Raw genomic sequence first — 56,462 nt, 5'->3', positions numbered from 1 at the left:
CATTTACCCGTAAAGTTTCCGTTATTGCTCGCACAAGGCGCAGAAGGAATTGCGGTGGGTTTGTCGACCAAGATTTTACCGCATAATTTCAACGAACTCATCGACGCCTCCATCAAGGTGTTGAAAGGAAAGTCGTTTACCATTTACCCTGATTTTCCCACGGCGGGTATTGCCGATATGTCCAATTATAATGACGGGATGCGCGGCGGTCGTGTTCGCGTTCGTGCCAAAATCTCGCAATTGGATAAGCAAACGTTGGTGATTACTCAAATTCCGTTTTCAACGAATACATCGACCTTGATTGATAGTATTTTGAAAGCGAATGAGAAAGGGAAAATCAAAGTCAAAAAAATTGAAGACAATACGGCTGCAGAAGTAGAGATTCTGATTCATCTTCCGCCTGGCGTGTCTCCCGATAAAACCATTGATGCTTTGTATGCGTTCACGGCTTGTGAAACGTCCATTGCGCCACTGGGCTGTGTGATTGTCGATAACAATCCGATATTTATGGGCGTTTCGGAAATGTTGCGCATTTCGACCGAACGCACCAAAAACTTGCTCAAACGCGAGTTGGAAATCCAGTTGGACGAACTCGAAAACAAGTGGCATTTGTCCACTTTGGAGAAGATTTTCATTCGGGAAGAAATGTACATCGATTTCAAATTGTACTCCGATCGCGAGAACTTATACCAGTACTTGTACCAACGATTTGAGCCGTTTAAAAAGGATTTCGTTCGCGATATCCACGACGACGATTTGCAAAAGCTGACACAGATTCCGATGATTCGTATTACCCGATTTGACTCGGATAAGGCGGATGACGCGATTGCCAAATTGGAAGCCGAAATGGAGCAAGTGAAACACGACTTGGATCATTTAACCGACTATGCCATTGCGTTTTTCCAAAATATCAAAGACAAATACGGTAAAGGTCGGGAACGACAAACGGAAATTCGCAATTTCGATACTATTGAAGCGACCAAAGTGGTGTTGCGCAATACCAAATTGTACGTTAACCGCGAAGAAGGTTTTATCGGAACGAGTTTAAAACGCGATGAATACGTGGCCGATTGCTCGGATATTGATGATGTGATTGTGTTTTTGCGCGATGGGAAAATGATGATTTCCAAAGTGGACGATAAAAAGTTCATCGGGAAAGACATTATCCATGTGGCGGTTTTTGACAAAAACGACAAACGCACCATTTACAATATGATTTACCGCGACGGGAAGAACGGCGCTTCATTTATCAAACGATTTAACGTAAGTGGCGTTACTCGCGATAAGTTTTACGACTTAACCCAAGAAAAAGCGGGCAGTATGGTTTTGTATTTCTCTGCGAATCCGAATGGAGAAGCTGAAACCGTAACCATTTTGTTGCGCCAAGTGGGTAGTGTGAAAAAACTGAAATGGGATGTCGACTTTGCCGAAATCATGATTAAGGGTCGGGCCTCCCGCGGTAATACCGTGAGTAAATACCCGATCAAGAAAATTGAATTGAAGGAAAAAGGGATTTCGACACTCCGTCCGCGTAAAGTATGGTTTGACGATACAGTACAGCGCTTGAATGTGGATGGTCGGGGCGAACTCTTGGGCGAATTCAAACCCAATGATCGTTTGTTGATTATCAACCAAAGTGGAAAACTGAAAACGATTATTCCGGAATTGACGACCCACTTTGACGAAGACATGATCGTATTGGAAAAATGGAATCCGAAGAAACCGATTTCTTGTATTTATTACGATGGCGAAAAAGAACGCTATTTTGTCAAACGTTTCTTGGTGGAAAATGAAAATAAGGAGGAAATCTTTATTTCGGAACACGAGAAATCCCAATTGGAAATTGTCTCTACCGATTGGCGTCCTGTAGCTGAGGTGATTTATGCCAAAGTGAAAGGCGTACAAAAAGAAAATCAGGTGGTTGATTTGGAACAATTTATAGCCATAAAAGGGATTAAAGCGCTCGGTAACCAATTGACGGCCGATAAACTGAAACAAGTGAATCTATTGGATCCGTTGCCGTATGAAGAACCCGAAGAAGAACCGGAAGTAATAGCCCCAACGGAAGGGGAAGAAGGCGAAAGCCCTGATATTCCTACCGAATTGGATGACGACGGTCAAATTACCTTGGCTTTAGAATAAAAAAGGAAAACCTGTTCGAAAGAGCAGGTTTTTTTATGGTAAGTTTCGTGAATATTGCACTTCCTCCGCGTTAGGGATGGGAGCAAGGTACCCTGCCGCAGCCGTCAGGCAAGGCCGGTACCGCGGACAGCCCGGCGGGAACCGCAACGCCCAAAAAAAAGCACCCCGAAAGGTGCTTCTGTATTAATTGTTGATGTCGGTATCTTTGAGTTTTTCGTCTTGAATTTTGTTGTTGTGCAACTGGACGGGTTTGCTGGATTTCTTCATTTTTAAGTTCAGGAATTCCACAAACAAGGAGAAGAAAATCGAGAAGTACAAATAGCCTTTGGGGATGCTGTGGACTTCGTTTTCTCCTAAGAATTTGAATCCGGCGAGGTGCGACCCTTCGGCTAACAACATAACGCCGATCAAGATGAGGAAGGATAAACCGAGGATTTGAATCGTAGGATGCTCGTTAACGAACTTGGATACGGGTCCGGCGAAAATCATCATGATAATAATCGAAATCACAACGGAGAGAATCATAATGATCAAAGCCGCTTCGCCAAAACCTTTGGGTGCGGGTTCGCTACTCACCAATCCCACAGCCGTCAAGATACTGTCAAACGAGAATACGATATTCAACAAGGCAATTTGGATGATTGCAGCCGACAAACTGTTGGAGGCTTTCCCCGTTTCGCCCTCTTCAGCGCCTTCGAGTTTGTGGTGAATTTCGGTCACCGATTTGTACAAAAGGAACAAACCACCCCCGAAAATAATCAAACTCTGTCCAGTCACATGTCCCGACAAAAAGCCCCAGTCAAAGTCGTAAATACTTTTTTTTAAGCCCATTACCCAAGTGATTCCGAACAACAGTATGATGCGGAACAACATGGCCAACAGCAATCCGATGCGACGGGCTTTGGGTTGGTCTTCGGCTTTTAATTTGCCCGAAACGATGGAAAGAAAGACAATGTTGTCAATTCCCAAGATGATTTCTAAGAAAGTTAAGGTTAGTAAAGCGACGAGCGCATTGGTTGAAAATAAAACTTCCATGGTAATTTGTCGTATAGTTTAAAGTCGGTTTAACGGTTATTGGTCCAATTTTGTTACAGTTCCCGTCTGTTTTTTGATGTCGCCCACAAACGAATATTCCATAATGTACTGATTGTCTTTGGTTTCGACAATACGCATACTGATGGCTTTTTTTTCGTCCCGGTTACGCGGATGTTTTTTCTGAATGATGAGTTCGCAGTCGTTTACCCAACGCACATTAGCGGTGTCGGTGCGACCGTGGTACGTTTCGATTTGATGCTCGGCGGTGCGCACAAAACGTGTCGTGTCGGTTTTACCGTTGATGGTTTGCACAAATTCAAACGAACCCGTTGTAAAATCGGTACAGTTGCATTCCGGCATTTTTTGACAGGCCGAAACGGTGAGAAGAAGTAAAAAGAGACTAGTTAATTTTTTCATAGTATTTTTTAGAGCTATTCCTGCTGTCCGCTGTATCTCACTTCGTAAACTCCGTGAGGATGCCGCTTCCATCAGGGCTAGGGGTTATCGATTCATTTCGCCATCCGTGAAATGACGGCGTTGTTTTTCTTGGGCGAATTTATCGGCATTGTATTGCCCGGATTGATTTTTAGGGATAGACAGGCTGTCCCAAACCGAGGATTTCAATATTTTGGCTGCAAAAACGATTTGTCCCACATGGTACGGATAATGCGCCAATTGCCGGTTGATGGCTTCCATAACGGTATGGCCTTCGTTTCGGATGTAAATGAGGGTGTCCAACTGTTCGGGCTCGAGCTGCTGCAAGGCGTTTTCAAAACAGGCCCAACCTGCATTCCAGGCATCGCGGACTTCCGCTGCGGTGGTTAAGTCGTTTTCAAATTCGCTATCGCGGTTCCGCCACGATTTTTCACCGTCAGTGGTTAAGAAATCGGTCCAACGCGACAGCATATTGCCCGACAAGTGTTTCACGATGATTGCAATCGAATTGCTGTCTTCATTCACTTGCTGAAAAAGTTGCTCGGGTTCGAGTTGCGCCATGGCTTTTTCGCCCAACTGGCGGTAATACGCAAATTGCTTGCGTACACTTTCCAAATAATTGTTAGAGATTGCCATCGAAAAGTGCTTTCATCATCGTTTGTAATCCTTTAAACGCCAAAAACACGGATGTGATGCATATTCCACAACCGATGACTAACACCAAATAATGCCAGTTGGTGTGTTTGTTCATGAAGGCATTGTATATCACACTCGGACCGATGAACATGAGTGGCAATGCTCCGAATAGGTATTTGAGGCCTTTGGCTAAGAGGTTTTTGTTGGTACTCATTTTTAAAAGTTATGAGTTAGGAATTATGAGTTATGCGTTAGTGAACTCAAGATTTATAATGTATCATTTAAAATTTTCAACAGCCTTTCGCACGCTGCCGTGGGTTAACAGCAATTGGTTGGCGGTTTCATAGTCCACTCCAATTTCGTCCATAATCATGCGCGTACCGCGGTCAACGAGTTTGGCGTTGCTCAATTGCATATCGACCATTTTATTGCCTTTAACACGTCCGAGCTGAATCATGGTGGCGGTGGAGAGCATGTTGAGCACCAACTTTTGTGCGGTACCCGCTTTCATGCGACTGCTTCCGGTGACAAACTCGGGTCCGACCACCACTTCCACAGGGAATTGCGCCACCTTGGAGAGCGGACTCCCGGCATTGCACGTGATGCTTCCCGTTACGATTCCTTTTGCATTACAGGCTTCCAATCCAGAAATGACATAGGGTGTAGTTCCCGAGGCAGCGATGCCTACCACTACATCATCTGAGCCAATTCCAGCGGCTTCGAGATCCAGCCAGGCTTGGGTCGTACTGTCTTCGGCATTTTCTACTGCCCGACGAATGGCTTGGTCGCCGCCTGCAATAATGCCGTTCACCAATTCATGCGGCACGCCAAAGGTGGGCGGACATTCAGAGGCATCGACGATTCCCAAACGACCCGAAGTTCCCGCACCGATGTAGAACAACCGACCGCCTTTTTTGAGTTGGACAACCGTTTGCGTTACCAAAGCCTCAATTTGCGGCAAGGCTTTTTCAACGGCTAGTGGCACGGTTTTGTCTTCGTTATTGATATTTGTTAGCAATTCGTGTACGGACATGTTTTCCAACTGTTCGTAGCGCGAGGATTGCTCAGTAGTTTTGGTAAAACTCATGTTATTTGCACGTATGGTAAGTGATGATTTTTTGTACATCATACACGTTTACCGATTTGTTGAATTGTTTCACAATACTGGGATTGGCCTCACTGGAAACCCAAATTTTCAATTCGGCATCCAAGTCAAATGTTCCGGCGCTTTCAATACTAAAACGAGCAATACTTTTATAGGGAATGGACTTGTATTCCACTTTACTGCCAGTAATTCCTTGTTTTTCCACAAGAATGATTCTTTTGTTGGTGAATAAGAAGGTATCGCGGATGAGCTTGAACCCGATTTCGATGCTTTCGCCATCTACCATTAATTTGCCGTATTCTTGTTGTAAGCTTTCTAAACTCGCTTCTCCAGCGTTGCCTAATAAGGCTGAAAATAGACCCATTGTATCTGTTTTTATAGAAAGTATAAAAATACAGAATCTACCCTGAAACCCAAGCCGATTTCAAGGAAACTTATTCACGAATGCAGTTGAATTTTTTATAAAAACAAGGCCAAAACGATCCCTAGAATGATGACCGTAATTTTGGCAATATTAAATTTATGTCCTTCGCTACTTTCAAAGATAATGGTCGAAGAAATGTGGAAAAGAATACCGATGACAACGGCGGTAATTTCACTGTAATATGCGCCTAAACGGGGTAAAGTGTCTGCCAACCAAGTACCTAGTGGCGTCATGAGCGCAAAGCCCACCATAAAAACGGCTAGGGTATTTTTGGAGAGTCCGGCCTTAACAAAAAATAGAGTAAGAATCATAGCAATAGGGAAGTGGTGCACCGCAATGCCCAACGCCAAATCGTGATGATGTCCAACGGGAAATCCTTCCAATAACGCATGCAAACACAAACTGATAAACAAGGACCAGGGCATTTTGTGAATATGTCCGTGACCGTGCACATGACCGTGTTCGGCACCTTGGGAGAAAAACTCCAAAACAATTTGGAAAATAATTCCCAACATAATGTAAACCCCGATGTGTTTCACCTCGTTTTGTTCATAGACTTCGGGTAATAAATTGATTACCGTCAACGATAGTAAAAACGAACCACTGAACGCCAACAATAACTTCAATTGTTTCTTTTCCTTGGGTTGCAGCCATAGCGCTGTTCCAAAGCCAAGTAACACAGAAAGTAAGGGGAGGATGTAGTCCATTTTTTAGTTTAAAGTTTCAGGTTTAAAGTTTAAAGTTAGTGTAAAGGTTTAAGAAGTTTAAAAGTGTTTAAGAAGTTTAAAAGTGTAAGTGTTTAAGAAGTGTAAAGTGTAATGGATGTAGAGCAGTTTATTGGTTCTAACCCATTCTTTTCTCTTGCTTCTTGCTTCTTTTTTCTCAAAACTATTTAAAAATCATAATTAAACGCTCACTGGTTTTTTTATAGAACTTTTTTAATTTATAATCACCAAAGATATCCAATAAATAAATGCCGGCGCGTTCCATCATGGCTTGGAAATCTTCTAATCGAAGGGCTCTAACCTTTTCGTAATAACAAAAATCTTGGCCTTTGTCGTGAAAACGGATTTCCTTGATAATGTATTTTTCGTCGGTGTAGCGCTTGATATGAAAGGTGATGCCGTCAACGGTTTTTTCCTCTTCGGGTACCAATTCGTCGATAACTTGTTCGACATTCATAAAGTCGATGACCCCAAAGCCGTATTCGTTCAAACTATCATGAATCGCCACTAACGTTTTGTAATTGTCTTCGTTTTCGTCAAAATAGCCAAAACTGGTGAACAAGTTGAATACCGCATCAAACTTCGCTTCAAAGGGTTCGCGCATGTCGTGCACTTCAAACCGCAAGTGATGGTTTTCGTTTTTGGAAGCCTCCGCAATGCTATTAGCGGATAAATCGGCGCCGGTTACATCATACCCCAACTGACTCAAATAAATCGAATGGCGTCCGCGTCCGCAGGCCAAGTCCAAGACTTTTGCTTTTTCGGGCAAATTCAAATACTGCGTCAAATTGTCCATAAACAATTGCGCCTCACGGTAATTCCGTTCTTTGTATAAGATATGGTAATAGGGAGTATCAAACCAGGAAGCATACCATTGGTCGTCTTCAATCGGGTGGGTTTGTGTAGTCAAATCGGACATTTATTCGCTTCAAATCAATTTCAACGTGCAAATTTAGTGTATTTTTGCCCATCAAAATCAAATTAACCCTTTTTTGGAAGGAACCGTTCGTTTCGTCTAACGTTTATTCCAAATGAAAATCGGTTGCCAATCCGTATGGAAAATTTTAAAATGATTGCCAAAACCCTGTTTGGGTTTGAAGAACTACTCGCCAAAGAATTGCGCGATTTGGGTGCCCAAGACGTTCAAATTGGAACGCGTGCTGTCAGTTTTGCTGGGGATAAAGGATTTATGTACAAAGCCAACTTGGCCTTACGAACAGCGCTTAAAATTCTAAAACCCATTCATCAATTCCGTGCCTTTAACGAGCAGGCGTTGTATCAAGGAATTCGACAAGTCAATTGGAGTCAGTACTTAAATACCAACCAAACCTTTGTCGTGGATGTAACCTTGCATTCTGAGAACTTCAAACATTCGCAATTTGTGGCGTTAAAAACCAAAGATGCGATTGTGGATCAGTTTCGCGAACAAGGTGGTGCACGCCCGAGTATTGACAAAGACCATCCGGATTTGCGCATCAATGTGCATATTGATCGCGAACAAGTGTCGGTTGCCTTGGATACTTCCGGGGCGTCCTTACACCATCGAGGTTACCGAAGAGTGACGAATATTGCTCCCATCAATGAGGTCTTGGCAGCGGGTATGTTGTTATTGTCCGGTTGGAAAGGCGAATCCGATTTTATGGACCCCATGTGTGGTTCGGGAACACTTTTAGTTGAAGCCGCGATGATTGCTTGTAATATTCCAGCCAACATCAACCGAAAAGAATTTGCTTTTGAAAAATGGTCCGATTGGGACAATGATTTGTTCGATACCATTATCGACAGTTTGATGAAAAAAACGCGCGAGTTTCATTATACCATCAAAGGATTTGATAAAGCGCCCAGTGCGGTAGCCAAAGCGCGTGAGAATGTGCAGAATGCTAATCTGGACGATTATGTGCGTATTGAGCAAGCCAACTTTTTTGAAACCGAAAAAGAAACGCAAGGACCACTGCACATGGTTTTCAATCCACCGTATGGGGAGCGCCTCGAAATTCAGTTGGAGCGTTTTTACCGCGAGTTGGGTGACACCTTAAAACAAAGTTATCCCGGAACCGATGCGTGGTTTATTACAGCTAATTTGGAAGGATTGAAGCACGTTGGATTAAAGCCTTCGCGAAAAATAAAATTGTTTAACGGTAGTTTGGAATCCCGTTTAGTGAAATACGAATTGTATGCGGGAAGTCGACGAACCAAATTCCAAAATACAAACGATCATGAATAAAAAAACAAAAGCATTATTGCTGAACCTCCTTTGTTTTGCCGTGCTTTTTATCGGTGCGCGCTATTTGGTAAGTAAATATTTCTGGTACCAAGGTATTTGGATTTCCTTGGCCGCCTTTGTGATTACCTTATTGTTGTCGCCTAAATTTCAAGCGGTGAAAACAGCCCAAGGGGAGAAGTTGTTTATGAGTTGGTTGTTTTTAAAAGGCGTAAAAGAAATCAAGTAATTACTTTTTCTTTTTGGCGTTTTTCTTCGCTTCTTTTTCGGCTTCTTTCATGAATTTAGCCTCTTCTTTGGCTTTCTTCTCAGCTTCCAGAGTTTTGGCGTCTTTCACTTTTATTGAAAAAAGTGGAAGGGAATAGGAAATGGTGTAATTGAAGCCAACGCCAAACTTACCGCCGTACGTGCGGTTAAATCCGGGTACGTACAAGTTTTCAAAGTCCTCCGGTTGTTTTTGCGAAAGCATATAATTCATTCGGAAACTCATGCCCATATAGACATTTTTAAACACTTCAGCTTTCATTCCAACAACGACTTCCGACCAATGTGCGGTGAGTCCGTTGAACTTGGTGTTGGGAAAGTACGTAGGTGTTGGGAAATAACTATTGGGGTAATAAATGTTATACGAATTGAGGGTCTGACTAAATGTACTGAACCCATAGCGCAATCCGATGTAGATTTGATTGTTCATACCCGTCCAGTTTTCATACCCGTTAAAATCAAATCCGGCGCGAATATAAGAGCCGTTGGTTGTAAAATTCAAGTTGTCTTCTTGTACCGTTTTCTTTTCATTTCCCAATTCAACCGCTACATAATGTTTGCGCGTGACACGGAAATCACCTACTAATTCCAATCCACGGTAATTCGAATCGTAAAATCCCCGACTCAATTTGAACAAATCCACACCTACACGCAAGCCGTACTTCTCGGTTTTAGGTGCTACACTGTCTTTTTTTTGAACGGTAGTCGTTTCCTTTGCCGGCGTTTCAGTGGATGTTTTTTGTGCCCAGGTCGCACTCACCATGAAGAGGCACAGGAGAATTCTAGTAAAAGAGTTTGACATGGACTTCATTTTCGTTGGTGATATTGGATTGGGTTATTCCCATAGTTTGTATCCACAAGCCGTCGTTGGGTGTCGCATCGGTGAAATCAAATCCGTTAGTCGGATTTAAAATAAAATTCAGTTTATAACCACATGCACGAGAGACAAATTGCGAAGTTCTTGTGTAATTGATGGTAATGATATCGGTGTTGTCATTCGTAGCGTCGTCATCGCCACCATTCTGAATCAGTTGAAATTGCGTGGTATCCAATGTCGTGTCTAAGGGGATATAGATTTTACTCACCCCATTAAAATTGATGGTTTCCGAGATTCCGTTGGCTTTAAGGACAAGATTGGATACATTTTTAGTTTGTGTCAAATTTGCCACATCATAAAATTCAATCACCAAACGGGGAGTGGTGGTTGTATCTCCACTGCAAATATCATCCTTTTCACAACTGGAAAAAGTGAAAGTTAGGGCGATTAGTAAAACGGTTATAAAACGCATGATCTTCAATTATCGTAATTCCAAAAGTACAACATTTTCCACATGATGCGTTTGGGGAAACATATCCACAGGACGCACACGGCTTACTTTGTATTTCTCATCCATCAAGGCCAAATCACGGGCTTGGGTAGCGGAGTTGCAGCTTACATACACCACACGTTTTGGAGCAATGCGTAAAATTTGTTCCACCACATCTTTGTGCATACCGTCACGTGGTGGGTCGGTGATGATCACATCGGGTGTGCCGTGTTGGGCAATAAACGCTTCGTTAAACACATTTTTCATATCGCCAACAAAGAACTCACAATTGGTAATGTTGTTGCGTTTGGCGTTTTCTTTCGCATCAGCAATGGCTTCGGGAACGGCTTCTACACCAATTACTTTTTTCGCTTTTTTCGAAACAAATTGGGCAATGGTTCCAGTGCCGGTATATAAATCGTATACGACTTCATTTCCAGTTAATTCCGCAAATTCACGGGTAATGGTATACAATTCATAGGCTTGTTCTGAATTGGTTTGGTAGAAGGATTTGGCATTAATGCTAAAATGCAAGCCTTCCATTTCTTCTAAAATGTAATCACGGCCTTTGAATAAGACGATGTCTTGATCGTATAAAGTGTCGTTGGCTTTTTGGTTGATAACGTATTGCAACGAGGTGATTTGAGGAAAAGTCTCCGCTAAATAGTTCATCACCAATTCGCGTTCTTCTTTGTTGTCATCAAAAAACTGAATCAACACCATGATTTCACCTGTAGATGCAGTTCGGATCATCAAGGTGCGCAACAAGCCCCCGTGGTTGCGGGCGTCAAAGAACGACAAGTTGTTGGCGTTCGCAAATTCTTTAATTCCGTTGCGAATCGCATTGGACGGATCGGCTTGTAACCAACATTTTTCGATATCGAGAATTTTGTCCCACATTTTTGGAATATGGAAACCTAGTGCGTTTTGATTCTCAAACGTCGCCTCTGATTGGATTTCTGCTTCAGTCAACCAACGGGCATTGGAGAATCCAAATTCCATTTTATTGCGGTAGAAGAACTGCTCTTTGGATCCTAAAATAGGTTCAAATTCTGGGAGTTCAATTTTACCAATGCGTTTTAAGTTGTTGTACACTTCATTGTGTTTGTACACCAATTGCTGGCTGTAACTCATGTTTTGCCATTTGCAGCCACCGCATACGCCAAAATGTTGGCACACGGGTTCGACACGATTTTCCGAATACTGGTGAAAACGAATGGCTTTACCTTCGTAATAGGCTTTGCGCTTGCGAAAGGTTTGCACATCCACGACATCACCGGGTACCACATTGGGTAAAAAGATTACTTTTCCATCTGGCGCTTTGGCCACCGAAACTCCTTTGGCTCCGGCATCTAAGACTTCCACGTTTTCAAAAACAACGCGGTCATTTCTACGTTTTCCCATGGCGCAAAAATACAGTATTGCATGGGATTGGACGAAAAAATGTTTATTTTTAAAACAGATTTAGCAAAATCAAATTAATTCAACGTATACATGATTCATTTGGCTTTATTACGCGGAATAAATGTTTCGGGACAGAAACTCATCAAAATGGACGATTTGAAACGCTGTTTGGAAGGCGTCGGGTTTGGGAATGTGCGCACCTACATTCAATCGGGGAATGTGTTTGTGCAAACGCCTGAAACCGATCCTGGTGTCGTAGCCGGACAGATTCGCACGGCTATTATGAACTCGTTTGGCTTTGATGTGCCCGTATTTGTTATTGGGAAAGACGATTTGGAAGCCTGTGTGGAGCGGAATTTGTTTTTGCAAGAAGAAGGAGTGGACTTGAAAAAGTTATACGTGTCGTTCATCTCTACAGAAGTTCCCGATCAAATGATTACCCAACTGAACCTGAATTTCATCGAACCCGATAAGATTCAATTGGATGGACGCCGAATTTATCTCAAGTACCACAGTTCGCCCGCTCAAACCAAATTGGACAACAAATGGATTGAAAAGAGCATGAATGTGGTTTCGACGACGCGCAACTGGAACACCGTCACGAAGCTTTTAGGTTTATTTTAAGGTCGAAACTTCCGCTTTCCATTTTGGAATGCATAACTTTGAATAGAAAATCATTGTTATGAAAAAGCACCACGAAATCGAGAGTATTCAAGAATTAGAAGAAACCAATGATACCCGTACCTTTGGGCAACGGGTAGCTGACAAGGTCGCGGATTTTGGCGGGAGTTGGACCTTCATCATTTCCTTCATGGTGTTTTTGTTGTTGTGGATTGCCTTTAATGTTTTTTGGCTCAACAACAAAGGATTTGATCCGTATCCCTTTATTTTATTGAACTTAATCTTGTCGTGTATTGCTGCGTTGCAAGCGCCGATAATTATGATGAGTCAGAATCGGCAAGAAGCCAAAGATCGTGAACGTGCTGAAAAGGATTTCATCATCAATTTAAAAGCCGAGAAGGAGATTCGGGTGTTGCAACAAAAATTGGATCATATTCTCAAACACCAACACGAAGAATTGATGGCGATTCAACAGCAACAGTTGCAATTGATGGAGCAATTGCTTCGGGATAAAAAGGAATGATTATCGTTCAAATACTAGTTTAAGCTACATTTAATAAATTATTGGTTTTTATTTTTTTAAAATCAAAATATAAGTTGTTTTTATAGTTGGAATAGTAGGCTTCGCAATCGATTGAGAATTTTACAAACCTTCTTTTTTAATTCGCCGAATTGTGTAGTTTTGTGAAAGTTTACGGATGATTTCTCTCCATAAGAAGGAATTAAGGAGTTTCTTTTTTATTAAAATTTCAATCATGATTAGCGAAAAATTACGCTCTCAGGAGGCTATCGAACTGGAGGATAAATACGGTGCGCACAATTACCATCCACTGCCTGTGGTGCTCAGCCGTGGTGAAGGAGTATATGTGTGGGATGCGGAAGGAAAGCAATATTACGATTTCCTTTCTGCGTATTCTGCAGTGAATCAAGGACATTGCCATCCTAAAATTGTGGGCGCAATGGTCAATCAAGCACAAACTTTAACGCTTACTTCGCGTGCATTTTACAACGACAAACTGGGCGTTTATGAGCAATACATCACCAATTACTTTGGTTTTGACAAAGTGTTACCGATGAATACCGGAGCTGAAGCTGTGGAAACTGCACTAAAGATTTGCCGTAAATGGGCGTATGAGAAGAAAGGTATTGCTGAGAATGAAGCACAAATTATTGTGTGTGATGGCAATTTCCACGGAAGAACAACGACAATCATCTCGTTTTCGAATGATGAAAATGCGCGAAAGAATTTCGGGCCGTATACCGCAGGATTTATAAAAATACCTTACGATGACACCGAAGCCTTGGAAAAAGCGCTTACATCGTCTCAAAACGTTGCCGGTTTCCTTGTGGAACCGATTCAAGGCGAGGCGGGTGTTTATGTTCCTTCTGAGGATTTCTTAGCCAAAGCACAAGCGTTGTGTGCGGCACACAATGTACTTTTTATCGCTGATGAGGTGCAAACAGGTATTGCACGTACAGGTTCGTTACTAGCCGTTTGCGGGAATTGTACCTGCGAGAAGTCGTGTGAAAAGCAAGCAACCTATGTGCAACCCGATATATTAATTTTAGGAAAAGCCTTGTCGGGCGGGGCATATCCCGTATCGGCGGTTTTGGCGAATGATGCGATTATGAATGTGATTAAGCCCGGACAACACGGTTCGACCTTCGGTGGAAACCCTGTAGCAGCAGCTACTGCCATTGCAGCTTTAGAAGTTGTAGAAGAAGAAGGATTGGCAGCCAACGCGCGTCGTTTGGGTCAGTTGTTCCGTGATTTGTTGCAGGAGTATGTGGCTGAAAGTAACATTGTTACCTTAGTCCGCGGAAAAGGATTGTTGAATGCGATTGTGATCAATGATACGGAAGAAAGCGAAACCGCTTGGAATATCTGCGTGAAGTTGGCCGAAAACGGTTTGTTAGCCAAACCCACGCACGGAAATATCATCCGATTTGCACCGCCTTTGGTAATGACCGAGGAGCAATTACGCGATTGTGTAGCCATTATTATTAAGACTTTAAAAGAGTTTGAGTAAAAATCTGAATATCAATAAAAAAAGCCGTCTTTGATAGACGGCTTTTTTTGTTTATCGAATTCCGAAGATCTCGTTCATGCGGCGATGTATTTGTTCTTCGTTTTGCATGTTTTCGGGACCAATTTTGATAATCATCCAGACATAGAAGATTAAGGCTAATACACCGAGTGCAATACCGATAATGGATAGTACTTTGCCAATTTTGTGCAGGGTGACATTGTCATAGTCGGATGGATTTTCTTTGAGTCGTTTGGCATCTTTTAAGCTTAATATTAATCCAATTACGCCAAAGAGGATTCCGAAGATGCCGTAGCAGCAAAAGGTGAGGAATGCTAGGAGTCCGAGCACTAGTGATGCGGTGGCATTGGGCAGTTTTTGTTTTTCCATATTTTTTTGATTTTAAAAAAAGAAGTTGCGCATTTTGATGAGGTACGCCATTAAAATTACAATGGCGTTAAGTACGGCCAATAGGATAACTATTCTTCCGTTTTTGGGTGTGGGTTGAAAGGCGAATTTCACCACAAAGCCCAATAAGGCGATTAAGGTGTAAATGGCGGGGTACATTTGAAAAGCATCCCACAAACGGCCTTGGCTAAGTAAATAAATCGAGCGTTGCAAGCCACAACCCATACAGTCAAAGCCGAAGGTTTGTTTAAAAAGGCAAGGCAACATGTGTTCTTCCATGATAATTTGTTTATGCAATTTTACGAAATATCGGTTATCAACAAGAGGGGTGGGTGTGTTTTTTTATTTTTGAAAACTTAAAAAATGAGAAATGAATAAAGCTTTAATTCCGTTGCTTTTGGTTTCGGCAGCGATTGCCTTATACGAACAAAGTTTGGCGCATCCCAACTATTATTTGATGGGTGGAGCAGGTGTTGTTTTTATCTATTGTATGGCCAAATTGTCGGCTAAAATTCCACCTAAAAAAGAAGACGATGGGCACGAATAAATTTGAAGTAGGGGATCGAGTAGCGGTGCTGGACGATGCGATTTCTGGCGTGGTCGTTCAAGTGAAAAATGACCAAATTTCGATCCAAACGGACGATGATTTTATGATGACATTTTTTGTCAACGAATTGGTTAAAGAGAACACTACCAACGAGTTGGATTATTTTAGTAAAAGTGATGCGTCACATAAGATAAAAATTGACACAACACCTACCCGTCAGCAAAAAAACTTCGTATTTAAGTCGGATAAACGCGATAAAGGCGCACCCGAATTTGATTTGCATATTGAAAAATTGGTGAAGAATTTTCGCGGAATGTCCAATTTTGATATCCTTACCATCCAACTTGAAACGGCCCAACGGCATGTCGAGTTTGCCCTTAAAAATCGCATCCCAAAAATCGTTTTGATTCATGGTGTGGGCGAAGGAATTTTGAAAACGGAATTGGAATTTTTGTTACGCAAATATCCTCAGGTAACTTTTCAAGAAGCGAGTTATCAGAAATACGGCATGGGTGCCACGGAAATCTATTTTCAACAAAACTCAAAATAATCGTACTTTTGTGCCGCTGATTTATCATCATGAATAGAGTTTATTTAGACAATGCTGCTACCACACCGATGCGACCCGAAGTGATCGACCATATGGTGCAGGTGATGCAAACCGAATATGGAAACGCGTCCTCCACCCACAGTTTTGGACGCAGTGCAAAAACCATTTTAGAAACCGCTCGCAAATCGATTGCTAAAATCATGGGTTGTGAAGCCCGCGAATTGATTTTTACGTCGAATGCAACAGAGGCGACGAATCTCATCTTTACCAGTGCGGTACGCGATTTGGGCATTCAACGCATAATCACCTCGAGAATGGAACATCATGCGACTTTGTATACTGTAGCGAAGTTGGTACAAGAACAAGGCGTAGAAGCCGTGTATTTGCCTGCTAATGCCGATGGAACGGTTGATGTTTCGGGATTAGATGCATTGTTGGCGGATGGTAAACCCACTTTGGTGACCTTAATGCATGTAAATAATGAAACGGGTGCTTTGTTGGATATCGAGAAAGTAGGGACAATTTGTCGCGCACACCAAGCCTTGTTCCATTGTGATACCGTGCAATCGGTGGGGAAATGGGCGTTGCCGTTGCACGACTTACCCGTTGACTTTGCTGTAGCGAGTGCGCATAAGTTCCATGGCCCTAAGGGTGTTGGGTTTGCGTATATCGCCAAGCATGTGGTGATTAAGCCGTTGATTGTAGGTGGTGAGCAAGAGAAAGGCTTGCGTGCCGGTACGGAAGCAGTACATCAAATTGCAGGTATGGCCAAGGCGTTGGAGTTGGATGCTATCGATCTCGAGCACGACCAAAACTACATTGCTAGCTTAAAAGACTATTGCTGGGAGCAATTGCAATTGGCTTTCCCGGGGATAAAAACCAATGGCGAACATACGTTTTACAATATTTTGAATGTGACCTTACCGATGAGTGAGGAAAAAGCGGCCATGATCTTGTTTACTTTAGACATGAAAGGCATAGCCGTTTCGCGCGGTAGTGCGTGTCAAAGTGGGAGTTCGAAGCCCTCACATGTCTTAGCTCAATTTGTTGCTGAAGAAGATTTAAAACGTCCGGCGTTGCGAATATCGTTTAGTCGGTTCAATACCAAAGCCGATATCGATGCCTTGCTCGATGCGTTGAAAGGAATATAAAAAATAACCGGAGTTCGTTACACTCCGGTTTTTTTATAGGCGATTTTGAAGTAAATCAGCGTGGCTATAAGAAAAGGAATTTGCATCACCACCATTTTTCCTTGGTGGGTGATGGCTCCTACAAAGCCCAGAAATAAGACTAAAACTGCAAGCAAACTCACCGTAAGCGTATTCATTTTTCGGTTCCAGCGTCGGTTAAAGGCGTGCATGAGCAGCAAGACTTGTCCGATTAAACCCGTGAGGATGAGTGGATGGGACAGACTATCTATCCATGATTTTCCCGTACTGAAAATGGTGTATTCCAGTTGTGGGATGCTTAGAATTTCATTTTTCCATACAATACCGCAGCATTGAAAGCAAAGGAACAAGGCGATATTAACGTAGTGTATGGGGCGGGTGATGGGTTGTGTTGCGAAAAGGGACATGGTGCCGGATTTGTTTTAAGGAAAAGGATTGGGTTAAAGGTACGAATTACGTTGAAGAAATCACTAGGTGATGTTTGCACGAATCGGCCCTGATGGTAGTGGAAAGCCCGGAGAGGAAGGGCCGTTGTTTTTTTGAGGTGCGGTAGGGCGACCTTGGGAGCCTGTGCCGTGCCCAAAAAACAGGGCCTATCCCGAGGACTTGCAACGGAAAGCAGGAGTAGCCGCATAAAAAAAACCGTTCAAAAGAACGGTTTTTCAGTATTCAGTGATTAGTGATTAGTTTTTTGTTATTTAATTGATAATTTCTTTACTTCTTTACGATTGTCGGTTTCTACTATCAAGGTGTAAATTCCGGGTGATAGCGCAGTTACATCCGCGGATTGCCCGTTTTGTAACATTCCTTGTTGCATAATTTTTCCGGTTAGGTCACTAATCGTGTAATTAACCGTTGGACTTTCGGTTTGGATAGTGAAGAAATGGTCAGCAGGGTTGGGGGCTATGCTTATTTCTTTTGTAGTTAATTCGTTGGTGTTGAGTGCGCTGTACCGTTGAATGGCATAGTCGTAATTATCGGCTTCAATTTCGATAAGCATGGTATTGGGAAGGGGTAGGTTTTCCAATGTCCCTGTGAGCGTATTGTAAGCAAATAATCGTTGTTGATTTTGTAAATCGTTTCCAATAAACAGGAGCTTTTCTGTAGTTTGGTCATAGGTGCGGTTAAACAATTGCAAACCGGATATTTCCACCAATTCTATCTCATCGGTAAATGCACCTGTATCGGGATTTATTTGTCCGATGCGCATGAAAACAGTTCCTGTTGATGCATTGTATTCGGGGTAAATGGCAAAAAGTTTATTTTGCATCATGCTGTATTCGAGTCCGATGTTCCCCATACTATTCAATCCCGTAATCGGGATACTGGTGTAGGTGAAAGTGTTGTTTGCAATTACGTTTTTGACTAGATTTTTACCATTTTCATCTTGATTAATGAAGTAATAAATTCCATTATCGGAATCGTAAGCGCTTCCATCGGGAAAATAAAACACATCGGTTGGGAAGCTGTAATAGCCTAAATTCGTGGAGGTTTGGGTTACAGGGTTGTACTGGTTTAAATACAGATTATTATCCAAATCACCATCGTAAGAATATAAAAGTCCGGTTTGCATATCGACTTCAGCCGATCCATTGTATACGGAAGTAACATCGGTTAGGTTTGTAGTTGTTGTGGTCGTATTGAATCGAAACATTTTACTTACATAATTGTCGTTTTCTTCTACCAACACCCGGGAGTAGTATTCTCCCACATTTGAATTGTAAACTGAGGAACCAACTAATACACCTACAAAGTTGGCGGGTGTCGTTTGTGTGAAGGTTGTTTGACCTGCATTCCATTGGACTAAGTTGTTAATCCCTGTACCGTTTGAACTAAATCCGATTAATTTAATGTCTTGTGCTTGCACCATCAGCAGTTTACTGAGCAATAGACTAAAAGTGATTAATTTTTTCATTTTCAACAGCAATTTATGTTTTGGTTTAATTTTTTGCTTAAAATTCTGTAAAAATGATTGTACTTCAAAAGAAATGTTAAAATCGTAACGTTTGTTTAAGGCATAAAAAAACCGTTCGGGTGAACGGTTTTTTTTAAGACATTAGTCTTTAGACATTAGACATTAGTCTTTAGACTTTTATGATTGGGTAAGACTTAGGAGCTCAGGGGCTCCGTGTCTTAGCCGCTTTTTACATGTGAATCACTTCGCCATAGGCATCGGCAACGGCTTCCATTACTGCTTCACTCATCGTTGGGTGTGGGTGAACGGCTTTTAGGATTTCGTGTCCAGTGGTTTCTAGTTTGCGCGCTACAACGGCCTCAGCAATCATATCGGTTACGCCAGCACCAATCATGTGGCATCCTAACCATTCGCCGTATTTGGCATCGAAGATTACTTTTACAAATCCGTCGGGTGTTCCAGCCGCTTTGGCTTTACCAGAAGCGGTGAACGGGAATTTCCCAACTTTGATTTCGTAGCCTTTTTCTTTGGCTGCTTTTTCGGTAAGTCCCACAGACGCAATCTCTGGCGTAGCATAGGTACAACCGGGGATATTTCCATAATCCAACGGTTCTACGTGCATACCTGCGATTTTCTCTACACACAAGATACCTTCTGCAGACGCCACGTGTGCAAGGGCTTGACCTGGTGTTACGTCACCGATAGCATAGTAACCGGGTACGTTGGTTTGGTAGTAGCTATTCACTAAAATTTTATCGCGATCGGTAGCGATACCGGTCTCTTCTAATCCGATGTTTTCGATATTGGTTTTGATTCCGACTGCTGACAATACGATATCGGCTTCCAACACTTCTTCGCCTTTGGCGGTTTTTACGAAGGCTTTTACGCCGTTTCCTGAAGTATCGACACGTTCAACCGACGCATTGGTCATGATGTTGATCCCTGATTTTTTCAAGGAACGCTCGAATTGTTTAGAGATATCCTCGTCTTCCACAGGAACGATATTGGGCATAAACTCTACGATGGTCACTTCTGTTCCCATAGCGTTGTAGAAATGCGCAAATTCTACTCCGATAGCTCCTGAACCTACAACGATCATTTTCTTGGGTTGTTCTGGAAGCGTCATGGCTTGGCGGTACCCAATGATTTTTTTACCGTCTTGTGGCAAGTTGGGTAATTCACGGGAACGCGCTCCTGTAGCGATGATAATGTGATCTGCGCTATATTCAGTCACTTTACCGTCGGCTGCAGTTACATCTACCTTTTTACCAGGTTTGATTTTACCAAATCCGTCGATGATATCGATTTTATTTTTCTTCATCAGGAATTGTACCCCTTTGCTCATGCCTTCGGCTACGGAGCGCGATCGGGCGATTACGGCATTGAAGTCTTTATCAAATTCCTTTACGGTGAGACCGTAATCTGAAGCATGTTTTAAATAGTCGAATACTTGGGCTGATTTTAATAAGGCTTTGGTTGGGATACATCCCCAGTTTAAGCAGATTCCGCCTAAGTTTTCTTTTTCTACTACGGCCACTTTGAAGCCTAATTGTGAAGCACGAATGGCTGTTACATAACCGCCGGGTCCACTTCCTAAAACAATAATATCGTATTTCATTGTAAAAAAGGTATTTCTATTTGTGTGGGACGTTTTATTATCCGGATGCGAATTTACGGATTTTTTTTTTGTTTCGGGGTTAAGGTTTCAGGTTTCAAGTTTCAGGTTTCAAGTTTCAGGTTTCAGGTTTCAAGTTGAATTCTAGTACAATCATGTTTGGAATTTCTCAGAAGCTTAGCGGCTTAGAATCTTAGTAGCTTAAAAAGGTTTCAGGTTTCAAGTTTCAAGTTTCAAGTTGGATTCTAGTACAATCATGTTTGGAATTTCTCAGAAGCTTAGCGGCTCAGAATCTTAGAAGCTTAAAAAGGTTTCAGGTTTCAGGTTTCAAGTTTCAGGTTTCAAGTTGAATTCTAGTACAATCATGTTTGGAATTTCTCAGAACTTAGCGGCTCAGAATCTTAGAAGCTTAAAAAGGTTTCAGGTTTCAAGTTTCAAGTTGAATTCTAGTACAATCATTTTTGGAATTTCTCAGAAGCTTAGCGGCTCAGAATCTTAGTAGCTTATAAAGGTTTCAGGTTTCAAGTTTCAGGTTTCAAGTTGAATTCTAGTACAATCATGTTTGGAATTTCTCAGAACTTAGCGGCTCAGAATCTTAGTAGCTTATAAAGGTTTCAAGTTTCAGGTTTCAGGTTTCAAGTTGAATTCTAGTACAATCATGTTTGGAATTTCTCAGAAGCTTAGCGGCTTAGAATCTTAGTAGCTTAAAAAGGTTTCAAGTTTCAGGTTTCAAGTTGGGAAAGTGCACAACATTGACACATTGCCACATTGACTCATTATCCAAAAAGTTACTGTTTTGTTCGTGTTTTGTTCGGAAGTTGTTGCGTAATTGCCCCAGTTTACCGAAGCGCTACCGAAGAAAGTCCGAACAAAACCAAAGCAAAACCCCTACTTCTTCGGGAAAATTACGTCAGGAGACGTCAATTTACGTCAAATCCGGTCAATAGACGTCAAAAGCCGTCATAATCCCATGATTACTTGCGGGTTAGCGCAATGTTTTGTAGTTTTGGGTTTTTATACGCCAAGTTTATGAAATGGAACGCCAAGAAAATTGTCCACAAGGGAACAGCCCGTTTGGGTATTTATTTTGAGAAAAATCCTGAATTGATTGCGGAAATGAAGTCGATCCCAGACGCGCGTTGGAGTGCGGGTTTTGGGTGTTGGCATGTGCCGGATACTTTTGAAAATCGGATGTATTTTAATGTGGCTCCGGATCCTGTTCGCCTTCCGAATGTGGAGGCGCAGCATTATTTGGAGCGGTACAAGCGGTATTTGCAATCGAAGCGGTACAGTGCGAGTACGGTCTCGACTTATTTTGATGCCATGCGGGTATTCTTTACTTATTTTCGGGAGAAGTCGGTTCTCGCGATCTCCAACGACGATGTGATTCAGTTCAACAACGATTATATTTTGGCACAAAAGTTATCGGCGTCGTACCAGAATCAGATGGTGAATGCGATCAAGTTGTTTTATGAGATAGAGCGGGGGATGGCATTGGATATTGAGAAGATCCATCGGCCGAAGCGGGAGAAGAAGTTGCCGAATGTATTGAGTAAGGAAGAGGTAAAGCAGTTGTTGGAGGCTTCGACGAACATGAAGCATCGGGTGATTTTGAGTTTGATTTATTCGTGTGGGTTGCGGTGTGGGGAGGTGTTAAAGTTGCGGCCGGTGCATATTGATTCGCAGCGGAATGTAATTTTTATTGAGCAAGCGAAGGGGAAAAAGGACCGGATTGTGCCGTTGAGTCCGCGAATATTAGAATTGCTGCGCGAGTACTACCGGTATTACAAACCGAAGGTCTATTTGTTTGAGGGTCAGAAGCCTGGTGAGCCGTATTCCGACAAGAGTTTACAGAGTGTTTTGAAGCAATCGTTGGCGAAGACAAACATTCAGAAACCGGTGACGTTGCATTGGTTGCGGCACAGTTATGCTACGCATTTGTTGGAGAACGGCACGGATTTGCGGTACATACAGGAGCTGTTGGGGCACAATAGTAGTAAGACGACAGAGATTTACACGCATGTGAGTACGAAAAGTATCCAAAATATCAAGAGTCCGTTTGATGATTTATAAAAAAGTACTACATTTATACTTTCTGATTGATTTGGACCTATCCGCCGCAATTTTGGAGTCATAGCAACATTTCCTCAGAGGTATAAACGAGTTATACGACATTTTGGGATAACTGTAAAAATTCAAATATTAAATAATTAAAACAAAAATTGACTTGGAAGAATTAAACTTTTATACAAATAAATTAACATCATTTTTACTGTTATTTATATCTTCAATTTTTGTTTTTGGTGGAATATTTCTCGGTGACAAAATGCTTGATTTTGAAGCAAAGACATTTGAAAGCATAATTCTTATTTTAGCTTTTTTCTTATTTACATTTGGAATTGTATTATCAATTTTATTGTTGACAAGAAAAAAACCGCTTTTGACAATTACTGATAAACAAATAATAATTTATAGTGTTTTAACTTCATCTAAAACAATTGAAATTAACAATATCAAATCATTTTTTATTGTTAATAATTATACACGAGGAATAAAGACAAACAAACAAATATTTATCGAACTGAAAAAGCCAACAGAAAATTATACAAAAATGTGGTTCTATAAATTTCTCAGCAAAATAAGTAAACCATTAGCGAACTCTCAATATTCTATCCAAACAGATTTTCTAAATATAAAGCAACAGAAATTACTCGAAATATTAAATGGAAAAATAAAAACGTCGTATAACAGCCGCTAGCCGCTATGGCTGGTAAGTGCTAGTTTGGCGTTGGTTTACACGAAAAACGTTTATCTTAGTAAGGAAAAATCGTTTCGCTTTGACCGCCACAGTCGGCTAGCGGCGGAACGTTACCAGCAACCTGACCTTGAGAAACTTAAAAAATTTAAATATTGAAGAAAGCATAAAGTGTAAAAAGTTAATTTACACAGAAAGTTGGTTTGACAAGATTGACCGATTTGTAATTTATTTGTTTTTTACTTGGGGATTTATATTACCTTTTTTAACCTTTTTTGATATACACAGAAATCAAACAGAAAGAGGAATAGAATATTATCTCATGTTTTTATTCAGTCTTTTTTGTGGATACGTAATTTTCAGAAAGGCAACCGAGAAGAAACTTAAAGAAATTATTAGCCATTATAACGCAGAAGAAAATAGAAAGCTATTAAACAAGTATTGTGAGGAAAAAGGATTTGAAAAATATCGTAACACAAAAAGTATAATTATTTACAACTCCGAAAGTTCGTTTAACTTAAATCCAAGTTATAAGGTTAGCAGAATTTTTCTTTTGGATAAACAAAGAATATATATAACTATCATAAAGGAAAATTACAAGCTGAATATTCCAGTACTATTTTCTCAAATTTTCTTAAGAAAAGATATAGAAAAAATTACACAGAAATAAATTGGCTGCTGGTAACAGCCGCTAGCCGCTATGGCTAGTAAGTGCTAGTTTGGTGTTTGGTTTACACGAAAAACATTTATCTTAGTAAGGAAAAATCGTTTCGCTTTGACCGCCACAGTCGGCTAGCGGCGGAACGTTAGCAGCAACTTTAAACTATACTCATGAAAAAAATATTGACTTTTGCCTTTACAGTACTTTTTTATCATGGAATGACTGCCCAAAAAATTGAAATAGACTCACTTATTAAAAATCTAAATAATAGCCAACTTCATGGAACATGCCATTATGTTTGGGTTATAGAAATGGAAAGTAAAGAAGCAGATTCGCTTATTAGCATTGGTAAATCAATAACTAATAAATTGATTCCTTTACTTGACAATCCTGAAAAGGGAATAATTATTCATTGTGTTTTATCTAGAATATGGAATGACAGCATTGATGTTGAATCTTCAACTGAAAATTATAAAAGTAAGGGAGTTGTAGAATACATTTATAATGAACTTAAATTCTATGAAAAAGATGGAAAAATTATGGCAGATCAAATAGAACTAATAGAAAACAAAAAAAAGTGGCTTGAAAAGATTAATGAATAAAAAAGCTGCTGCTAACAGCCGCTAGCCGCTATGGCTGGAATGTGCTAGTTCGGTGTTTGGTTTACACGAAAAACGTTTATCTTAGTAAGGAAAAATCGTTTCGCTTTTCCGCCACAGTCGGCTAGCGGCGGAACGTTAGTGGCAATATTAAACTATCTGCTGTAATGAGAATATGTGCATTTATATTAACTTTTTTTTGCTTCATTTTTACAAATGCGCAGGTCAATGAGTTTACAGAATCAGAACTTAGAACAAAAGCTGATTCTGAAATGGCGGATTATATAGAGGGAATGCATGAGTCAGACTCTTTAAAACTTAGACAGAAAACTTATGACTCATTTTCTTTGTTGATTAAAAAGTTCCCAAAATCTGAAAATCTCAGTTTTTACTTGTACACAAAAGGCTGTTTAGCCGACAAAATAGAGGAAGCTAAAGGTTGCTTCAAAGAAGTTATACAAATCAATAGTTGGAGTTATTATGTTATACAATCTTACATTAAACTTAGTTGGATTGCAGTTAAAAACAAAGACTTTGAATTAGCACTACAATATTTAAATAATATTGAAAAAATGGAACAGCCAAGTTTCCATTGTGGTGTTGAACTAGAGACATATCAATCACAGTTAAAAAATATCCGACAAGAATGTGAAAAGGGACTGAAAACCAATACTGCCACTAACAGCCGCTAGCCGCTATGGCTGGTAAGTGCTAGTTCGGTGTTTGGATTACACGAAAAACATTTATCTTAGTAAGAAAAAATCGTTTCGCTTTGACCGCCACAGTCGGCTAGCGGCGGAACGTTACCGGCAACCTTAACTAAACAGAGCGTAGTAGTTTTTTATTTAATTTGATTGTGTATTGGTTTCCGTGTAAAATGTATTGTGTGAAAAACAGAACGTTGCAGTAACGTATGAAACAAGGCTCCCGGTAACAGCCGCTAGCCGCTATGGCTGGTAAGTGCTAGTTTGTTGTTTGTTTTACACGAAAAACATTTAACTTAGTAAGAAAAAATCGTTTCGCTTTTCCGCCACAGTCGGCTAGCGGCGGAACGTTAGCGGCAACCTTGAACCAATCAGAGCGTAGTATTTTTTATTTATTTGGATTGTGTTTTGGTTTCCGTTGAAACTTCTTCGTGTGAAAAACAGAACGTTGCAGTAACGTAGGAATTAAGGCTCCCGCTAACAGCCGCTAGCCGCTATGGCTGGTAATTGCTAGTTTGGTGTTTGGCTTTCACGAAAAACGTTTATCTTAGTAAGGAAAAATCGTTTCGCTTTGACCGCCACAGTCGGCTAGCGGCGGAACGTTGGTGGTAATTTTGGGAAACCACTACTAAAAAAAGAAACTATGAATTTAAAATTTATCTTTTTCATTTTTGTGGCAATGAACTTAAATGCTCAAAATGAAATTATTGAGAAAAAAGATAGTCTTAAAGAAAAAACCTTAGAATTTCATAGAGAAAACTTTTGGAAGTACTTACCAAAGCCAACAAATTGGACTACCGATTTTGAAAATTTGTACACTGATATTGAGCAAACTAAACTTGATAGTGTAATTGCAAATTTTGAGAAGAAAGCAAAAATTGAAATAGCTATAGTAACTATCGATAGTTTAAAAACTTCTAAAGAAGAATTTGATGACTTTAGTTTGAATTTAGCCAATAAATGGGGAGTTGGAAAGTATGGTAAAGACAATGGGATTTTGATAGCAATTTCTAAATGTTACAGAAGAATTAGAATCTTGAATGGTTATGGAATTGAGAAAATAATAAGTGATAAAGAAACTAAAGTTATTATTGAAAATTATTTTATCCCTGATTTTAGAAGAGAAAAATATTACGAAGGCACCTTTAAAGGGCTTTTAGAAATTATAAAAATGATTGAAAGTAGGGGCGGAAAATAAAACTACCACCAACAGCCGCTAGCCGCTATGGCTGGTAAGTGCTAGTTTGGTGTTTGGTTTACACGAAAAACGTTTATCTTAGTAAGGAAAAATCGTTTCGCTTTGACCGCCACAGTCGGCTAGCGGCGGAACGTTGGTGGTAATTTTGGGAAACCACTACTAAAAAAAGAAACTATGAATTTAAAATTTATCTTTTTCATTTTTGTAGCAATGAACTTAAATGCTCAAAATGAAATTATTGAGAAAAAAGATAGTCTTAAAGTAAAAACCTTAGAATTTCATAGAGAAAACTTTTGGAAGAACTTACCAAAGCCAACAAATTGGACTACCGATTTTGAAAATTTGTACACTGATATTGAGCAAACTAAACTTGATAGTGTAATTGCAAATTTTGAGAAGAAAACAAAAATTGAAATAGCTATAGTAACTATCGATAGTTTAAAAACTTCTAAAGAAGAATTTGATGACTTTAGTTTGAATTTAGCCAATAAATGGGGAGTTGGAAAGTATGGTAAAGACAATGGGATTTTGATAGCAATTTCTAAATGTTACAGAAGAATTAGAATCTTGAATGGTTATGGAATTGAGATAATAATAAGTGATAAAGAAACTAAAGTTATTATTGAAAATTATTTTATTCCTGATTTTAGAAGAGGAAAATATTATGAAGGTACCATGAATGGACTTTCAGAGGTTATAAAAATGTTGGAAAGTAGGGTCGGAAAATAAAACTACCACCAACAGCCGCTAGCCGCTATGGCTGGTAAGTGCTAGTTTGGCGTTTGGATTACACGAAAAACATTTATCTTAGTAAGAAAAAATCGTTTCGCTTTGACCGCCACAGTCGGCTAGCGGCGGAACGTTATAGGCAAGGTTAAAAGAACTAACGTATAAAACAAGCTTTATCAAATTGGATACTAAAGATCTCTATGAAATATTATCTCAAACCTTACCTGAGCAAAATGATTTTCATAAAACTGATTATAAAGAAGAATTAGAGGAGCTTCATTTTTTTGGAATCAAAGACAAAGTAGCATTGTTAGACTTGATTGTGAAACATAGAGAAACTTTAATGGAAATTGACGCCGATGAATTGGATGAGTTTCATGTGAAATGGTATATTGAAGAATATGGTGAAGAATTTGTCAATAATAGAGTTAAGAATAAATTTTGGTTTTCTTATTCAGCATTACTTAGAATTGCATTAGAATTAGAATTTGGAAATGAATATGTTGAATATTCAAAAAAAAGAGACGGAATATAAACCCTGCCTATAACAGCCGCTAGCCGCTATGGCTCGAATGTGCTAGTTCGGTGTTTGATTTACACGAAAAACGTTTATCTTAGTAAGAAATAATCGTTTCGCTTTGACCGCCACAGTCGGCTAGCGGCGGAACGTTAGTGGCAATGTTAACCAAAAACGCCTAAATAATGAGAGTTTATTATTTCTTTTTGTTAATATCAATTTCATTAACTCAAATTGTTTTTGGACAAGAGAATCAAGTTAAAAAAAATGATTTAGGTGACCTTGTAATTATAACTAATGAAAATGAGTTGGACTGTTTTTACAGAAGTGCTTTGAAATATAATTGCGATTACACTTATTATGTATTTGATAATAAGATTTACTTTTTAGGCTGTAGTTTTATAGATTTTCCTTCAAATGGAAATATGGAAATTATTTATTCTTTTGAACGGTTTTCAATTTTAAATTGTAAAGTTGAATTAAAAATAGAGTTAAAGGAAAGTGTCAATAAAGACAATCGTTTAAGATATATTATTTCTGAAACTGGATTTCTAATTAAGTACAAAAATAATCTAGAGATAGAGAGAATTTCGGTTACAGATATTGATAACAAATATGTATTTCATTAAAAAAAAACACTGCCACTAACAGCCGCTAGCCGCTATGGCTGGTAAGTGCTAGTTTGGTGTTTGGTTTACACGAAAAACGTTTATCTTAGTAAGAAATAATCGTTTCGCTTTATCGCCACAGTCGGCTAGCGGCGGAACGTTACCAGTAATACTTTACGAACAATGCGTAAAAAAACATCTGAAATAATAATTGTAACAATACTTTGGATTTTTGTCATAGCTTCTGTGATTTACAATCCAAATTTGAGAATTCAATCTTTTTTTGGAATAATAAGCATTACGTTTGTTTCAGCCACTTTGATACTTAAAAAAGATGATTTAAGCTTGGGGGTGTTATTATTTGCTTTGCTACTTTCAACATTTAGTGTAATTAAGTTTGGCGATGCATTTGACGCAACTATTGGAGTTTTTCATTTATTCCCTTTAATATTGTTGTTAGTTTTAATCTTCTCAAGATTTAGTGAAATAATGACCTTGAAAGATAAATGGTTTGGTGATGAACCAGAAGAATCCGAAAAAACAAAAGAAAATAGAATTACTTTTTTTAAGCGTGAATTTCAAAATCTGTCTTCAGAAGAACTAAACAGAAAATTAAATGTTGAAAAATTAGTTGAAGAAGCAAAGATTGCACTAAATCAGATCTTGAAAGAAAGGGAATAAACTAGAAAGTAATAAGTACTACTGGTAACAGCCGCTAGCCGCTATGGCTGGTAAGTGCTAGTTTGGCGTTTGGCTTTCACGAAAAACGTTTATCTTAGTAAGGAAAAATCGTTTCGCTTTGACCGCCACAGTCGGCTAGCGGCGGAACGTTGTGCGCCATTATAAATGAAAGACTGTGATAAATTTTAAACTTAAAGATTTTGACAAGATAAATCCAGTTGGACAAGAACCTGACTTGTGTTTAAGTTGGTTTTGGTTGACAGATGGAGATTTATGGTTGAAATTTGGCGACCAGATAATTTACGAGTACTCAAAAGAAGCATTACAACATTTTGGACATAAACTAACACCTTATAATGATTACTACATTGTTAGATTTTTAGAAGACTTTACTGGAATATTTGAGAAAATAAGTAAATCAATTCCAAACGACTTTTATAGACTGACAGAAAATTTACAACAATTTAAAAGTGAAGCTCAAACTTGGCTTGATATTTATGAAACTGATGAAGATGAATATAGTGACTTCTATTTTGAAGAGTATAGCAAATTAATTTCTTGGACTTATGAGCGACTTTTTGACTCTGCTCATTTAATTGGTGGTCCACATTTGTCATTTTTTAGACACAAGGACAAAATCCGAATTGTTTGGGATACTGAACATACTTTGGAAAATGGAATTTGTTTGTGGACAGCAAAAGATGGTAGTTTTGAAATGAACTATTCTGACTTTATAATTGAAGTAAAAAAATTTGGACAGAATTTCTTTCAAGCAATGGATAAACAAATTGAATTGACACTTTCCAAAGATTGGCAAGATGTAAAAGTAGATAAAGTAAGACTTGTCGAAGAGCACAAAGAAAGAAAAGACGAATTTGATAAAAGCCTTATTTTTCTTGAACAAGAAATAAATGATATTACTGACTGGACAGAAATTGAAAAGTTATACGAACGAATGAAAAGCGAAATAAAATAACGAACGCACAACAGCAGTTTGGCAAAATGGCGGGTTTAGTGCTAAAAAGAGAGAATGTGCTTCAAAATCCGCCACTTCGCCAAGCTGCAAAACGTTAGCAGTAATGTTTCCCAAACATGAACGAAAAGCTTAAAAGACAACAAATGAAAAATATATTTTTACTACTTCTTGTGTTTATTCTAATAAGCTTTAATAAAAATAAAGACCTTAATGATAATTTCAGAAATGCAATTATTGATTATCAAACAGCTTATCCTATACCCACTTCTAAACAGACGAAAAATAGAAAATACGTTTATTCTGTCGTATTCTATATGAAAAATAACGATACCTGTTTTTATGTTGTAAGAACTTCAACTGGCACAGAAAAGGAATTTAATTTTTGGGGAATGTATTATGACGAAAAATTAAAACCAACAATTATTGGAGATGATGAAAATTTAAGCTCTAATTTGATTTATAATAAGAAGAGGAATAAAGAGCTTGAAAAGTTTTATTTCTTTGACAAAAATGGTCCAGAAATGTTTCCGCCAATGTACCGTTATTTAATAAAGAACAGAGATATTAAATTAATTAAAATTGATACTCTATCAAAAAGCTGGGCAAAATAAAAAACACTACTGCTAACAGCGGTTTTGAGCAATGGCTCGTTTAGTTTTTCTTGGAAAATAATCTGCTAATTCAAATTTTGCTTATCTTTCCAATAATTATTTAAAATGCCGCCACTGCGCAAAGCCGCGGCACGTTACCAGTAATATTTTATGACGAAAGTGCTAAAATCTAACAGAACCATTACCGAAGACAAAAAACTGCTAGGAAGACTTATAAATAATCATTTAAAAATGTTTCCTGACAAAAAGAAAACTTTAGAAATCTGTCATACTGGAAAATTTCTATTATTCTTTGAAAACATGGTAATTCATCAAGTGACAGAAAAACCTGATTTCATTTTATTTGATGGAACTTATAAAATTGGACTCGAACATCAAATAATTGTTGATTTTGAGTCAAAAGAGCGTGAGGGTTTCTTTGAAAATATTTTTGAATTAGTAGAAAAAGATCTTAACGACGATGTTGAATTACTTAATTTTTTAGCAGGCTGTTATATAGTACCATTTGTCAACTTTAAATTAAAAGATAAGGAATACTTGGTTGAAACTATAAAAAAAGTAATTAAAGAATATGTTATTAATAATAACTTTATAGAAAATCCGATTATTGAACATATATATGTTCAACCACATTCACAGAAAAACATTTATCCAAATTTTGGAGGTTGGTGGCAAAAAAAAATTTCCTTAGAAATAATTGAAAACTCAATTAAAAAGAAAAATGATAAAATAGCAGCTTACAAAGAAAGAGAACTAGATACTCATTGGTTATTACTTGTAATTGGGGGACTTGGAGAAAGTTCATTTGAAATGGACAAAACACTTGAATTGAAGATAGAAACAGAATTTGATAAAGTTTTCGTTTTAGAAGATTTTAATAATGTTTTATATGAATTGAAATAAATACTACTGGTAACAGCCGCTAGCCGCTATGGCTGGTAAGTGCTAGTTTGATGTTTGGATTACACGAAAAACGTTTATCTTAGTAAGAAAAAATCGTTTCGCTTTGATCGCCACAGTCGGCTAGCGGCGGAACGTTAGCAGCAAGTTTCGTAGAAGAGAAACTCAAATTCAATTTGACAAGTAATACTAATGAAGAAAATAAAAATCATATCAATAATTTTCTTTGCTTTTGTTTACTGTAGTTTTTACAGTCAAACGAAAAAAAGCAAACAAAACATTTATGAAGACAATGCTAATTGTGTTCGTTGCAGGAATATTGATTTCAAAAATCGTTTGAAAATGTATCCGTTTAGTAATACAACACAGATAGTAATTGTATCTCATAAAACTAAGAATGGAATGATTGGAGAAGAATTACAAAAATATTTGGATTCTGTAAAAATAGGACAAGATACAATCAATTTAAAAGAGTTTGAGCAACAAATAAGTTTGAACTTAACTCAAATAGAAAAACTTACTGATGTAATTTTTAATTATAGCCATAAAGGAAAGGAATATGCTATTTCTGAAGCAATGTGCTACCAGCCAAGAAATGCAATAATCTTTCTGGACAGTAATAATAAAATTCTAGGATTTATTGAAATTTGTTTTGGTTGTAATCATCTAAGAACGAGCGATAAAAGGCTTGATATTGGAGATTACTGTGAACAAAAATATGATCTTATAAAAGACATATTTCGCGAATGTGGAATCAAATATGGAATTACCGAAGTAGAAGAATAAAACCTGCTGCTAACAGCCGCTAGCCGCTATGGCTAGAATGTGCTAGTTCGGTGTTTGGTTTACACGAAAAACGTTTATCTTAGTAAGAAAAAATCGTTTCGCTTTGACCGCCACAGTCGGCTAGCGGCGGAACGTTAGTGGCCATTATAAAACAAATCTGCAAAATGAGAAGTTTATCTTTAATTTTTATATTAGTTTTCATAGGTTGCCAAACCAAAAAAGACTTAGATTTTACTTTTTATAAATGGAATATACGCGAGTCATATTACTTAAAATTCAACTCGAGTGATACGCTATATTTCATAAATACTTATCCCTTTGAAGAACAAACATCATATACAATTTTGGCTTCTACTGAAAGAGAAATGATTCAAAATATTTTAGATTCGATTTCATTTCCAATAGACAAAATTGATTTTGATAGTTCGGTTAATGATGGTGTTACTTATGCATTCAATTTAAAAGATAAAAAACATACCCGAAAACTTAAAATTCATGGACATGCTGGACCAAATCAGTTTTGGGAATTTGGAAAATCATTGGAGGATATCAAAAACAATCATAAGTTTACAGAAATAAAAAAAGAGTTTAATTTAACTGAAATTGATTCTATGGTTATTAACAAACTCAACTTTGTGAAAAAAAATAACGGCCACTAACAGCCGCTAGCCGCTATGGCTGGTAAGTGCTAGTTTGGCGTTTGGTTTACACGAAAAACATTTATCTTAGTAAGAAAAAATCGTTTCGCTTTGACCGCCACAGTCGGCTAGCGGCGAAACGTTAGTGGCCATTATAAAACAAATCTGCAAAATGAGAAGTTTATCTTTAATTTTTATATTAGTTTTCATAGGTTGCCAAACCAAAAAAGACTTAGATTTTACTTTTTATAAATGGAATATACGCGAGTCATATTACTTAAAATTCAACTCGAGTGATACGCTATATTTCATAAATACTTATCCCTTTGAAGAACAAACATCATATACAATTTTGGCTTCTACTGAAAGAGAAATGATTCAAAATATTTTAGATTCGATTTCATTTCCAATAGACAAAATTGATTTTGATAGTTCGGTTAATGATGGTGTTACTTATGCATTCAATTTAAAAGATAAAAAACATAGCCGAAAACTTAAAATTCATGGACATGCTGGACCAAATCAGTTTTGGGAATTTGGAAAATCATTGGAGGATATCAAAAACAATCATAAGTTTACAGAAATAAAAAAAGAGTTTAATTTAACTGAAATTGATTCTATGGTTATTAACAAACTCAACTTTGTGAAAAAAAATAACGGCCACTAACAGCCGCTAGCCGCTATGGCTGGTAAGTGCTAGTTTGGCGTTTGAATTACACGAAAAACGTTTATCTTAGTAAGGAAAAATCGTTTCGCTTTGATCGCCACAGTCGGCTAGCGGCGGAACGTTATAAGCAAGCCTAAAAGACAACATTGCAACTATTAGGCGGACACCAAAACGACCAGACTTTTGACTTCCAAACAAACTTTCGGGCGACAAAACTCGGTTGACAATTTCACTGTAACTTGACACCGACCAGACCAGTTTGCCGACACCCAAGCCAACGCAAGGTTTTAAAAATTTTCCCACCGCACATTTTAAAAAATAATTTTAGCTTCCCCACATTGGCACATTTGGGGTTTACCCCGACACACAAGCCGACACACAGGCAAACCCCAAAAGAGCCAATTACCCAACGCACCAAATGATTTTCGTAATATTTTAAAGTATTCTCAAAAAAACTTGCAGGTGTGAATATAATTCAATTACCTTTGTGAGCGAATACTCACTTACATAATAAATACAAGTAAAATGAACGGCAAAAACAACATCGCAATAGGCTTCCTGACAATGGGGCTTTTTATGGCTTACGGTTTTCTACTTATTTATCTCCGTGACTTTGCTCCGGGAAAGGAAGAATGGGTAAACTCATATAGTATCGGGAAACATTTTGAAAGCAGACTGGCTCACGTTCACGGTAACTTGTTTGCCTTTCTAAACATCCTAATTGGTTATTTACTTCTACATTTCAGAGACAAACTTCAAAACGTGAAAGCCATTTCTTGGTTGGCACTTACAGGATTATTAATGCCAATAGGAATATTAACTGAGGTGTATCTTGGCTTGCCTCCTGCATTAGTATTAATTGGAGCAATTGCTATGACTGCTTCTGTAATTTGGTTAGGTTTTTCGTTTATTAATTTAAAGTTAACCAATGAAAAATAAAGATTTTACCGAAAGGCAAATAGAAATAATGGAAGCCGCTACGCTTCGCATTGATAAATTCGGAATACAGGAATTAACGATAAAAAACTTAGCCTCCGACCTGAGTTTATCTGAAGCTGCATTATATCGTCATTTTAAAAGTAAAAATGAAATATTGCTAGGACTATTGACCTATTTTATTTTAGAAATGAATGAGCGACTTGCTGTAATAATTGAAGATAAAGAATTACAACCTTCTGAACTTTTGAAAAAAGTATTTGTGTCTCAACTTAACACATTTGTTCAAAAACCTGCCATAGTTAGCGTGATTTTTTCCGAAGGAATATTTCAATTTAATAAAGAACTAAGTGACAAGGTTTCAACAATGATGGCTCTTATGCAAAACAACATTAACGCACTTATTACAAGAGGACAAAACGAAGGTGTTTATGGAAAGCTATTGGGGGCTGACACTATTACAACAATTATTATGGGCAGTATGCGAATGGTTGTTTTAAAATGGAAACTTTCGGGTAACAAATCCAATTTAGTAAATGATGGGAAAAATGTATTAAACGGACTTCTAAAAATGATAGAAAAATGAAAAAATACATTCCATACATTTTATCCACATTATTGGCAGGATTTGGTTTGCTTACATTGTTTCTAAGCACTTCCGTGATATTTGATTTGTTTGGTATTAGAGCCAAAGAGGGCAATTATGTTCTGTTTGTGGTTTGGTCAAATTTCATCAGTAGCATTCTATATCTTTTTGCAGCTTATGGTTTTATTAAAAACAAAAAATGGACAGCTACACTCTTAGGAATTTCAACACTTATACTTATTGGAGCATTTATAGGTCTTAAAAGTCACATTAATTCAGGTGGTATTTATGAAACAAAAACAGTTGGAGCAATGATTTTTAGAATTTCTGTAACCTTTGTATTTGCTATCCTTGCCTATTTCACCATAACAAAAAAGAAATTATGAAGAAGATAATAATTTTAATTCCAGTAATCAGTTTGTTCCTTTTCAGTTGTGGCAATACTTCGAAGGAAAAACCAAAAGAGCAAACCGAAACCGTTACTCACAAGGAACATCAGCACGATGAGGAAAGTGAAATCATCGAACTGAACAATGGGGAAAAATGGAAAGTTGATGCCAATATGCTAACCCATATTCGCAATATGGAAAACGATGTTGTTTCCTATGCTAAGGTTGAGCAAAAAGACTACAAATCATTAGGTGAAAAATTGCAATCAAACATTGATTTACTTACTTCTAATTGCACAATGAAAGGCAAAGCACACGATGAACTGCATAAGTGGCTATTGCCCTACATTGATATGGTAAAAGAACTTTCAGAAGCTAAAGACGAAACCGAAGCAGAAAAACAATTTCATAATATTCAAACTTCATTCACAACATTTAATCAATACTTCCAATGAACATAAAGGGATTACACACACAAGAAAAACCAGTTTCAGCAACTTCTCTTTTTAAAAGTGAACTGGGCAATGCAACTGCCATACAAATTTTGCAAGGCGGAAAATTAAAAGAACATATCACCAAAACTCCAGCACTTTTGATTTGCGTAGAAGGCGAAGTTGTTTTTGAAAATGAAAATGGCATTAAGGAAACACTATTTTCTGGCGATTATATTCACATTGAACCAATGGTAAAACATTGGGTTGAAGGAACAATTGAAAGTCAATTAATACTCATCAAGTAAAAAAATTTGACCAATGATGTTAGTAAACATTCACAAACACACGTTACTGCTATTCCTTATAATAGGAGTTCATACAGTTAAAGCCCAAGTATGGGCAATGCAACAGTGTATAGATACAGCACAGGTTCACAATAAAAACCTACAAATGAGTAGAAACAATATTGCAATTGGTGAACAAAGAGAAAAAGAAGCGAAAGCGAATTTAATTCCAAAGGTAACTGCTAATGCCGACTATAAATATTTCACAAACCTTCCTTATCAGTTAATGCCTCTATCAACATTTAATCCGACAGCACCTGAAGGACAGTTTAAAGAAGCCCAATTTGGCGTCCCCCACAACATCAACGCCAACTTGCAACTCTCAATGCCATTGTATAATCCACAAGTTTATGGGGCTATTCAAACAACAAAAATCGCTTCGGAATTAACAAAATTGCAATACCAGAAAACCGAAGAGCAAATCTATTTTGAAATCTCAAATCTGTATTACAATGCTCAGATTTTGCATCATCAACTGGCATTTATTGACAGCAATCTGATTAATGCAGAAAAACTTCTAAAAAACATGCAATTGCTCAATGAACAATTACTTGCCAAAGGAACAGATGTGAGCAAGGTAAAATTGCAGCTATCACAGTTAACCACTCAAAAGGAAACCATCAAAAGTAAATACGAGCAAGTTTTAAATGCCTTGAAATTTGCTATGGGCATTTCTATTGAACAAAATCTGCAAATTGAACCAAACATTCAATATCACAATACAAATGAATATACACCTGCATCAACTTTAGATATTCGTATCATAAAAACTCAAAACCGCTTATTGTCGAGTGAACTAAGCACACTAAACAAATCAAGGTTTTTGCCTTCGCTTAATCTTATCGGAATGTATGGCACAACAGGTTTTGGATATGACAAAAAACCGAATGATTTTCTAAAATTCTATCCTATCGGTTTTGCAGGTATTCAACTATCCTATCCATTATTTAATGGGACGGTTACGCAACGAAAGATTAATCAGAAAAGATTTGAAATTCTAAATAGTGAAATTCAATTTGAGTTGAACACCGAACAAAATAATATGCAGGTTGAAAATGCAAAACTGCAAATAATGGTCACAAAAAAATCAGTAGAAACAACAACAGAACAGATTGAATTGGCACAAACAATTTACGAGCAAACTTTACTTCAACAAAAACAAGGAACAGCAAACCTAACAGATGTATTGCTTGCAGACAATGCTTTGCGTGAAGCACAACAAACTTACATCAACGCGGTAATTGAGTATCTAAAAGCAGATTTAGAACTAAAAAAGCTAACCGGAAATATTTCAACAACTAAATAATTGTTACAATGAATACAAAATCGTCAATCGTTAAAAAGGCATTATACATTATCATACCATTGGTATTGATTGCCATTGCAGTAATCAAGCTGAAGAGCAACAAAGATGTCACACAGAGTAAAGTGTATCAATACGATAAAGAAGAAGCTATTAATGTTCAGGCAGACACATTGCAACTTGAAAATGTAAATGCAGAATTTTCTTATTCAGGCACATTTGAACCCAATAAGGAAACAAAAATAAGTGCCGAATTACAAGGGAAAATCAACAATATTTTAGTTGATGCTGGAAGCGTTGTAAGTAAAGGTCAAACTTTAATTCAGCTCGACAATTCATTGCTGAAATTGCAACTACAAACTATTGAAGTGCAAATTGAAGGCTTGGAAGCAGACGTAAACCGTTATACCATTTTATCTAAAGCAGATGCCATTCAAGGAGTTCAATTAGAAAAGGCGGTGTTAGGTTTGAAATCTGCAAAAGTTCAGAAAGCAACCTTGTTGGAGCAGATAAACAAAACCACTATTAAAGCACCTTTTAGCGGAGTAATTACGGCAAAACTGAGTGAAGAAGGAGCATTTGCTGCACCTGGAGTTCCATTGCTTCAAATTACGGACATTACAAATTTAAAATTCACTGTAAATGTTCCAGAAAATGAATTGAGCAAGTTCAAATTAAATCAAAATTATCTCATATCAGCAGACGCCTATTCCGAAATATCTTTTTCGGGTAAAGCTACAATGATTGGTAGTAAGGCTAATATTGGTAGTAGTTTTCCTGTTCAGTTTATGGTAAATAACACATCAGATTTGAAAATAAAATCAGGGATGTTTGGTAAAGTTTTACTCAAAAGCGAAACATATAGAAAGGGAATTATCATTCCGTCTTCTGCCATCCAAGGCACTGAAAACCAACCGCAAGTTTATATAGTGAAAAATGGCAAAGCCTTTTTGCAAAACATCACAATATCAAATAAGATACAGAACAAAGCAGTTGTTCCAAGTGGATTAAATGAAGGTGATGTAATTGTAACCAATGGATTTATAAATCTTTTTGACGGTGCAAATGTAATTGTCAAATAAAATCAGCGAAAAATGAATATTACAGAAATATCAATCAAACGTCCTTCGCTGATAATAGTGCTGTTCAGCGTTTTTACTCTATTAGGATTTATCGGGTATAAAAATTTGAGTTACGAGTTAATGCCCGACTTTAATCAGCCGGTAGTTGTAATTAAAACAGTTTATCCGGGAGCTGAACCCAACGAAGTAGAAACATCCGTTTCACGAAAAATTGAAGATGCTTTATCCAACTTGGAGGGTGTAGATTACTTGGTTACTAAATCGTTGCCAAATGCTTCTATCATCATAGCCAATCTGAAATACGGGACAGATTTGGATAAAACAATGCAAGATGCTCAACGCTACATTGATAACATTCGTAAAGATTTACCACAGGGTATTTTAAGTCCTGTAATGAGTAAAGTTTCTCCAAATGATTTGCCAATAATGTCTATCAGTGCAACAAGTAATTTATCTTCTACCGAGTTTTATCAAAAAATGAAAGATGATTATCTGCCACAAATTCAGCAAATAAAAGGAGTAGCAGAAATTACCATTTTAGGAGGAGAAGAAAGAGAAATACAAGTAAAAATAAATCAAGACAAACTGAAATTGTATAAAATTTCTATGGTTCAGGTTGTTGAAGCAATTAATCGTTCGGGTTTAGACTTACCTGCCGGAAAAGTGCAAACCGAAAAAGAAAACAACTCGGTTCGTTTAACGGGAAAGTTTACAACCTTAGAGGATATTAAAAATGTTCAGGTGGCGATGCCTGTTTTAGGAAGTCCGGTTTATGTGAAAGATGTCGCAGATGTTATTGATGGTATAAAAGAAACAACCTCCATAAGTCGTTACAATGGCAAAAACGGTATTGGTTTAATGCTGAAAAAACAAGGAGATGCTAATGCTGTCGATGTTTCAAAATTAGTTCGTGAAAAATTTCAGTCCATTGAGCAACAAAATACGAATTCAGATGTCAAATTTATTATTGCAGACGATAGCACAGACAATACGATTGCCGCAGTTAATTCCGTTGTTTTTGATTTAATTTTAGCGGTGATATTGGTTTCGCTGGTGATGCTATTATTCCTAAGAAGTTTCAGAAACTCATTGATTGTAATAGTGGCCATTCCGACTTCTTTAGTAACAGCGTTTGCAGTAATGTGGCTTTTAGGCTACACGCTAAACCTAATGACCTTACTCGCAATGTCTTTAATCATTGGCATTTTGGTGGATGATGCTGTGGTAGTATTAGAAAATATTCAAAAACATTTAGACAGAGGCAAAGATAAACGAACTGCTGCAATGGATGGTCGTATGGAAATTGGCTTTGCGGCATTGTCAATTACATTAGTTGACGTAGTGGTATTTTTACCAATTCTGTTTTTACAAGTATTTGTTGCCGATATGCTCAAACAGTTTTCGGTAGTTGTAGTAACTTCAACACTCACCAGTTTATTAGTTGGTTTTACACTCACTCCTTGGTTAGCTTCACGCATTGGAAAGAAAGAAGATTTACAACCAACTAATTTTTTCAATCGTTTCTTGCTTTGGTTTGAGCATCAGTTAGAAAATTTTACCAATTGGTATGGCAGACAATTAGAATGGGTTTTGAGCCATAAATTAATTTTCACAGGAATTGTTTTGTTGCTCTTTGTAATGACTGTAGGCATTATGAAACAAGGAATTATTGGTAAAGAACTAATTTCAACAGGCGACCAAGGGAAATTCAGATTGGCATTGGAATTTGACAAATCTACTTCCATTCAGCAGAACAACCTCATTGCTCAACAAATTGAAACCTACATTATTCAACAACCCGAAGTGGCAACAGTGTTCAGCAACATTGGCGGACCAAGCACAGGCATTGGGAGTTTAGGTGTTGGTTCTGCAAACAAAACAGAATTTACCATTCAATTAAAATCTAAAAAGGAGTTGAATAATTTACATACCGAAACATTTATGAAAAATCTTCGGGAAGACCTGAAGTCCAAATTTCCGAGTATAAATTATTCAATGGCAGCATTGGGTTTAATACCTCGTTCGGCACCTATTGAAATTACGTTAAGTGGCAGCAACTTAAATCAAGTGATGAAAAACGGAAACGAATTAAAAGCGATTATTGAAAAAATGCCCGGTGCGGATAATGTTCGCTTATCGGTTGAAACAGGAAGCCCTGAATACAAAATAATTCCTGACAAAGATAAAATGCAACGGTTAGGTTTAACAAGCGCTTATGTTGGATTGAACCTAAGAACAGCGTTTACAGGAAATGACGATGCCACACTAACCGAAAATGGAACAGAATATCCTGTGCGAATTTGGTTAGATGAATTTAACCGACAAAATTATGAAGATGTTCAACGACTTTCCATTATCAACCCAATGGGAATACCAATTGAAGTTTCACAATTCGCAAGTGTTGAACAAGCTAATTCCCCTTCACTTCTGGAGCGAAAAGACCGACAACCAGCAGTTACTTTAACGGCAGATGCTTTAGGCAGACCATCAGGAACTGTGGCAGACGATGTAGTAGCTTATCTAAAAGAAAATCCGCTACCAAAAGGAATACAAATGACTTGGGGTAGCGACATTAAAAGACAGAATGATAGTTTTGGAGCATTAGGCTCAGTATTGCTGATTTCGTTTTTGCTGATTTACCTGATTATGGTAGCACTCTATGACAATTTTGTTTATCCATTTGTAGTTTTGTTTTCTATTCCGGTAGCAGCAATTGGGGCATTTTTCGCATTGAATTTGTCGTTAAGCAATTTGAGTTTGTTCGCCTTATTGGGTTTAATTATGTTAATGGGGTTAGTGGTGAAAAACGCTATTCTAATTGTGGATTTTACCAATCAATTAAAAGCCAAAGGCAAACATTTCAAAGAAGCTTTAATCATTGCAGGAAAGGGTCGTATGCGACCAATCCTAATGACAACGCTTTCAATGGTTGTGGGGATGCTTCCCATTGCAATGGCAACAGGAACAGCCGCAGAATGGAAAAACGGTCTTGCTTGGGTAATCATTGGTGGACTACTTTCTTCATTAATTTTGACTGTGCTTTTAGTTCCGATGATTTATTATTTAGTTGACACAGCGAAAGAAAAGTTTAACATAAGAAAATAGCCATCACACAGGTGTAAGCACATCCCGCAAACCGCTCAATGCCTACCCACGAACCCAAGTTTGCGGGAAGAGCTTTCACCTTTGCCACCCCAAGAAAAATTATTTTTTAAAATTCCCTTCCCTTCAAAAAATTTTAAAACCGCAACCGCACAGGCGACACAAAAGTAGCTCGACAATTACAGCGTAACCATCGGCAGACAGCAACTATACGACTTCGACAGACAGAAGGCCAGCTTATAACAGCGGTTTGGCAAAAGTGGCGGTTCAGTGCTTCGTATGACAATTTTTTGTATAATTGAAGTGCGGTTCTTCGCATAAAACTTTGTGGTGAAAATCGCCACCTTCGCCAAGCCGCAAACCGTTAGCGGTAACCTTGAACCAATCAGAGCGTAGTAGTTTTTTATTTATTTGGATTGTGTTTTTGTTTCCGTTGAAACTTCTTCGTGTGAAAAACAGAACGTTGCAGTAACGTAGGAATTAAGGCTCCCGCTAACAGCCGCTAGCCGCTATGGCTGGTAAGTGCTAGTTCGGTGTTTGGAATACACGAAAAACGTTTATCTTAGTAAGAAATAATCGTTTCGCTTTGACCGCCACAGTCGGCTAGCGGCGGAACGTTAGGCGCTACTTTATGAAAATCTATGTAAATAAATTGTATGTTGACAGTTGAAGAGATTAGAAAGAATTATAAAAATTTTGATGATGGAAAAATCAAAGAAATTGCGCTTAATTCAAAAGGATTAAGAAGAGAAATTATTCCGATACTGAATGAGGAAATAAGAAATCGAAATTTAGATATTCAGCTTATTGAATGGGTAAACTATGAAACAAATAAATTTAAAGGATTAGAAAAACAAAATCTTTTAAATAAAATCGCAAAATTAAAATGTAGCATGTGCTTAGTAAATAGTAATTTACATGCTTATCGTTTCAATACTCTCATTTCAGCCTTTGTTACTATAACAGACAAAACTGAGAATCTAATAATATGTGATCAGTGTGCTAATAGCAAACGATTGAATACAATGCTAATTACATTTTTCTTTGGTTGGTGGTCAAAAAAAGGTATTCTATTAACGCCATTCACGCTTATTTCGGATTTAATTAAAATATTTCGAAAGAATTCGGAAAGCAAAAAAATATTGGATGAATTTATTGAAAACAATACTGGAATATTGAGGATAGCCATTAAAGAAAATAAATTAGAAAATTTCATATCAGAATTTAATAAAGAAAATAGCCGATAAAGAAAAGCACCGCCTAACAGCCGCTAGCCGCTATGGCTGGTATGTGCTAGTTTGACGTTTTGTTTTCACGAAAAACATTTATCTTAGTAAGGAAAAATCGTTTCGCTTTTCCGCCACAGTCGGCTAGCGGCGGAACGTTAGCGGCAACCTTGAACCAATCAGAGCGTAGTATTTTTTATTTATTTGGATTGTGTTTTGGTTTCCGTTGAAACTTCTTCGTGTGAAAAACAGAACGTTGCAGTAACGTAGGAATTAAGGCTCCCGCTAACAGCCGCTAGCCGCTATGGCTGGTAAGTGCTAGTTTGGCGTTTGGTTTACACGAAAAACATTTATCTTAGTAAGGAAAAATCGTTTCGCTTTGACCGCCACAGTCGGCTAGCGGCGGAACGTTACCGGCAACCTTAACTAAACAGAGCGTAGTAGTTTTTTTTATTTATTTAGATTGTGTTTTGGTTTCCGATTAAAATATTTTGTGTGAAAAACGAAACGTAGCAGTAACGTATGAAACAAGGCTCCCGGTAACAGCCGCTAGCCGCTATGGCTGGTAAGTGCTAGTTTGGTGTTTGGTTTACACGAAAAACATTTATCTTAGTAAGGAAAAAATCGTTTCGCTTTGACCGCCACAGTCGGCTAGCGGCGTAACGTTAGCGGTAATGCAAAAACACCCTATGGGAAAAGAAAAAATATCAATAAAAGATAATAATTGGTATATCGTTGAGATAATTGAAAAATGTGAGCCAGTTGTTCGAAATGAAAATCAAGATTTACGTCGTGTGAATACTTGGGGAAATTTCCATATCGTAAAAGCCGAAACACCAAAAATAGCTTATGAAAAAGCTGTGAAAATCGGAAAAGATGCAGAATTTAAATTTATTAATTCCGATAAGATCGAAATGGAATGGATCTTCGTTGGAATAGGGAATTTGATTCCAATTTATGAAGATATCCAAGATGGAAGTGAAATAATGTGGGAAGATTATGGATTCATAAGTAACAGAAGAGCAGAAAGATTTGCTCTCAGTGAAAAGGAACTTCTAGAAAATGTAAAGTTGAAAAAAGAATAAGTGCACTACCGCTAACAGCCGCTAGCCGCTATGGCTGGTAAGTACTAGTTTGGTGTTTGGATTACACGAAAAACATTTATCTTAGTAAGGAAAAATCGTTTCGCTTTGACCGCCACAGTCGGCTAGCGGCGGAACGTTAGCAGATATTTTATGGCAAATCGTTCGATTAAAATTGTTAAAGTGGTTTTGCTTACAATTTCAAGTTTTGTGGCATTACTTTTTATTGCATTCTTTGTCTACAAAGAGTTTTTCTACAAACATGAACTCTATGAAATAAAAGGTGATTTAGAAAAAATTAAAGGCGTTGAAGTCGTAGATATTTGGGGACATGAAGACATAACACTTGAAGAGATTTCAGCGCGTTTAAAAATTGCCGGCAAAGGAGAAATTTCATTATATGATTTAAGTTCTTATAAAGTGCGATATCCATCTCATGTTTACGTTCATGAAATCGGAAATTATTCATTTACTCAATACTCTTGTGATGGCGGTATTGGACCTGGAATAGACGTTGGAGCAGAATCAGTTCTTGGAAAATTATGCAAAGTAAAATTTTATACTCCAAAAGATATTGTTCAAAACTATGATCAAATATTAAACGTTATTCAAAGCTTGAAAATGGCACCTGAGCTGAATCATTTCGAAACTGATACTGAAGAGTTTTACTTAATAGTCCAGAAAAAGCCAAGTAGCGATGAAGATCCTATTTTCAACTTAATTGGAATTGAGGATGAAGCCAAGTTTGCCGCCACGCTGAAATGGAACAAACCTGATTGCTATTACAATAAATAAATAAAAACATCTGCTAACAGCGGCTACACGCAATTTGTTGGTTAAGTGAAAGATTCAAGTTCACGTTTTCTTATTACTTTAGTACTAGCGGAGAATACTCAGTTCCATAACCCAACAAACTGCGTGTGAGCCGCAAAACGTTGTGAGCAATTTATAAAACCTGTGTAATGAGAAAATTAGTTTTCACCTTCATGTTAATTTTAATTGGACACTGGAATTGCCACAGTCAAACTGTTTTGGACACAGATGAACTAAATAATTTGGACAATGTCTTTCTATTCTCTTTAAAAAGATACTGTGAATCGTTAGATTCTTTAAAAGTTAAAACAGTATATGTGAAAGATGGAGAACACATAGGTCAAATTTGGCCAAAAAAAATAAAAAGTTTTGAAATTAAATATCTTGGCTATTTCGATTATAGAAAAGTTATTCGAGAAAATGATGGTAACGTAACAATGGTTGGAATCGGTCCACTCCAATATAGAAAAGGAAAGTTTTATGTGGACGTAATTCCTTTTTCTACAACTTACTCAAAAAGAGCTGTTCATTTTAGTAACGGAGGCGGATTAACCGTTTACTTTGAATATGATAACGAAAGAAAAGGACTGATATACAAAACTGAAGAATGGGGTGGTATTTAAACTGCTCACAACAGCCGCTAGCCGCTATGGCTGGTATGTGCTAGTTTGGTGTTTGGTTTACACGAAAAACGTTTATCTTAGTAAGGAAAAATCGTTTCGCTTTGACCGCCACAGTCGGCTAGCGGCGGAACGTTATAGGCAACTCTATAAGACAGACACGACACAGAAAACATGGCAGCTTGGGGAACAGCAATATCATCTAACGACACTTACGCTGACATTTACGGCGAGTTTTTCGACCTGTATAATGACGGACTTGACGTCGCAGAAATTTCAAAGAAGTTAATTGCTGACAATCAAGAAACCATTAACGATAAGGACGAATGTAATAACTTTTGGTTTGCGTTGGCAAAAGCACAATCGGAATGTAAACAACTCGATAAAGACATTTTCGACCGAGTAAAAAAGATTGTTGAAACAGGAGCAGACCTTGAAGTATGGCGACAACTTGACGCTGATGAAAAAGACATTAAAAAGCGTAAAGTAGTTCTTGAAAAATTTCTTGCAGACTTACAAACAGAAAGACCAAAAGCAAAGTCAAGAAAAAAGAAAATAATTCGCCAACCAGTTTTTGACAAAGGAGACTGTTTGACTTTTAAACTTGAAAATGGAAATTATGGTGGAGCAGTTGTTTTAGAAGCAATTAAAGACAGCGAATGCGGACATAATCTAATCGCAACAACAAGAATAAACCAACCGAACAAACCGACAAAAAAGGATTTTGAAAATGCAGAAATTCTTGTAATAAACTATGCGAGTTGGGACAATAAATCAGTCGTTCAGTGGTATCTTCCAATCAGGCATAAACAGACGGCACATTTAATTGAAAAAGTAGAGACGATTGACGTTCATATTAATTACGACATCAAAAATTCTATGAATGACTTTGTTACTGACTTCGACATCTGGGTTATTCAGGTTGCTGACCAACAATTCAAATCAGAAATGACAAAACCTCGTTCAACTACCAAACAGACAATAAAAGAATTGACAAAAAAGAGCAAGTGGAAACTTTGGTAAATACGGACGAAATAAGAAGAGCTGCCTATAACAGCCGCTAGCCGCTATGGCTGATATGTGCTAGTTTGGCGTTGGGTTTACACGAAAAACATTTATCTTAGTAAGGAAAAATCGTTTCGCTTTGACCGCCACAGACGGCTAGCGGCGGAACGTTAGCAGCAACTTTAAACTATACTCATGAAAAAAATATTGACTTTTGCCTTTACAGTACTTTTTTATCATGGAATGACTGCCCAAAAAATTGAAATAGACTCACTTATTAAAAATCTAAATAATAGCCAACTTCATGGAACATGCCATTATGTTTGGGTTATAGAAATGGAAAGTAAAGAAGCAGATTCGCTTATTAGCATTGGTAAATCAATAACTAATAAATTGATTCCTTTACTTGACAATCCTGAAAAGGGAATAATTATTCATTGTGTTTTATCTAGAATATGGAATGACAGCATTGATGTTGAATCTTCAACTGAAAATTATAAAAGTAAGGGAGTTGTAGAATACATTTATAATGAACTTAAATTCTATGAAAAAGATGGAAAAATTATGGCAGATCAAATAGAACTAATAGAAAACAAAAAAAAGTGGCTTGAAAAGATTAATGAATAAAAAAGCTGCTGCTAACAGCCGCTAGCCGCTATGGCTGGTATGTGCTAGTTCGGTGTTTGGTTTACACGAAAAACGTTTATCTTAGTAAGGAAAAATCGTTTCGCTTTTCCGCCACAGTCGGCTAGCGGCGGAACGTTAGTGGCAAGGCTCGACCAGAATTTCTTATGAACAATTTCTACGAATGACAACACTTTATAAATATAGACCATTAACAGAATTTTTGTTTAAAGAATTATATTATCAGGAAATATATTTTGCTTCATATTCAGAATTAAATGATCCCCTAGATTTAAGTGCAAGAATAGATTTTACACCGAAAAAAATTAGCGAGATTAATAATCTGTTATGGTTTCTGTTCAAAACAACTTTAAAGCTTGGCGACAGCGAAAAAACATTAAATTCAAAAGAAGTTGCTAATAATCAAAACTTATTGAAATTCAATGAAGACAAAAAATTGAGAAATGAATATAAAACTCTTCTTTTCAAAAAATTATCTCAATTCGGAAATGAAAACAACTTTATTTCTATTGATGACTTAGAAAATATTTTACTATCAACAAGTGAAAAAATTCCTTTTAAACTAGATTTGTTCAGTTTCAAAGAAGAGATAAAAAGACTCGCAAGCAAATTTCTCGAAAATAGTCATACTTCATGCTTTTCAGAAAGTAACAATGATTTTTTAATGTGGTCACATTATGCAAGCAAGCATTCAGGAATTTGCTTAGAATTTACTCTTGAAAACTCAGGACTTTTCCCTTATGTAATGAGTGAAAAAAGAACTCAAAACAAGGAAGAATATTTGAAAAAAATGTCGAATTGGAGTATTGGACAAACTATGTTTTGGGAAAGAATCAAAAAGGTAATTTATCAAGAAAATCAACCACATATAAATTTCTTTGATTTTTCACCAGTATTCAATAACGAATACGATTGTGATTTGATTGGACTTTCAAAAGGATGGACACATTATTTTGCCTATGAATTAGAAAATGTTTTTGCTACTAAAACTTTGCCTTGGGCTTATGAAAAAGAATGGAGAGCAATTGAAATCAATTTTGGTGACAAAAAAGAGCCAGAAGAAAGAATAAATCATTACCCAATTGAATGCTTAACAGGTATATATTTTGGCATAAGAACTCCCGAAAATGTAAAGAAGAGAATTTATAAAATCTTTGAGAAGCATTCTAAACATAACATTCAATATTTTTCAGCAGTAGCAACGTCTGGTCGAGAATTAGAATTTGAGTATTGGGAATATTATGAAGAATAATAAAAGCCCAGCCACTAACAGCCGCTAGCCGCTATGGCTGGTATGTGCTAGTTCGGTGTTTGGTTTACACGAAAAACATTTATCTTAGTAAGGAAAAATCGTTTCGCTTTGACCGCCACAGTCGGCTAGCGGCGGAACGTTATGGGCAATAATTCGACAAGTATGCGTTTCAAAGAACAATCAAAACAATATTATATATTAGGTCACGGAGCAATTTCCTTCTCAGTAATTAACTTTGAGATTGTAGAAGTAATTGACGATAATGGAAAGAAGGTTGTTCATGAGTTTATAAAATTACCTGAAGATTTTGAATTTGCTAGAAAATATGTTGGAGGTTATCATTCAGATCATACAAATCAATTTGGTAAAAGTAATATCTCCAAGATTTATGGGTTTGGCCCTTATTTAATTGACACGCTCGAATTGGATGATTATAAGAAAATCTCAATTGAAGAGTTTGAAAATCAGTGTGTTGAACTGTTGTTTGAATATAAAATAAATAGGGAAATCAAGTTTGCAGAATTTATTGGAAATGTAAAAAATGCCTTTAAAAACATAAAGATGAGTTCTCATGAGTTTTATCAATTACTCCCGCCAGAATGGAAATATTATGATATCAGTTCTTTTCAATTATCCGACTATTTATGTGGGTTTTCAATAAACAGGGTAGACAAAATTTTGACTGTGATACAGATTGATGATGAATAATATTACTGCCCATAACAGCCGCTAGCCGCTATGGCTGGTATGTGCAAGTTTGGCGTTTGGTTTACACGAAAAACGTTTATCTTAGTAAGGAAAAATCGTTTCGCTTTGACCGCCACAGTCGGCTAGCGGCGGAACGTTACCGGTAATAGCTCCAACCATCGTAAATCAAATTATATGCTAAATAAATCGATTTCATTATTATTTAAAACTGGTATTATTTTTTCGATAGTTTCTTTTTTAAGCGTTATGTTACACTTACTGTTGCGAAAAGGAGTGGAACAGCCGACAGCGAATATTGGTTTTCCTTTAAAATTCTATGAACAATTTTGGGCTGGTGAGAATGATTTACATTGGGGGTGGAATATAAAACACTTTTTAATTGATGGAATTCTTATTTTAATTGTAGTGTTAATTTTTGATCAATTTAAAAGTAAAAAACTGTGAAAAATAAAGCGTGTCGCTACAACCGGTAACAGCCGCTAGCCGCTATGGCTGGTAAGTGCAAGTTTGGTGTTTGGTTTACACGAAAAAGTTTATCTTAGTAAGAAAAAATCGTTTCGCTTTGACCGCCACAGTCGGCTAGCGGCGGAACGTTAGTGTCAATCGAATACTCACGATACTTAAATCACATATGAAGTTAAATATATGCTTTATAATGTTTTTTTTATCTCAAATTTGTTTAGCGCAAAAAGAGATCAAAAAAAGAATTCTTGAAAATAAAGAGTTTAAGTATGAATATACTTTCACTTTAGATATTGAAACAATAGGTTACAATAATACAAAAGTCATTGATGATACAGTTTATCAAATCAATTCTAAAAGTGAATTAGATGAAAATAAATTGAATGAAATAATAGATTGTATAAAGAAATCGATTCAAAAAAATGGGAGTTTAATTTCTATAGAATGTTCTGAAAAAAATAAGTTTCAAGTATTTATTCAAATATAGAATCGAAAAAAATCGACTGCCACTAACAGCCGCTAGCCGCTATGGCTGATAAGTGCTAGTTTGGTGTTTGGTTTACACGAAAAACATTTATCTTAGTAAGGAAAAATCGTTTCGCTTTGACCGCCACAGTCGGCTAGCGGCGGAACGTTAGTGCCAACTCTATGACGATACACAGAACACAAAATACTTACAATAGACAAACGAAAGACAATGGGTTATTACATTAGGGTTTTAGGGACATCTGACCCAAACATTCATATTGACGAACTCATTAGTGGACTGACTAATGAAGGTTTAATTGCAAAATTTGACATTGACCAAAATGAAAGTGCCGACAATTGGACTGTAATTGGTGTTTCAAACTCCAACGGTGATGACCTTTTACAAATTGAACGTAATCCAGTAAAGGACGGAAAACTTGGCAAGGAAGAAATTGAAGAATTTAAAGACGAGATAAAAGAGTATAAGCCAAATTCAGCCGTTAAATGGCTTGACAAGTATTTTGACAATGTAAAAGTTATATATGCATTTCAACTTCTTAACGCTTCAATGGAAGATGAAAACTTCCCAATTGTTGGTTCTATCAAATCTACAATTTGGAGTAAAGTTGGTGGAATACTTCAAGCGGACAATGAAGGATTTTCAAATGAAGATGGGTATCATATTCTTTGGCAATTTTCAGACGATGTGACAGGAGAATGGAATATGGCTGTTAAGAATTTCTTTGGCAAGTGGACAAATTTCACAATGGACTTGGGCGACAAAAAACAACGAGAAGAATTTTGGACAGGTAATGTTCCAAAAAACGCAAAGAAACTATGATAACAGATAGAAGAGCAGCCACTAACAGCCGCTAGCCGCTATGGCTGGTAAGTGCTAGTTTGGTGCTTGGTTCACACGAAAAACGTTTATATTAGTAAGAAATAATCGTTTCGCTTTGACCGCCACAGTCGGCTAGCGGCGGAACGTTAGGCTGCATTCAAAACCGACACGTTAATTTGCTAAAAAGAAGTAATATGAACGAATATTTCAAAGAAATGTATTCAAAAATCCAAGATAATTGGAATGTTGATTCATCATTAAAATATTTTGGCATTGGAAAAAGTAATGAAGGAAGTGAAGAATCAAAAGCTATATTGAGATATTATATTGAACCGGATGATAAGCGATTTCGACAAATTTTTTTGAACTTTGATATGAATCGCAATATAGAATCAATAGTTTGGTTTTTAGACAGGAATGAAAGTGAATTATTAAGTTTGGCACAATTAAAAGAACTATTTGGCTTATTTGAAACTCATAATATAGTTTATGATGAAACCACAGAACTTTTTTTTCTTCCAACACAAAATAAATTTATTAAATATGTACAAACTACAATACCAGAATGGGTTGAAAAAAGAAGAGATGGGACTTTATATTTCATAAAAGATAATCAAGAATACGAATTAGACGACAATTACAAAGTATCAACAATTGTATTTAAAATAATGAACGCCGCCTAACAGCCGCTAGCCGCTATGGCTGGTAAGTGCTAGTTTGGTGTTGGGTTTACACGAAAAACATTTATCTTAGTAAGAAAAAACCGTTTCGCTTTGACCGCCACAGTCGGCTAGCGGCGGAACGTTAGTGGCAACCTATTGACAAAACTGCAAATGAGGATATTTGATTTTTTTAAGAGGAAATCTAAAATGATTATTGAAGAAGACGAAAAACCTTCAAACGAGCAAAATGAGTTTGCAAAAGTTGCAATGGAAATTATTGCGCCAACAATCGAAAAGTTTGGCTTCGAATTATATAAAACCGAAATTAAAAAATACTCAACAAATATTACGTGGAAAAAAGAAAAGCAATTTGTAAAAGTCAGTTCAACAAGCTATCCAACAGATTATCCTTATTTCTACAATTTAATTCTTGGAAAAGCATCCGATGATAATTTCTTTGAAACTGACTGGAATTCAATAGCGTTGTGGAAATTTAAAAATGAATTCAATCCAAAAAGTACAGAGGCTGAATATAGATTCCCAATTGGTAATCAAGTTATTCCAAGTATAAAAAAAGCAAATACAGAATTGGAAAAATATGCTGATAGTTTTTTAAATGGAAACCTTGATTTGTATTACAAACTTTTAGCAGAACAGAATGAAGATCGAGAACCTTATAAAATTATAACAAAAAATTAGGCTGCCACTAACAGCCGCTAGCCGCTATGGCTGGTAAGTGCTAGTTTGATGTTTGGTTTACACGAAAAACGTTTATCTTAGTAAGAAAAAATCGTTTCGCTTTGACCGCCACAGTCGGCTAGCGGCGGAACGTTAGTGGCTAGTGTATGAACAACAATTATTAAAAATAGAAAGTTTAGTTTTCCAAAATTGAAAATTTGATTTGTATGCCAGATATTTATTTTTGGTTTTTATTTCCAACTATTATTTCATTACTTGTTTTAGTAAAATCAATTTTAATATTAAATAAAAATAGAAATTGGAAAAATTGGACATTATCAATTACTATAATTTTTCTGATTTTACTTTCTGTATATATGCTATTTATAATCTTTTTCTTGAAAGGTTGGCCGACATATTTGCCTTATATTTTAATAACAATATCTTTAATATTATATATAATCCAACTATATCTAAAAAATAAAACACCAGCCACTAACAGCCGCTAGCCGCTATGGCTGGTAAGTGCTAGTTTGGCGTTTGGTTTACACGAAAAACGTTTATCTTAGTAAGGAAAAATCGTTTCGCTTTGACCGCCACAGTCGGCTAGCGGCGGAACGTTACAAGCAAGCTTACAGCCATAACTCAAAAAATTTATAATTCAGAAAATGAGTCTATTAATTCAACAATTAGAAAAGTCAAAACAGAATAAAGAACTTTTAAGTTTTTCCGTGTATGGAGAGGATGAGAAATTTTGGTGTGGCTATGTTGTTGACTATTCGGAAGATTTTGTAGCTATTCAGCACTTTACAAAATTTGGAAAGAAAGATGGCATAATTGTTCATCCTGTCGAACATTTCGAAAGGATAGATTTTCACGATGACTATGTAAAAGCAATGGAGTGTGTTGTAGATTACAGTGATCAAATTTATAAACCTCACAAAATAGATCTTAGTTTCTCTCAAAGTGAGAATTTCTATCAGAGCGTAATAAATCAGCTCATTGGAAACAAAGATGTAATAGTCAGTTTTGAAATTTCAAATAATGATTATTATTCAGGATACGTTACCGAGGTTTCAGAAATTGACTTCATAATTAATTGCGTTGGAAAAGAAGGAGAAGATTTAGGAATGTCTTTATTCAAAATAGAAGACATAACCAGTATTCATATGGATGATGTTGACAACAGAAGAAGGAATATTTTGTTCAAGTGGAGAAAAGCCAGCTTGTAACAGCCGCTAGCCGCTATGGCTGGTAAGTGCTAGTTTGGCGTTTGGATTACACGAAAAACGTTTATCTTAGTAAGGAAAAATCGTTTCGCTTTGACCGCCACAGTCGGCTAGCGGCGGAACGTTACTGGCTAGCGCATGACGAAGAATAGTGCTAAAAGATATGAATTATTCAGAACAAGAATTAGAGGAGCAAAATACAGAGATTAAAAAAAATCTAGCTTATGTCTTTATACCAATTTTTGTAATGCTTATTTGTATAGGTATTTATCAAAATTATTCTTTGGATTACAAAAGCGAAAGATATATTGAAAGTAAAAAAATAGAATATCAAGGTAAAATAACTGCCAAAGAAGAAGAAGGAGATTTTACAAGAGCTCCTAGATTTATGGTGTTAAATGGCACGAATAAGATCAGAATACCAAATGAAATTTATTATCAAATTGAGATTGGAGATTCAGTAAGTAAAGAGAAAGGAAAAGATTCAGCTTATTATTATTTGAAAAATGGAAAAGTAATTATTCAAGATTGTAATAAGGTAATTAGAGAAGAGTACTTAAAATTAAAAATAGAGAAGTAAAATAGCGCCAGCCAGTAACAGCCGCTAGCCGCTATGGCTGGTAAGTGCTAGTTTGGCGTTTGGTTTACACGAAAAACGTTTATCTTAGTAAGGAAAAATCGTTTCGCTTTGACCGCCACAGTCGGCTAGCGGCGGAACGTTAGTGGCAATGTTAACCAAAAACGCCTAAATAATGAGAGTTTATTATTTCTTTTTGTTAATATCAATTTCATTAACTCAAATTGTTTTTGGACAAGAGAATCAAGTTAAAAAAAATGATTTAGGTGACCTTGTAATTATAACTAATGAAAATGAGTTGGACTGTTTTTACAGAAGTGCTTTGAAATATAATTGCGATTACACTTATTATGTATTTGATAATAAGATTTACTTTTTAGGCTGTAGTTTTATAGATTTTCCTTCAAATGGAAATATGGAAATTATTTATTCTTTTGAACGGTTTTCAATTTTAAATTGTAAAGTTGAATTAAAAATAGAGTTAAAGGAAAGTGTCAATAAAGACAATCGTTTAAGATATATTATTTCTGAAACTGGATTTCTAATTAAGTACAAAAATAATCTAGAGATAGAGAGAATTTCGGTTACAGATATTGATAACAAATATGTATTTCATTAAAAAAAAACACTGCCACTAACAGCCGCTAGCCGCTATGGCTGGTAAGTGCTAGTTTGGTGTTTGGTTTACACGAAAAACGTTTATCTTAGTAAGAAATAATCGTTTCGCTTTATCGCCACAGTCGGCTAGCGGCGGAACGTTAGCGGCTAGCGGTTGACGAGCCGAACGTAAATTTAATTTATGAGAAAACTGTCATCTATATTTTTGGTAATCTTATTCATTGGTTTCGCCTTCATTTGGTTTCTGTACAGTGCTTCTTCGCACAAAGTTTCAAATGAAACGCACCTAGTTCTTGCTTTCATTGAAATTGTACTATTCGCAACTTTTGCAGTCGTAAATCATAAATGGAATATTCTTAGAGTTTGGATTTTAATGCTTGTTGTAGAAACTCTAATTATTTATCGATACAATTTTATACAGCCTGAATGTGAGCCTTGTTTGCCAAATGTATATTGCGAACCCTGTATTTCGGATGAACAAATTATATTGAAATATATTGGAATTAGCATTGCAATTGTTTTCATATTATTGAAAATGATTCAGGGTTTTAAAAATTCCGCCATCCGCTAACAGCCGCTAGCCGCTATGGCTGGTAAGTGCTAGTTTAGTGTTTGGTTTACACGAAAAACATTTATCTTAGTAGGGAAAAATCGTTTCGCTTTGACCGCCACAGTCGGCTAGCGGCGGAACGTTAGTGACAAGGCCATTTAGAACGAAAAAACAATTAAACAATTGTAATTAACAAATTAAAACCAAGTCAATAATGAAAAAAACAATTATAATTTTATTTTGTGTTTTTATGGCACTGTTTTTATTCCTTGCTCTTAGACCTATTTCTGCTGACAGAGGAAATTGTAAAACTATTTCTGGGACAGTTAGCGAAGTGACAGAAGGTGGTGTTAAGGATCTTGTTATTAAACTATCAGGACAAGACGGCATTTTTTATATTAATAGAGGACTTGAGAAAAGATTTAAATTATCTGAATTTACTGCAAGGTTTAAAGGAAGGGAAGTGACTATTTCTTTTGCAGATCATTGGACACCTTTAGACCCGTTGAATAAAACCAAACACATAACAGAATTGACATTTGGGCAAGAAGTTGTTTTTTCAGAGTTAGACTGAAAGCCCAGCCACTAACAGCGATTTGGCGTAATGCCGGGTGCAGTGCTTCATATGACAGTTTTGTGGTAGGTTCAAGTGCGGTTCTTCGATTGAACTTTTGTGCTAAAATCCGCCACTACGCCAAGCCGAGAACCGTTAGTGGCTATTATTAAACTGCTTAAAAACAACTAATCATTTATAAAGAATGCTAGGAAACTGGAAAGGATATTATAGATTTGATAATGAAAGAATTCAGAAAGTAATCGGTTATAATGAAACCGAATTTGAAATTGTAATTGACAAATTTGATGGAAAAGAATTCTTTGGAAAAGTTAATGATGATGAGAAAACCGGCGGGATGAAAGATACTGGTGAAATTATCGGCAGATTAGAAAATAATGAGGTTTACTTTAAAAAATTAATGCCGAGAAATTGTTCAATTGCTTTGAATGGTGAGCGAGTGTATTCCGAAAAAAAACATCCAACTCTTTATTATTCAGGACTACTTTCTGATGATGGAAAAAAGATTGAAGGAAAATGGAAATTCAAAAGGCAACTTGGTTTTATATTTTATATAATTCCAATTATTTATAACCCAGGGAATGGAACATGGAGAATGGAACTGAAATAAAACTGCCTGTAACAGCCGCTAGCCGCTATGGCTGGTAAGTACTAGTTTGGTATTTGGTTTACACGACCCAATCATTGCGAACGGTG

At 37.0% G+C, this 56,462-nt stretch carries 67 protein-coding genes (1 of these 67 only partly in view); 51 read left to right on the top strand and 16 right to left on the bottom strand.

The annotated features are described in order from the left end of the window. On the top strand, positions 1-2,142 hold the 3' portion of the coding sequence (locus OLM45_RS12185) for a DNA gyrase/topoisomerase IV subunit A (protein ID WP_264510529.1). The gene continues 579 nt to the left of window position 1, outside the view; the window shows 2,142 of its 2,721 coding nt (coding positions 580-2,721); its start codon lies beyond the left edge, outside the window; the stop codon is at positions 2,140-2,142. A 183-nt stretch (positions 2,143-2,325) separates the two neighbouring features. On the opposite strand, the gene OLM45_RS12180 is transcribed toward OLM45_RS12185, so the two are convergent. The 8 genes from OLM45_RS12180 to OLM45_RS12145 all read right to left on the bottom strand — a co-directional run bounded on the left by OLM45_RS12180 (position 2,326) and on the right by OLM45_RS12145 (position 7,421). Further along, entirely contained in the window at positions 2,326-3,177 is an 852-nt protein-coding gene (locus OLM45_RS12180) for a TerC family protein (RefSeq protein WP_264510527.1), read from the bottom strand. 36 nt (positions 3,178-3,213) lie between these two features. After that, positions 3,214-3,594 carry a DNA topoisomerase IV gene (locus OLM45_RS12175; RefSeq protein WP_264510525.1) on the bottom strand — a complete coding sequence of 127 codons (381 nt, stop codon included), beginning with the start codon at positions 3,592-3,594 and terminating at the stop codon, positions 3,214-3,216. Between the two features lie 84 nt (positions 3,595-3,678). After that, a complete protein-coding gene (locus tag OLM45_RS12170) occupies positions 3,679-4,248 on the bottom strand; it encodes a DUF1572 domain-containing protein (RefSeq protein ID WP_264510522.1) in 570 nt (189 codons plus the stop codon). Then, on the bottom strand, positions 4,235-4,462 hold the full coding sequence (locus tag OLM45_RS12165) for a DUF6095 family protein (RefSeq protein WP_264510520.1): 228 nt from the start codon (positions 4,460-4,462) through the stop codon (positions 4,235-4,237). The genes OLM45_RS12170 and OLM45_RS12165 overlap by 14 nt, the downstream gene beginning before the upstream one ends. Positions 4,463-4,525: 63 nt before the next feature. After that, complete coding sequence (murQ, locus tag OLM45_RS12160) at positions 4,526-5,335, bottom strand: N-acetylmuramic acid 6-phosphate etherase (protein WP_129461540.1); 810 nt, start codon at positions 5,333-5,335, stop codon at positions 4,526-4,528. Between the two features lies 1 nt (position 5,336). Then, positions 5,337-5,717 carry a PH domain-containing protein gene (locus OLM45_RS12155; protein ID WP_264510518.1) on the bottom strand — a complete coding sequence of 127 codons (381 nt, stop codon included), beginning with the start codon at positions 5,715-5,717 and terminating at the stop codon, positions 5,337-5,339. A gap of 95 nt (positions 5,718-5,812) precedes the next feature. Further along, a complete protein-coding gene (locus OLM45_RS12150) occupies positions 5,813-6,484 on the bottom strand; it encodes a ZIP family metal transporter (RefSeq protein WP_264510516.1) in 672 nt (223 codons plus the stop codon). Positions 6,485-6,665: 181 nt separating this feature from the next. Then, on the bottom strand, positions 6,666-7,421 hold the full coding sequence (locus tag OLM45_RS12145) for a class I SAM-dependent DNA methyltransferase (protein ID WP_264510514.1): 756 nt from the start codon (positions 7,419-7,421) through the stop codon (positions 6,666-6,668). A 135-nt stretch (positions 7,422-7,556) separates the two neighbouring features. Between OLM45_RS12145 and OLM45_RS12140 the strand changes: the two genes are divergently transcribed. Then, complete coding sequence (locus OLM45_RS12140; protein WP_264510512.1) at positions 7,557-8,726, top strand: THUMP domain-containing class I SAM-dependent RNA methyltransferase; 1,170 nt, start codon at positions 7,557-7,559, stop codon at positions 8,724-8,726. After that, positions 8,719-8,952: a hypothetical protein gene (locus OLM45_RS12135; protein WP_129461545.1), complete on the top strand. Its 234-nt coding sequence runs from the start codon at positions 8,719-8,721 to the stop codon at positions 8,950-8,952. The genes OLM45_RS12140 and OLM45_RS12135 overlap by 8 nt, the downstream gene beginning before the upstream one ends. Here OLM45_RS12135 and OLM45_RS12130 read toward each other — a convergent pair whose 3' ends face one another. Genes OLM45_RS12130 through rlmD form a run of 3 tightly spaced genes read right to left on the bottom strand, consistent with a single transcriptional unit; the run spans position 8,953 to position 11,698 of the window. Further along, positions 8,953-9,789 (bottom strand): DUF6048 family protein, encoded by an 837-nt coding sequence (locus OLM45_RS12130; protein ID WP_264510510.1) that lies wholly within the window; start codon positions 9,787-9,789, stop codon positions 8,953-8,955. Next, complete coding sequence (locus tag OLM45_RS12125) at positions 9,770-10,276, bottom strand: DUF6452 family protein (protein WP_264510509.1); 507 nt, start codon at positions 10,274-10,276, stop codon at positions 9,770-9,772. Before OLM45_RS12125 ends, OLM45_RS12130 begins: the two co-directional genes overlap by 20 nt. Before the next feature lie 9 nt (positions 10,277-10,285). Further along, entirely contained in the window at positions 10,286-11,698 is a 1,413-nt protein-coding gene (rlmD, locus tag OLM45_RS12120) for a 23S rRNA (uracil(1939)-C(5))-methyltransferase RlmD (RefSeq protein WP_264510506.1), read from the bottom strand. 90 nt (positions 11,699-11,788) lie between these two features. Here rlmD and OLM45_RS12115 point away from each other — a divergent pair, with 90 nt between their 5' ends. The 3 genes from OLM45_RS12115 to rocD all read left to right on the top strand — a co-directional run bounded on the left by OLM45_RS12115 (position 11,789) and on the right by rocD (position 14,349). Beyond that, positions 11,789-12,322, top strand: a complete 534-nt coding sequence (locus OLM45_RS12115; protein ID WP_264510504.1) for a DUF1697 domain-containing protein — start codon at positions 11,789-11,791, stop codon at positions 12,320-12,322. Between the two features lie 58 nt (positions 12,323-12,380). Further along, positions 12,381-12,842: a DUF1003 domain-containing protein gene (locus OLM45_RS12110; RefSeq protein ID WP_319799978.1), complete on the top strand. Its 462-nt coding sequence runs from the start codon at positions 12,381-12,383 to the stop codon at positions 12,840-12,842. A gap of 232 nt (positions 12,843-13,074) precedes the next feature. Next, positions 13,075-14,349, top strand: coding sequence for an ornithine--oxo-acid transaminase (rocD, locus tag OLM45_RS12105; protein WP_264510502.1), 1,275 nt, complete (start codon positions 13,075-13,077; stop codon positions 14,347-14,349). Between the two features lie 51 nt (positions 14,350-14,400). Here rocD and OLM45_RS12100 read toward each other — a convergent pair whose 3' ends face one another. Both OLM45_RS12100 and OLM45_RS12095 read right to left on the bottom strand, forming a co-directional pair. Beyond that, the gene (locus tag OLM45_RS12100) at positions 14,401-14,736 is read right to left on the bottom strand and encodes a CCC motif membrane protein (RefSeq protein WP_264510500.1); all 336 of its coding nucleotides are present in this window, start codon (positions 14,734-14,736) and stop codon (positions 14,401-14,403) included. A 12-nt stretch (positions 14,737-14,748) separates the two neighbouring features. Next, positions 14,749-15,033, bottom strand: a complete 285-nt coding sequence (locus OLM45_RS12095; protein WP_129461552.1) for a DUF2752 domain-containing protein — start codon at positions 15,031-15,033, stop codon at positions 14,749-14,751. A gap of 91 nt (positions 15,034-15,124) precedes the next feature. Here OLM45_RS12095 and OLM45_RS12090 point away from each other — a divergent pair, with 91 nt between their 5' ends. Genes OLM45_RS12090 through OLM45_RS12080 form a run of 3 tightly spaced genes read left to right on the top strand, consistent with a single transcriptional unit; the run spans position 15,125 to position 17,002 of the window. Next, complete coding sequence (locus tag OLM45_RS12090) at positions 15,125-15,301, top strand: hypothetical protein (protein ID WP_164974918.1); 177 nt, start codon at positions 15,125-15,127, stop codon at positions 15,299-15,301. Continuing rightward, positions 15,288-15,851: a Smr/MutS family protein gene (locus tag OLM45_RS12085; RefSeq protein ID WP_264510498.1), complete on the top strand. Its 564-nt coding sequence runs from the start codon at positions 15,288-15,290 to the stop codon at positions 15,849-15,851. The genes OLM45_RS12090 and OLM45_RS12085 overlap by 14 nt, the downstream gene beginning before the upstream one ends. 29 nt (positions 15,852-15,880) lie before the next feature. After that, positions 15,881-17,002 carry a cysteine desulfurase family protein gene (locus OLM45_RS12080; RefSeq protein WP_264510496.1) on the top strand — a complete coding sequence of 374 codons (1,122 nt, stop codon included), beginning with the start codon at positions 15,881-15,883 and terminating at the stop codon, positions 17,000-17,002. A 17-nt stretch (positions 17,003-17,019) separates the two neighbouring features. On the opposite strand, the gene OLM45_RS12075 is transcribed toward OLM45_RS12080, so the two are convergent. From OLM45_RS12075 to lpdA, 3 genes are all read right to left on the bottom strand, one after another. After that, positions 17,020-17,427 carry a hypothetical protein gene (locus OLM45_RS12075; protein ID WP_264510495.1) on the bottom strand — a complete coding sequence of 136 codons (408 nt, stop codon included), beginning with the start codon at positions 17,425-17,427 and terminating at the stop codon, positions 17,020-17,022. Positions 17,428-17,714: 287 nt separating this feature from the next. After that, entirely contained in the window at positions 17,715-18,935 is a 1,221-nt protein-coding gene (locus OLM45_RS12070; RefSeq protein ID WP_264510493.1) for a T9SS type A sorting domain-containing protein, read from the bottom strand. Between the two features lie 229 nt (positions 18,936-19,164). Continuing rightward, the gene (gene lpdA, locus OLM45_RS12065) at positions 19,165-20,553 is read right to left on the bottom strand and encodes a dihydrolipoyl dehydrogenase (RefSeq protein ID WP_264510492.1); all 1,389 of its coding nucleotides are present in this window, start codon (positions 20,551-20,553) and stop codon (positions 19,165-19,167) included. Positions 20,554-21,579: 1,026 nt separating this feature from the next. Between lpdA and xerA the strand changes: the two genes are divergently transcribed. From xerA to OLM45_RS11855, 42 genes are all read left to right on the top strand, one after another. Then, positions 21,580-22,623: a site-specific tyrosine recombinase/integron integrase gene (gene xerA, locus OLM45_RS12060; RefSeq protein WP_264510490.1), complete on the top strand. Its 1,044-nt coding sequence runs from the start codon at positions 21,580-21,582 to the stop codon at positions 22,621-22,623. 154 nt (positions 22,624-22,777) lie between these two features. Then, positions 22,778-23,308, top strand: a complete 531-nt coding sequence (locus OLM45_RS12055) for an STM3941 family protein (RefSeq protein WP_264510488.1) — start codon at positions 22,778-22,780, stop codon at positions 23,306-23,308. 127 nt (positions 23,309-23,435) lie between these two features. Further along, the gene (locus tag OLM45_RS12050) at positions 23,436-23,975 is read left to right on the top strand and encodes a hypothetical protein (RefSeq protein ID WP_264510486.1); all 540 of its coding nucleotides are present in this window, start codon (positions 23,436-23,438) and stop codon (positions 23,973-23,975) included. A gap of 161 nt (positions 23,976-24,136) precedes the next feature. After that, positions 24,137-24,568 (top strand): hypothetical protein, encoded by a 432-nt coding sequence (locus OLM45_RS12045; RefSeq protein WP_264510439.1) that lies wholly within the window; start codon positions 24,137-24,139, stop codon positions 24,566-24,568. A gap of 164 nt (positions 24,569-24,732) precedes the next feature. Next, positions 24,733-25,257 (top strand): hypothetical protein, encoded by a 525-nt coding sequence (locus OLM45_RS12040; RefSeq protein WP_264510484.1) that lies wholly within the window; start codon positions 24,733-24,735, stop codon positions 25,255-25,257. A 655-nt stretch (positions 25,258-25,912) separates the two neighbouring features. Further along, entirely contained in the window at positions 25,913-26,467 is a 555-nt protein-coding gene (locus tag OLM45_RS12035) for a TPM domain-containing protein (RefSeq protein WP_129462486.1), read from the top strand. A 174-nt stretch (positions 26,468-26,641) separates the two neighbouring features. Then, positions 26,642-27,196 carry a TPM domain-containing protein gene (locus tag OLM45_RS12030; RefSeq protein WP_264510482.1) on the top strand — a complete coding sequence of 185 codons (555 nt, stop codon included), beginning with the start codon at positions 26,642-26,644 and terminating at the stop codon, positions 27,194-27,196. A 181-nt stretch (positions 27,197-27,377) separates the two neighbouring features. Then, positions 27,378-27,731 (top strand): hypothetical protein, encoded by a 354-nt coding sequence (locus tag OLM45_RS12025; RefSeq protein WP_264510480.1) that lies wholly within the window; start codon positions 27,378-27,380, stop codon positions 27,729-27,731. Between the two features lie 167 nt (positions 27,732-27,898). After that, positions 27,899-28,342, top strand: coding sequence for a hypothetical protein (locus OLM45_RS12020; RefSeq protein ID WP_264510420.1), 444 nt, complete (start codon positions 27,899-27,901; stop codon positions 28,340-28,342). Positions 28,343-28,504: 162 nt separating this feature from the next. Beyond that, positions 28,505-29,002 carry a hypothetical protein gene (locus OLM45_RS12015; protein WP_264510478.1) on the top strand — a complete coding sequence of 166 codons (498 nt, stop codon included), beginning with the start codon at positions 28,505-28,507 and terminating at the stop codon, positions 29,000-29,002. Between the two features lie 175 nt (positions 29,003-29,177). Next, positions 29,178-29,978 carry a DUF5984 family protein gene (locus OLM45_RS12010; protein ID WP_264510476.1) on the top strand — a complete coding sequence of 267 codons (801 nt, stop codon included), beginning with the start codon at positions 29,178-29,180 and terminating at the stop codon, positions 29,976-29,978. Between the two features lie 116 nt (positions 29,979-30,094). Continuing rightward, a complete protein-coding gene (locus OLM45_RS12005; protein ID WP_264510474.1) occupies positions 30,095-30,589 on the top strand; it encodes a hypothetical protein in 495 nt (164 codons plus the stop codon). A 150-nt stretch (positions 30,590-30,739) separates the two neighbouring features. Continuing rightward, complete coding sequence (locus OLM45_RS12000; protein ID WP_264510472.1) at positions 30,740-31,492, top strand: hypothetical protein; 753 nt, start codon at positions 30,740-30,742, stop codon at positions 31,490-31,492. 189 nt (positions 31,493-31,681) lie between these two features. Beyond that, complete coding sequence (locus OLM45_RS11995) at positions 31,682-32,275, top strand: hypothetical protein (RefSeq protein WP_264510470.1); 594 nt, start codon at positions 31,682-31,684, stop codon at positions 32,273-32,275. A 164-nt stretch (positions 32,276-32,439) separates the two neighbouring features. Then, positions 32,440-32,934, top strand: a complete 495-nt coding sequence (locus OLM45_RS11990) for a hypothetical protein (protein ID WP_264510468.1) — start codon at positions 32,440-32,442, stop codon at positions 32,932-32,934. Positions 32,935-33,085: 151 nt separating this feature from the next. Further along, positions 33,086-33,580, top strand: a complete 495-nt coding sequence (locus tag OLM45_RS11985) for a hypothetical protein (protein ID WP_264510466.1) — start codon at positions 33,086-33,088, stop codon at positions 33,578-33,580. Positions 33,581-34,105: 525 nt separating this feature from the next. Continuing rightward, complete coding sequence (locus OLM45_RS11980) at positions 34,106-34,519, top strand: hypothetical protein (RefSeq protein WP_264510464.1); 414 nt, start codon at positions 34,106-34,108, stop codon at positions 34,517-34,519. After that, the gene (locus OLM45_RS11975; protein ID WP_264510462.1) at positions 34,509-35,102 is read left to right on the top strand and encodes a TetR/AcrR family transcriptional regulator; all 594 of its coding nucleotides are present in this window, start codon (positions 34,509-34,511) and stop codon (positions 35,100-35,102) included. Before OLM45_RS11980 ends, OLM45_RS11975 begins: the two co-directional genes overlap by 11 nt. After that, positions 35,099-35,488: a hypothetical protein gene (locus tag OLM45_RS11970; RefSeq protein WP_264510461.1), complete on the top strand. Its 390-nt coding sequence runs from the start codon at positions 35,099-35,101 to the stop codon at positions 35,486-35,488. Before OLM45_RS11975 ends, OLM45_RS11970 begins: the two co-directional genes overlap by 4 nt. Next, positions 35,485-35,946 carry a hypothetical protein gene (locus tag OLM45_RS11965; RefSeq protein WP_264510459.1) on the top strand — a complete coding sequence of 154 codons (462 nt, stop codon included), beginning with the start codon at positions 35,485-35,487 and terminating at the stop codon, positions 35,944-35,946. Before OLM45_RS11970 ends, OLM45_RS11965 begins: the two co-directional genes overlap by 4 nt. Further along, positions 35,943-36,230 (top strand): hypothetical protein, encoded by a 288-nt coding sequence (locus OLM45_RS11960; protein WP_264510457.1) that lies wholly within the window; start codon positions 35,943-35,945, stop codon positions 36,228-36,230. The genes OLM45_RS11965 and OLM45_RS11960 overlap by 4 nt, the downstream gene beginning before the upstream one ends. Before the next feature lie 13 nt (positions 36,231-36,243). Then, complete coding sequence (locus tag OLM45_RS11955) at positions 36,244-37,575, top strand: TolC family protein (protein ID WP_264510455.1); 1,332 nt, start codon at positions 36,244-36,246, stop codon at positions 37,573-37,575. A gap of 8 nt (positions 37,576-37,583) precedes the next feature. Next, positions 37,584-38,654 (top strand): efflux RND transporter periplasmic adaptor subunit, encoded by a 1,071-nt coding sequence (locus OLM45_RS11950; RefSeq protein WP_264510453.1) that lies wholly within the window; start codon positions 37,584-37,586, stop codon positions 38,652-38,654. A gap of 12 nt (positions 38,655-38,666) precedes the next feature. Further along, a complete protein-coding gene (locus OLM45_RS11945) occupies positions 38,667-41,759 on the top strand; it encodes an efflux RND transporter permease subunit (RefSeq protein ID WP_264510450.1) in 3,093 nt (1,030 codons plus the stop codon). 653 nt (positions 41,760-42,412) lie between these two features. Continuing rightward, positions 42,413-43,003 carry a hypothetical protein gene (locus tag OLM45_RS11940; protein ID WP_264510449.1) on the top strand — a complete coding sequence of 197 codons (591 nt, stop codon included), beginning with the start codon at positions 42,413-42,415 and terminating at the stop codon, positions 43,001-43,003. A 668-nt stretch (positions 43,004-43,671) separates the two neighbouring features. Continuing rightward, positions 43,672-44,067, top strand: coding sequence for a DUF4288 domain-containing protein (locus tag OLM45_RS11935; protein WP_264510447.1), 396 nt, complete (start codon positions 43,672-43,674; stop codon positions 44,065-44,067). 150 nt (positions 44,068-44,217) lie between these two features. Then, entirely contained in the window at positions 44,218-44,859 is a 642-nt protein-coding gene (locus OLM45_RS11930) for a hypothetical protein (RefSeq protein ID WP_264510445.1), read from the top strand. 167 nt (positions 44,860-45,026) lie between these two features. Next, on the top strand, positions 45,027-45,500 hold the full coding sequence (locus OLM45_RS11925; RefSeq protein ID WP_264510443.1) for a hypothetical protein: 474 nt from the start codon (positions 45,027-45,029) through the stop codon (positions 45,498-45,500). Between the two features lie 171 nt (positions 45,501-45,671). Then, on the top strand, positions 45,672-46,520 hold the full coding sequence (locus OLM45_RS11920; RefSeq protein WP_264510441.1) for a hypothetical protein: 849 nt from the start codon (positions 45,672-45,674) through the stop codon (positions 46,518-46,520). 177 nt (positions 46,521-46,697) lie between these two features. Next, the gene (locus tag OLM45_RS11915; RefSeq protein WP_264510439.1) at positions 46,698-47,129 is read left to right on the top strand and encodes a hypothetical protein; all 432 of its coding nucleotides are present in this window, start codon (positions 46,698-46,700) and stop codon (positions 47,127-47,129) included. A gap of 181 nt (positions 47,130-47,310) precedes the next feature. Next, complete coding sequence (locus OLM45_RS11910) at positions 47,311-48,399, top strand: DUF2971 domain-containing protein (protein WP_264510437.1); 1,089 nt, start codon at positions 47,311-47,313, stop codon at positions 48,397-48,399. A gap of 162 nt (positions 48,400-48,561) precedes the next feature. Continuing rightward, positions 48,562-49,107 carry a hypothetical protein gene (locus OLM45_RS11905; RefSeq protein ID WP_264510436.1) on the top strand — a complete coding sequence of 182 codons (546 nt, stop codon included), beginning with the start codon at positions 48,562-48,564 and terminating at the stop codon, positions 49,105-49,107. Between the two features lie 174 nt (positions 49,108-49,281). After that, positions 49,282-49,551 carry a hypothetical protein gene (locus OLM45_RS11900; RefSeq protein ID WP_264510434.1) on the top strand — a complete coding sequence of 90 codons (270 nt, stop codon included), beginning with the start codon at positions 49,282-49,284 and terminating at the stop codon, positions 49,549-49,551. A gap of 211 nt (positions 49,552-49,762) precedes the next feature. Next, a complete protein-coding gene (locus OLM45_RS11895) occupies positions 49,763-50,056 on the top strand; it encodes a hypothetical protein (RefSeq protein ID WP_264510432.1) in 294 nt (97 codons plus the stop codon). Between the two features lie 210 nt (positions 50,057-50,266). After that, on the top strand, positions 50,267-50,878 hold the full coding sequence (locus OLM45_RS11890; RefSeq protein WP_264510430.1) for a hypothetical protein: 612 nt from the start codon (positions 50,267-50,269) through the stop codon (positions 50,876-50,878). 194 nt (positions 50,879-51,072) lie between these two features. Continuing rightward, entirely contained in the window at positions 51,073-51,561 is a 489-nt protein-coding gene (locus tag OLM45_RS11885; protein WP_264510428.1) for a hypothetical protein, read from the top strand. Between the two features lie 186 nt (positions 51,562-51,747). After that, entirely contained in the window at positions 51,748-52,239 is a 492-nt protein-coding gene (locus OLM45_RS11880) for a hypothetical protein (RefSeq protein ID WP_264510426.1), read from the top strand. 647 nt (positions 52,240-52,886) lie between these two features. Beyond that, entirely contained in the window at positions 52,887-53,450 is a 564-nt protein-coding gene (locus OLM45_RS11875; RefSeq protein WP_264510424.1) for a hypothetical protein, read from the top strand. 160 nt (positions 53,451-53,610) lie between these two features. After that, complete coding sequence (locus tag OLM45_RS11870; protein WP_264510422.1) at positions 53,611-54,027, top strand: hypothetical protein; 417 nt, start codon at positions 53,611-53,613, stop codon at positions 54,025-54,027. 172 nt (positions 54,028-54,199) lie between these two features. After that, on the top strand, positions 54,200-54,643 hold the full coding sequence (locus tag OLM45_RS11865) for a hypothetical protein (RefSeq protein WP_264510420.1): 444 nt from the start codon (positions 54,200-54,202) through the stop codon (positions 54,641-54,643). 763 nt (positions 54,644-55,406) lie between these two features. Continuing rightward, on the top strand, positions 55,407-55,766 hold the full coding sequence (locus OLM45_RS11860) for a hypothetical protein (RefSeq protein ID WP_264510418.1): 360 nt from the start codon (positions 55,407-55,409) through the stop codon (positions 55,764-55,766). 184 nt (positions 55,767-55,950) lie between these two features. Further along, positions 55,951-56,376 (top strand): hypothetical protein, encoded by a 426-nt coding sequence (locus OLM45_RS11855; protein WP_264510416.1) that lies wholly within the window; start codon positions 55,951-55,953, stop codon positions 56,374-56,376. The last annotated feature ends 86 nt before the right edge of the window (positions 56,377-56,462 follow it).

It is taken from the genome of Flavobacterium sp. N1719 (assembly GCF_025947045.1).
GTDB lineage: Bacteria > Bacteroidota > Bacteroidia > Flavobacteriales > Flavobacteriaceae > Flavobacterium > Flavobacterium stagni.
Note: the sequence above shows the minus strand (reverse complement) of the source record. Positions and strands in the feature narration are given on the sequence as shown.

What these genes read in the sequence shown, in the direction of transcription:
- OLM45_RS11895 (WP_264510432.1), top strand. Translation starts at nt 49,763, where the DNA reads ATGTTTTTTTTATCTCAAATTTGTTTAGCGCAAAAAGAGATCAAAAAA.
- OLM45_RS11885 (WP_264510428.1), top strand. Translation starts at nt 51,073, where the DNA reads ATGAACGAATATTTCAAAGAAATGTATTCAAAAATCCAAGATAATTGG.
- OLM45_RS12125 (WP_264510509.1), bottom strand. Translation starts at nt 10,276, where the DNA reads ATGCGTTTTATAACCGTTTTACTAATCGCCCTAACTTTCACTTTTTCC.
- OLM45_RS12070 (WP_264510493.1), bottom strand. Translation starts at nt 18,935, where the DNA reads ATGAAAAAATTAATCACTTTTAGTCTATTGCTCAGTAAACTGCTGATG.
- OLM45_RS12165 (WP_264510520.1), bottom strand. Translation starts at nt 4,462, where the DNA reads ATGAGTACCAACAAAAACCTCTTAGCCAAAGGCCTCAAATACCTATTC.
- OLM45_RS11880 (WP_264510426.1), top strand. Translation starts at nt 51,748, where the DNA reads ATGATTATTGAAGAAGACGAAAAACCTTCAAACGAGCAAAATGAGTTT.
- OLM45_RS11935 (WP_264510447.1), top strand. Translation starts at nt 43,672, where the DNA reads ATGGGAAAAGAAAAAATATCAATAAAAGATAATAATTGGTATATCGTT.
- OLM45_RS12045 (WP_264510439.1), top strand. Translation starts at nt 24,137, where the DNA reads ATGAAAAAAATATTGACTTTTGCCTTTACAGTACTTTTTTATCATGGA.
- OLM45_RS11860 (WP_264510418.1), top strand. Translation starts at nt 55,407, where the DNA reads ATGAAAAAAACAATTATAATTTTATTTTGTGTTTTTATGGCACTGTTT.
- OLM45_RS12130 (WP_264510510.1), bottom strand. Translation starts at nt 9,789, where the DNA reads ATGTCAAACTCTTTTACTAGAATTCTCCTGTGCCTCTTCATGGTGAGT.
- OLM45_RS12020 (WP_264510420.1), top strand. Translation starts at nt 27,899, where the DNA reads ATGAGAGTTTATTATTTCTTTTTGTTAATATCAATTTCATTAACTCAA.
- OLM45_RS11940 (WP_264510449.1), top strand. Translation starts at nt 42,413, where the DNA reads ATGTTGACAGTTGAAGAGATTAGAAAGAATTATAAAAATTTTGATGAT.
- OLM45_RS11980 (WP_264510464.1), top strand. Translation starts at nt 34,106, where the DNA reads ATGAACGGCAAAAACAACATCGCAATAGGCTTCCTGACAATGGGGCTT.
- OLM45_RS12140 (WP_264510512.1), top strand. Translation starts at nt 7,557, where the DNA reads ATGGAAAATTTTAAAATGATTGCCAAAACCCTGTTTGGGTTTGAAGAA.
- OLM45_RS12085 (WP_264510498.1), top strand. Translation starts at nt 15,288, where the DNA reads ATGGGCACGAATAAATTTGAAGTAGGGGATCGAGTAGCGGTGCTGGAC.
- murQ (WP_129461540.1), bottom strand. Translation starts at nt 5,335, where the DNA reads ATGAGTTTTACCAAAACTACTGAGCAATCCTCGCGCTACGAACAGTTG.
- OLM45_RS12000 (WP_264510472.1), top strand. Translation starts at nt 30,740, where the DNA reads ATGACGAAAGTGCTAAAATCTAACAGAACCATTACCGAAGACAAAAAA.
- OLM45_RS12015 (WP_264510478.1), top strand. Translation starts at nt 28,505, where the DNA reads ATGCGTAAAAAAACATCTGAAATAATAATTGTAACAATACTTTGGATT.
- OLM45_RS11905 (WP_264510436.1), top strand. Translation starts at nt 48,562, where the DNA reads ATGCGTTTCAAAGAACAATCAAAACAATATTATATATTAGGTCACGGA.
- OLM45_RS11875 (WP_264510424.1), top strand. Translation starts at nt 52,887, where the DNA reads ATGAGTCTATTAATTCAACAATTAGAAAAGTCAAAACAGAATAAAGAA.
- OLM45_RS12170 (WP_264510522.1), bottom strand. Translation starts at nt 4,248, where the DNA reads ATGGCAATCTCTAACAATTATTTGGAAAGTGTACGCAAGCAATTTGCG.
- OLM45_RS11920 (WP_264510441.1), top strand. Translation starts at nt 45,672, where the DNA reads ATGGCAGCTTGGGGAACAGCAATATCATCTAACGACACTTACGCTGAC.
- OLM45_RS12075 (WP_264510495.1), bottom strand. Translation starts at nt 17,427, where the DNA reads ATGTCCCTTTTCGCAACACAACCCATCACCCGCCCCATACACTACGTT.
- OLM45_RS12035 (WP_129462486.1), top strand. Translation starts at nt 25,913, where the DNA reads ATGAATTTAAAATTTATCTTTTTCATTTTTGTGGCAATGAACTTAAAT.
- OLM45_RS12115 (WP_264510504.1), top strand. Translation starts at nt 11,789, where the DNA reads ATGATTCATTTGGCTTTATTACGCGGAATAAATGTTTCGGGACAGAAA.
- OLM45_RS12110 (WP_319799978.1), top strand. Translation starts at nt 12,381, where the DNA reads ATGAAAAAGCACCACGAAATCGAGAGTATTCAAGAATTAGAAGAAACC.
- OLM45_RS12030 (WP_264510482.1), top strand. Translation starts at nt 26,642, where the DNA reads ATGAATTTAAAATTTATCTTTTTCATTTTTGTAGCAATGAACTTAAAT.
- OLM45_RS11945 (WP_264510450.1), top strand. Translation starts at nt 38,667, where the DNA reads ATGAATATTACAGAAATATCAATCAAACGTCCTTCGCTGATAATAGTG.
- OLM45_RS11865 (WP_264510420.1), top strand. Translation starts at nt 54,200, where the DNA reads ATGAGAGTTTATTATTTCTTTTTGTTAATATCAATTTCATTAACTCAA.
- OLM45_RS11960 (WP_264510457.1), top strand. Translation starts at nt 35,943, where the DNA reads ATGAACATAAAGGGATTACACACACAAGAAAAACCAGTTTCAGCAACT.
- OLM45_RS12080 (WP_264510496.1), top strand. Translation starts at nt 15,881, where the DNA reads ATGAATAGAGTTTATTTAGACAATGCTGCTACCACACCGATGCGACCC.
- OLM45_RS11995 (WP_264510470.1), top strand. Translation starts at nt 31,682, where the DNA reads ATGAAGAAAATAAAAATCATATCAATAATTTTCTTTGCTTTTGTTTAC.
- OLM45_RS11910 (WP_264510437.1), top strand. Translation starts at nt 47,311, where the DNA reads ATGACAACACTTTATAAATATAGACCATTAACAGAATTTTTGTTTAAA.
- OLM45_RS12155 (WP_264510518.1), bottom strand. Translation starts at nt 5,717, where the DNA reads ATGGGTCTATTTTCAGCCTTATTAGGCAACGCTGGAGAAGCGAGTTTA.
- OLM45_RS12040 (WP_264510484.1), top strand. Translation starts at nt 24,733, where the DNA reads ATGAGAATATGTGCATTTATATTAACTTTTTTTTGCTTCATTTTTACA.
- OLM45_RS12175 (WP_264510525.1), bottom strand. Translation starts at nt 3,594, where the DNA reads ATGAAAAAATTAACTAGTCTCTTTTTACTTCTTCTCACCGTTTCGGCC.
- xerA (WP_264510490.1), top strand. Translation starts at nt 21,580, where the DNA reads ATGAAATGGAACGCCAAGAAAATTGTCCACAAGGGAACAGCCCGTTTG.
- OLM45_RS11970 (WP_264510461.1), top strand. Translation starts at nt 35,099, where the DNA reads ATGAAAAAATACATTCCATACATTTTATCCACATTATTGGCAGGATTT.
- OLM45_RS11855 (WP_264510416.1), top strand. Translation starts at nt 55,951, where the DNA reads ATGCTAGGAAACTGGAAAGGATATTATAGATTTGATAATGAAAGAATT.
- lpdA (WP_264510492.1), bottom strand. Translation starts at nt 20,553, where the DNA reads ATGAAATACGATATTATTGTTTTAGGAAGTGGACCCGGCGGTTATGTA.
- OLM45_RS12100 (WP_264510500.1), bottom strand. Translation starts at nt 14,736, where the DNA reads ATGGAAAAACAAAAACTGCCCAATGCCACCGCATCACTAGTGCTCGGA.
- OLM45_RS11985 (WP_264510466.1), top strand. Translation starts at nt 33,086, where the DNA reads ATGAGAAGTTTATCTTTAATTTTTATATTAGTTTTCATAGGTTGCCAA.
- OLM45_RS11870 (WP_264510422.1), top strand. Translation starts at nt 53,611, where the DNA reads ATGAATTATTCAGAACAAGAATTAGAGGAGCAAAATACAGAGATTAAA.
- OLM45_RS11890 (WP_264510430.1), top strand. Translation starts at nt 50,267, where the DNA reads ATGGGTTATTACATTAGGGTTTTAGGGACATCTGACCCAAACATTCAT.
- OLM45_RS12095 (WP_129461552.1), bottom strand. Translation starts at nt 15,033, where the DNA reads ATGGAAGAACACATGTTGCCTTGCCTTTTTAAACAAACCTTCGGCTTT.
- OLM45_RS11975 (WP_264510462.1), top strand. Translation starts at nt 34,509, where the DNA reads ATGAAAAATAAAGATTTTACCGAAAGGCAAATAGAAATAATGGAAGCC.
- rocD (WP_264510502.1), top strand. Translation starts at nt 13,075, where the DNA reads ATGATTAGCGAAAAATTACGCTCTCAGGAGGCTATCGAACTGGAGGAT.
- OLM45_RS12180 (WP_264510527.1), bottom strand. Translation starts at nt 3,177, where the DNA reads ATGGAAGTTTTATTTTCAACCAATGCGCTCGTCGCTTTACTAACCTTA.
- OLM45_RS11915 (WP_264510439.1), top strand. Translation starts at nt 46,698, where the DNA reads ATGAAAAAAATATTGACTTTTGCCTTTACAGTACTTTTTTATCATGGA.
- OLM45_RS11950 (WP_264510453.1), top strand. Translation starts at nt 37,584, where the DNA reads ATGAATACAAAATCGTCAATCGTTAAAAAGGCATTATACATTATCATA.
- OLM45_RS12145 (WP_264510514.1), bottom strand. Translation starts at nt 7,421, where the DNA reads ATGTCCGATTTGACTACACAAACCCACCCGATTGAAGACGACCAATGG.
- OLM45_RS11955 (WP_264510455.1), top strand. Translation starts at nt 36,244, where the DNA reads ATGATGTTAGTAAACATTCACAAACACACGTTACTGCTATTCCTTATA.
- OLM45_RS11930 (WP_264510445.1), top strand. Translation starts at nt 44,218, where the DNA reads ATGGCAAATCGTTCGATTAAAATTGTTAAAGTGGTTTTGCTTACAATT.
- OLM45_RS12150 (WP_264510516.1), bottom strand. Translation starts at nt 6,484, where the DNA reads ATGGACTACATCCTCCCCTTACTTTCTGTGTTACTTGGCTTTGGAACA.
- OLM45_RS11965 (WP_264510459.1), top strand. Translation starts at nt 35,485, where the DNA reads ATGAAGAAGATAATAATTTTAATTCCAGTAATCAGTTTGTTCCTTTTC.
- OLM45_RS11900 (WP_264510434.1), top strand. Translation starts at nt 49,282, where the DNA reads ATGCTAAATAAATCGATTTCATTATTATTTAAAACTGGTATTATTTTT.
- OLM45_RS12090 (WP_164974918.1), top strand. Translation starts at nt 15,125, where the DNA reads ATGAATAAAGCTTTAATTCCGTTGCTTTTGGTTTCGGCAGCGATTGCC.
- OLM45_RS12005 (WP_264510474.1), top strand. Translation starts at nt 30,095, where the DNA reads ATGAACGAAAAGCTTAAAAGACAACAAATGAAAAATATATTTTTACTA.
- OLM45_RS11990 (WP_264510468.1), top strand. Translation starts at nt 32,440, where the DNA reads ATGAGAAGTTTATCTTTAATTTTTATATTAGTTTTCATAGGTTGCCAA.
- rlmD (WP_264510506.1), bottom strand. Translation starts at nt 11,698, where the DNA reads ATGGGAAAACGTAGAAATGACCGCGTTGTTTTTGAAAACGTGGAAGTC.
- OLM45_RS11925 (WP_264510443.1), top strand. Translation starts at nt 45,027, where the DNA reads ATGAGAAAATTAGTTTTCACCTTCATGTTAATTTTAATTGGACACTGG.
- OLM45_RS12135 (WP_129461545.1), top strand. Translation starts at nt 8,719, where the DNA reads ATGAATAAAAAAACAAAAGCATTATTGCTGAACCTCCTTTGTTTTGCC.